General features: G+C 56.8%; 61 protein-coding genes and 1 pseudogene (1 of these 62 cut by a window edge). 29 read left to right on the forward strand and 33 right to left on the reverse strand.

What is annotated here, in order from left to right:
• Positions 1–324: 324 nt before the first annotated feature.
• Entirely contained in the window at positions 325–1716 is a 1392-nt protein-coding gene (locus tag FN806_RS16370) for an aminotransferase family protein (protein WP_142639090.1), read from the reverse strand.
• A 243-nt stretch (positions 1717–1959) separates the two neighbouring features.
• Here FN806_RS16370 and FN806_RS16375 point away from each other — a divergent pair, with 243 nt between their 5' ends.
• Positions 1960–3588 (forward strand): acyl-CoA synthetase, encoded by a 1629-nt coding sequence (locus tag FN806_RS16375; protein WP_142639092.1) that lies wholly within the window; start codon positions 1960–1962, stop codon positions 3586–3588.
• Here the strand turns inward: FN806_RS16375 and FN806_RS16380 are convergent.
• From FN806_RS16380 to hmgA, 7 genes are all read right to left on the reverse strand, one after another.
• A complete protein-coding gene (locus FN806_RS16380) occupies positions 3585–3920 on the reverse strand; it encodes a DOPA 4,5-dioxygenase family protein (protein WP_142639094.1) in 336 nt (111 codons plus the stop codon). The two genes, FN806_RS16375 and FN806_RS16380, sit on opposite strands and share 4 nt — an antisense overlap.
• An 88-nt stretch (positions 3921–4008) precedes the next feature.
• Positions 4009–4647, reverse strand: a complete 639-nt coding sequence (gene maiA / locus FN806_RS16385) for a maleylacetoacetate isomerase (protein ID WP_142639096.1) — start codon at positions 4645–4647, stop codon at positions 4009–4011.
• Between the two features lie 19 nt (positions 4648–4666).
• The gene (locus FN806_RS16390) at positions 4667–4864 is read right to left on the reverse strand and encodes a DUF2783 domain-containing protein (protein WP_142639098.1); all 198 of its coding nucleotides are present in this window, start codon (positions 4862–4864) and stop codon (positions 4667–4669) included.
• A gap of 5 nt (positions 4865–4869) precedes the next feature.
• Positions 4870–6480: an FAD-dependent oxidoreductase gene (locus FN806_RS16395; protein WP_142639100.1), complete on the reverse strand. Its 1611-nt coding sequence runs from the start codon at positions 6478–6480 to the stop codon at positions 4870–4872.
• Positions 6481–6607: 127 nt separating this feature from the next.
• On the reverse strand, positions 6608–7558 hold the full coding sequence (locus FN806_RS16400; RefSeq protein ID WP_142639102.1) for an MBL fold metallo-hydrolase: 951 nt from the start codon (positions 7556–7558) through the stop codon (positions 6608–6610).
• 10 nt (positions 7559–7568) lie between these two features.
• Positions 7569–8825 carry a fumarylacetoacetase gene (fahA, locus tag FN806_RS16405; protein ID WP_142639104.1) on the reverse strand — a complete coding sequence of 419 codons (1257 nt, stop codon included), beginning with the start codon at positions 8823–8825 and terminating at the stop codon, positions 7569–7571.
• Positions 8826–8890: 65 nt separating this feature from the next.
• Positions 8891–10246, reverse strand: a complete 1356-nt coding sequence (hmgA, locus tag FN806_RS16410; RefSeq protein ID WP_142639106.1) for a homogentisate 1,2-dioxygenase — start codon at positions 10244–10246, stop codon at positions 8891–8893.
• A gap of 58 nt (positions 10247–10304) precedes the next feature.
• Here hmgA and FN806_RS16415 point away from each other — a divergent pair, with 58 nt between their 5' ends.
• The 4 genes from FN806_RS16415 to FN806_RS16430 all read left to right on the forward strand — a co-directional run bounded on the left by FN806_RS16415 (position 10305) and on the right by FN806_RS16430 (position 14139).
• Entirely contained in the window at positions 10305–10757 is a 453-nt protein-coding gene (locus FN806_RS16415; RefSeq protein WP_142639108.1) for a MarR family winged helix-turn-helix transcriptional regulator, read from the forward strand.
• 61 nt (positions 10758–10818) lie between these two features.
• Complete coding sequence (locus FN806_RS16420) at positions 10819–12057, forward strand: adenylate/guanylate cyclase domain-containing protein (RefSeq protein WP_142639110.1); 1239 nt, start codon at positions 10819–10821, stop codon at positions 12055–12057.
• A 262-nt stretch (positions 12058–12319) separates the two neighbouring features.
• Positions 12320–13711 carry an MATE family efflux transporter gene (locus FN806_RS16425; RefSeq protein WP_142639112.1) on the forward strand — a complete coding sequence of 464 codons (1392 nt, stop codon included), beginning with the start codon at positions 12320–12322 and terminating at the stop codon, positions 13709–13711.
• Positions 13708–14139: a glyoxalase superfamily protein gene (locus FN806_RS16430; RefSeq protein ID WP_142639114.1), complete on the forward strand. Its 432-nt coding sequence runs from the start codon at positions 13708–13710 to the stop codon at positions 14137–14139. Before FN806_RS16425 ends, FN806_RS16430 begins: the two co-directional genes overlap by 4 nt.
• Positions 14140–15230: 1091 nt before the next feature.
• Here the strand turns inward: FN806_RS16430 and FN806_RS16435 are convergent.
• From FN806_RS16435 to FN806_RS20685, 4 genes and pseudogenes are all read right to left on the reverse strand, one after another.
• The gene (locus FN806_RS16435) at positions 15231–17507 is read right to left on the reverse strand and encodes a serine/threonine-protein kinase (RefSeq protein ID WP_185956730.1); all 2277 of its coding nucleotides are present in this window, start codon (positions 17505–17507) and stop codon (positions 15231–15233) included.
• A gap of 298 nt (positions 17508–17805) precedes the next feature.
• Positions 17806–18846, reverse strand: a complete 1041-nt coding sequence (locus tag FN806_RS16440) for a hypothetical protein (RefSeq protein ID WP_142639118.1) — start codon at positions 18844–18846, stop codon at positions 17806–17808.
• Positions 18847–18922: 76 nt separating this feature from the next.
• On the reverse strand, positions 18923–20437 hold the full coding sequence (locus tag FN806_RS16445) for a phosphate ABC transporter substrate-binding/OmpA family protein (RefSeq protein WP_246097295.1): 1515 nt from the start codon (positions 20435–20437) through the stop codon (positions 18923–18925).
• 480 nt (positions 20438–20917) lie between these two features.
• Positions 20918–21031 (reverse strand): annotated as a pseudogene (locus FN806_RS20685) (IS6 family transposase); the annotation flags it as partial.
• Between the two features lie 216 nt (positions 21032–21247).
• Here FN806_RS20685 and FN806_RS16455 point away from each other — a divergent pair.
• The 4 genes from FN806_RS16455 (at position 21248) to FN806_RS16470 (ending at position 23281) form a co-directional block, all read left to right on the forward strand.
• A complete protein-coding gene (locus FN806_RS16455) occupies positions 21248–21697 on the forward strand; it encodes a hypothetical protein (protein WP_142639122.1) in 450 nt (149 codons plus the stop codon).
• A gap of 3 nt (positions 21698–21700) precedes the next feature.
• A complete protein-coding gene (locus FN806_RS16460; RefSeq protein WP_142639124.1) occupies positions 21701–21919 on the forward strand; it encodes a helix-turn-helix transcriptional regulator in 219 nt (72 codons plus the stop codon).
• Positions 21920–21956: 37 nt separating this feature from the next.
• Complete coding sequence (locus FN806_RS16465; protein WP_142639126.1) at positions 21957–22580, forward strand: class I SAM-dependent methyltransferase; 624 nt, start codon at positions 21957–21959, stop codon at positions 22578–22580.
• A 71-nt stretch (positions 22581–22651) separates the two neighbouring features.
• Complete coding sequence (locus tag FN806_RS16470; RefSeq protein ID WP_142639128.1) at positions 22652–23281, forward strand: putative glycolipid-binding domain-containing protein; 630 nt, start codon at positions 22652–22654, stop codon at positions 23279–23281.
• Between the two features lie 99 nt (positions 23282–23380).
• On the opposite strand, the gene FN806_RS16475 is transcribed toward FN806_RS16470, so the two are convergent.
• A complete protein-coding gene (locus FN806_RS16475; protein ID WP_142639130.1) occupies positions 23381–24190 on the reverse strand; it encodes a division plane positioning ATPase MipZ in 810 nt (269 codons plus the stop codon).
• A gap of 211 nt (positions 24191–24401) precedes the next feature.
• Between FN806_RS16475 and FN806_RS16480 the strand changes: the two genes are divergently transcribed.
• Positions 24402–25289 carry an AEC family transporter gene (locus tag FN806_RS16480; protein WP_142639132.1) on the forward strand — a complete coding sequence of 296 codons (888 nt, stop codon included), beginning with the start codon at positions 24402–24404 and terminating at the stop codon, positions 25287–25289.
• Between the two features lie 79 nt (positions 25290–25368).
• The gene (locus FN806_RS16485; RefSeq protein WP_142639134.1) at positions 25369–26955 is read left to right on the forward strand and encodes an MFS transporter; all 1587 of its coding nucleotides are present in this window, start codon (positions 25369–25371) and stop codon (positions 26953–26955) included.
• Positions 26956–27061: 106 nt separating this feature from the next.
• Here FN806_RS16485 and rpmE read toward each other — a convergent pair whose 3' ends face one another.
• On the reverse strand, positions 27062–27283 hold the full coding sequence (gene rpmE, locus FN806_RS16490) for a 50S ribosomal protein L31 (RefSeq protein ID WP_142639136.1): 222 nt from the start codon (positions 27281–27283) through the stop codon (positions 27062–27064).
• Between the two features lie 11 nt (positions 27284–27294).
• On the reverse strand, positions 27295–27678 hold the full coding sequence (rplS, locus tag FN806_RS16495) for a 50S ribosomal protein L19 (RefSeq protein ID WP_142639138.1): 384 nt from the start codon (positions 27676–27678) through the stop codon (positions 27295–27297).
• Positions 27679–28059: 381 nt separating this feature from the next.
• Between rplS and FN806_RS16500 the strand changes: the two genes are divergently transcribed.
• Positions 28060–28863 (forward strand): glycoside hydrolase family 25 protein, encoded by an 804-nt coding sequence (locus tag FN806_RS16500; RefSeq protein WP_142639140.1) that lies wholly within the window; start codon positions 28060–28062, stop codon positions 28861–28863.
• A gap of 131 nt (positions 28864–28994) precedes the next feature.
• Here FN806_RS16500 and trmD read toward each other — a convergent pair whose 3' ends face one another.
• The 11 genes from trmD to FN806_RS16550 all read right to left on the reverse strand — a co-directional run bounded on the left by trmD (position 28995) and on the right by FN806_RS16550 (position 35918).
• The gene (gene trmD / locus FN806_RS16505) at positions 28995–29804 is read right to left on the reverse strand and encodes a tRNA (guanosine(37)-N1)-methyltransferase TrmD (protein ID WP_142639142.1); all 810 of its coding nucleotides are present in this window, start codon (positions 29802–29804) and stop codon (positions 28995–28997) included.
• Positions 29801–30616, reverse strand: coding sequence for a hypothetical protein (locus FN806_RS16510; protein WP_142639144.1), 816 nt, complete (start codon positions 30614–30616; stop codon positions 29801–29803). The genes trmD and FN806_RS16510 overlap by 4 nt, the downstream gene beginning before the upstream one ends.
• Positions 30616–31119, reverse strand: coding sequence for a ribosome maturation factor RimM (rimM, locus tag FN806_RS16515; RefSeq protein WP_142639298.1), 504 nt, complete (start codon positions 31117–31119; stop codon positions 30616–30618). Before rimM ends, FN806_RS16510 begins: the two co-directional genes overlap by 1 nt.
• Positions 31112–31261, reverse strand: coding sequence for a hypothetical protein (locus tag FN806_RS20545; RefSeq protein WP_185956731.1), 150 nt, complete (start codon positions 31259–31261; stop codon positions 31112–31114). The genes rimM and FN806_RS20545 overlap by 8 nt, the downstream gene beginning before the upstream one ends.
• A gap of 4 nt (positions 31262–31265) precedes the next feature.
• Positions 31266–31901 carry a 5,6-dimethylbenzimidazole synthase gene (bluB, locus tag FN806_RS16520; protein WP_142639146.1) on the reverse strand — a complete coding sequence of 212 codons (636 nt, stop codon included), beginning with the start codon at positions 31899–31901 and terminating at the stop codon, positions 31266–31268.
• Between the two features lie 12 nt (positions 31902–31913).
• Positions 31914–32303: a 30S ribosomal protein S16 gene (gene rpsP, locus FN806_RS16525; protein ID WP_142639148.1), complete on the reverse strand. Its 390-nt coding sequence runs from the start codon at positions 32301–32303 to the stop codon at positions 31914–31916.
• A gap of 42 nt (positions 32304–32345) precedes the next feature.
• A complete protein-coding gene (locus FN806_RS16530) occupies positions 32346–32642 on the reverse strand; it encodes a chorismate mutase (protein WP_142639150.1) in 297 nt (98 codons plus the stop codon).
• Complete coding sequence (locus tag FN806_RS16535; protein ID WP_142639152.1) at positions 32639–33190, reverse strand: GNAT family N-acetyltransferase; 552 nt, start codon at positions 33188–33190, stop codon at positions 32639–32641. The genes FN806_RS16530 and FN806_RS16535 overlap by 4 nt, the downstream gene beginning before the upstream one ends.
• Positions 33187–33741: a GNAT family N-acetyltransferase gene (locus tag FN806_RS16540; RefSeq protein ID WP_142639154.1), complete on the reverse strand. Its 555-nt coding sequence runs from the start codon at positions 33739–33741 to the stop codon at positions 33187–33189. Before FN806_RS16540 ends, FN806_RS16535 begins: the two co-directional genes overlap by 4 nt.
• On the reverse strand, positions 33742–35238 hold the full coding sequence (ffh, locus tag FN806_RS16545; RefSeq protein WP_142639156.1) for a signal recognition particle protein: 1497 nt from the start codon (positions 35236–35238) through the stop codon (positions 33742–33744).
• A 161-nt stretch (positions 35239–35399) separates the two neighbouring features.
• Entirely contained in the window at positions 35400–35918 is a 519-nt protein-coding gene (locus tag FN806_RS16550; protein WP_142639158.1) for a hypothetical protein, read from the reverse strand.
• An 88-nt stretch (positions 35919–36006) separates the two neighbouring features.
• Here FN806_RS16550 and FN806_RS16555 point away from each other — a divergent pair, with 88 nt between their 5' ends.
• Complete coding sequence (locus FN806_RS16555; protein ID WP_142639160.1) at positions 36007–36537, forward strand: prolyl-tRNA synthetase associated domain-containing protein; 531 nt, start codon at positions 36007–36009, stop codon at positions 36535–36537.
• Here the strand turns inward: FN806_RS16555 and FN806_RS16560 are convergent, their stop codons facing one another.
• Positions 36538–37278 (reverse strand): aspartate/glutamate racemase family protein, encoded by a 741-nt coding sequence (locus tag FN806_RS16560; RefSeq protein WP_142639162.1) that lies wholly within the window; start codon positions 37276–37278, stop codon positions 36538–36540. It lies immediately after the preceding gene.
• Positions 37279–37344: 66 nt separating this feature from the next.
• Positions 37345–37926 (reverse strand): FMN-dependent NADH-azoreductase, encoded by a 582-nt coding sequence (locus FN806_RS16565; RefSeq protein WP_142639164.1) that lies wholly within the window; start codon positions 37924–37926, stop codon positions 37345–37347.
• 117 nt (positions 37927–38043) lie between these two features.
• Between FN806_RS16565 and FN806_RS16570 the strand changes: the two genes are divergently transcribed.
• The 4 genes from FN806_RS16570 (at position 38044) to FN806_RS16585 (ending at position 40679) form a co-directional block, all read left to right on the forward strand.
• Positions 38044–38922, forward strand: coding sequence for a LysR family transcriptional regulator (locus FN806_RS16570; protein ID WP_142639300.1), 879 nt, complete (start codon positions 38044–38046; stop codon positions 38920–38922).
• Positions 38919–39833 (forward strand): DMT family transporter, encoded by a 915-nt coding sequence (locus tag FN806_RS16575; RefSeq protein ID WP_142639166.1) that lies wholly within the window; start codon positions 38919–38921, stop codon positions 39831–39833. Before FN806_RS16570 ends, FN806_RS16575 begins: the two co-directional genes overlap by 4 nt.
• Positions 39834–39902: 69 nt before the next feature.
• Positions 39903–40166 carry a hypothetical protein gene (locus tag FN806_RS16580; protein WP_142639168.1) on the forward strand — a complete coding sequence of 88 codons (264 nt, stop codon included), beginning with the start codon at positions 39903–39905 and terminating at the stop codon, positions 40164–40166.
• A 9-nt stretch (positions 40167–40175) separates the two neighbouring features.
• Positions 40176–40679 carry a universal stress protein gene (locus FN806_RS16585; RefSeq protein ID WP_246097296.1) on the forward strand — a complete coding sequence of 168 codons (504 nt, stop codon included), beginning with the start codon at positions 40176–40178 and terminating at the stop codon, positions 40677–40679.
• A gap of 5 nt (positions 40680–40684) precedes the next feature.
• Here the strand turns inward: FN806_RS16585 and FN806_RS16590 are convergent, their stop codons facing one another.
• A complete protein-coding gene (locus FN806_RS16590; RefSeq protein WP_142639170.1) occupies positions 40685–41017 on the reverse strand; it encodes an ArsR/SmtB family transcription factor in 333 nt (110 codons plus the stop codon).
• An 83-nt stretch (positions 41018–41100) separates the two neighbouring features.
• Between FN806_RS16590 and FN806_RS16595 the strand changes: the two genes are divergently transcribed.
• The 7 genes from FN806_RS16595 to FN806_RS16625 all read left to right on the forward strand — a co-directional run bounded on the left by FN806_RS16595 (position 41101) and on the right by FN806_RS16625 (position 45806).
• Positions 41101–42012 carry a DMT family transporter gene (locus tag FN806_RS16595; protein WP_142639172.1) on the forward strand — a complete coding sequence of 304 codons (912 nt, stop codon included), beginning with the start codon at positions 41101–41103 and terminating at the stop codon, positions 42010–42012.
• A gap of 184 nt (positions 42013–42196) precedes the next feature.
• On the forward strand, positions 42197–42529 hold the full coding sequence (locus tag FN806_RS16600; protein WP_142639174.1) for an AtpZ/AtpI family protein: 333 nt from the start codon (positions 42197–42199) through the stop codon (positions 42527–42529).
• A 2-nt stretch (positions 42530–42531) separates the two neighbouring features.
• Entirely contained in the window at positions 42532–43290 is a 759-nt protein-coding gene (locus tag FN806_RS16605; RefSeq protein WP_142639176.1) for a F0F1 ATP synthase subunit A, read from the forward strand.
• A gap of 48 nt (positions 43291–43338) precedes the next feature.
• Positions 43339–43563 carry a F0F1 ATP synthase subunit C gene (locus FN806_RS16610; RefSeq protein WP_005981269.1) on the forward strand — a complete coding sequence of 75 codons (225 nt, stop codon included), beginning with the start codon at positions 43339–43341 and terminating at the stop codon, positions 43561–43563.
• Positions 43564–43649: 86 nt separating this feature from the next.
• Positions 43650–44201, forward strand: a complete 552-nt coding sequence (locus FN806_RS16615) for a F0F1 ATP synthase subunit B' (RefSeq protein WP_142639178.1) — start codon at positions 43650–43652, stop codon at positions 44199–44201.
• A gap of 5 nt (positions 44202–44206) precedes the next feature.
• Positions 44207–44767, forward strand: coding sequence for a F0F1 ATP synthase subunit B (locus tag FN806_RS16620; RefSeq protein WP_142639179.1), 561 nt, complete (start codon positions 44207–44209; stop codon positions 44765–44767).
• A gap of 178 nt (positions 44768–44945) precedes the next feature.
• Entirely contained in the window at positions 44946–45806 is an 861-nt protein-coding gene (locus tag FN806_RS16625) for a glycosyltransferase family 2 protein (RefSeq protein ID WP_142639181.1), read from the forward strand.
• Here FN806_RS16625 and FN806_RS16630 read toward each other — a convergent pair.
• Both FN806_RS16630 and FN806_RS16635 read right to left on the reverse strand, forming a co-directional pair.
• Positions 45803–46297: a metal-dependent hydrolase gene (locus FN806_RS16630; RefSeq protein ID WP_142639183.1), complete on the reverse strand. Its 495-nt coding sequence runs from the start codon at positions 46295–46297 to the stop codon at positions 45803–45805. The two genes, FN806_RS16625 and FN806_RS16630, sit on opposite strands and share 4 nt — an antisense overlap.
• Complete coding sequence (locus FN806_RS16635; protein ID WP_142639185.1) at positions 46297–47067, reverse strand: FCD domain-containing protein; 771 nt, start codon at positions 47065–47067, stop codon at positions 46297–46299. The genes FN806_RS16630 and FN806_RS16635 overlap by 1 nt, the downstream gene beginning before the upstream one ends.
• A 150-nt stretch (positions 47068–47217) precedes the next feature.
• Here FN806_RS16635 and FN806_RS16640 point away from each other — a divergent pair, with 150 nt between their 5' ends.
• From FN806_RS16640 to FN806_RS16660, 5 genes are all read left to right on the forward strand, one after another.
• Positions 47218–48408, forward strand: a complete 1191-nt coding sequence (locus FN806_RS16640; protein ID WP_142639187.1) for an aminotransferase-like domain-containing protein — start codon at positions 47218–47220, stop codon at positions 48406–48408.
• Between the two features lie 44 nt (positions 48409–48452).
• Positions 48453–48860: a hypothetical protein gene (locus FN806_RS16645; protein ID WP_142639189.1), complete on the forward strand. Its 408-nt coding sequence runs from the start codon at positions 48453–48455 to the stop codon at positions 48858–48860.
• Between the two features lie 140 nt (positions 48861–49000).
• Positions 49001–52456 (forward strand): chromosome segregation SMC family protein, encoded by a 3456-nt coding sequence (locus FN806_RS16650; RefSeq protein WP_142639191.1) that lies wholly within the window; start codon positions 49001–49003, stop codon positions 52454–52456.
• Between the two features lie 54 nt (positions 52457–52510).
• Positions 52511–52861, forward strand: coding sequence for a hypothetical protein (locus FN806_RS16655; RefSeq protein ID WP_142639193.1), 351 nt, complete (start codon positions 52511–52513; stop codon positions 52859–52861).
• Between the two features lie 162 nt (positions 52862–53023).
• The gene (locus tag FN806_RS16660) at positions 53024–53821 is read left to right on the forward strand and encodes a class II glutamine amidotransferase (RefSeq protein ID WP_142639195.1); all 798 of its coding nucleotides are present in this window, start codon (positions 53024–53026) and stop codon (positions 53819–53821) included.
• 20 nt (positions 53822–53841) lie between these two features.
• Here the strand turns inward: FN806_RS16660 and FN806_RS16665 are convergent, their stop codons facing one another.
• Both FN806_RS16665 and cbiB read right to left on the reverse strand, forming a co-directional pair.
• The gene (locus tag FN806_RS16665; RefSeq protein ID WP_142639197.1) at positions 53842–55005 is read right to left on the reverse strand and encodes a lytic murein transglycosylase; all 1164 of its coding nucleotides are present in this window, start codon (positions 55003–55005) and stop codon (positions 53842–53844) included.
• Positions 55006–55016: 11 nt separating this feature from the next.
• On the reverse strand, positions 55017–55249 hold the 3' end of the coding sequence (gene cbiB / locus FN806_RS16670) for an adenosylcobinamide-phosphate synthase CbiB (protein ID WP_142639199.1). The gene runs 688 nt beyond the window's last position; 233 of the gene's 921 nt are visible here — the last part of the coding sequence; its start codon lies beyond the right edge, outside the window; the stop codon is at positions 55017–55019.

Raw genomic sequence — 55249 nt, forward strand, 5'->3', positions numbered from 1 at the left:
CGCATCCGTAAGCCAGAAGAGATCAGACATGTCCACCGCTCGTTTTTGAACCGTGAATCACGCCGCAAAACGGAAATCAATGGGTCCTGACCCTAGACAATATGCCATGGAAACAAGAGGCAGATCAGGGGCTAATTCGGGGGTCAGTTGCAACGCTAACACTCAACGGATACATCAACGGATTCTACAATCCGGGCCGCAGACATTCAGCACTGAGCGGGAACATCCGGTCGCATATTGAGGGTTCGGGCATCCGTATTGAGAAAAAACCGACGCAAGCAGCGCCGGTTTTCATAGTCTCATCCTAAGAGACTGCTAACGGTGTCAGCCGAATACACGCCCCAGTGCGCCATCGACAGCATCGGTGATTTGGTCGATGTCATCCGCGGTGGCAATCAGCGCTGGTGAGAAGCACAGAGTGTTGTTCCGACCGGGGACCGAGCGGTTGGTGACGCCGATGATCACGCCTTGCGCCATGCAGTCGGCCACAACGGCCTGGGCAAGCTTCTCATCAACTGGCTCACGGGACGCGCGGTCTGCGACCAGCTCAGCACCCAGGAACAGGCCCTTGCCGCGGACGTCGCCGACGACCTTGTGCTTTTCCATCAGCGCCTGAAGGTTGCCCGTCATCCGGTCACCCATAGCGACACAGTTGGCCAGCAGGTTCTCATCCTCGATGATCCGCATATTCTCGATCGCGGCCGCTGGACCGGCGGTGCAGCCCCCAAAGGTCGAGATGTCGCGGAAATAGCCCATCGGGTCCGAGGCGTCTTCTTTGAACATGTCAAAGACTTCCTCAGTAGTTACCATGCAGGCGATGGCGGCATAGCCCGAGGCGACACCCTTGGCCATGGTCACGAAATCCGGCTTCACACCATATTGCTGATACCCGAACCAGGTGCCGGTGCGGCCCACGCCGCAGACGACCTCGTCGATATGCAGCAGGATATCGTATTTCTTGCAGATTTCCTGTACGCGCTGCCAATACCCTTCGGGCGCTTCGATCACGCCGCCACCGGCGGTCACGGGCTCAAGGCACAAGGCGCCAACCGTATCGGGGCCTTCGCGCAGGATCACCTCTTCGATCTGATCCGCGGCCCATTCGCCGAAATTCTCTTCGGGCGCGCCGTCCAGCTCGTGCTTGCGGTATTCCATGCAATGCGGCACGCGGATGAAACCGGGGGCGAAAGGCCCGTACTGCGCGTTGCGCTCGTCCTGACCACCTGCCGACATCGCTGCCAGGGTCGAGCCGTGATAGTCGCGGTCACGGTACAAAATCTTGGTCTTCTTGCCGCCGTATTTCTTGTGGGCGATTTGGCGAACCATCTTGAACGCCTTCTCATTCGCCTCGCTGCCCGAGTTGGTGTAATACACGCGGCTCATGCCAGGCATTTTCTCGATCAGCTTTTCGGCGAACAAAGCACCTGGGATCGAGCCTGCCGAGTTGGCGAAATAGCACAGCTTCATCAGCTGGTCGTAAACCGCCTTACAGATCGATTCGCGGCCATAGCCGACATTCACAGTCCATACGCCGCCCGATACAGCGTCCAGATGCTCTTTGCCTTTTTGATCCCAGACACGCATGCCCTTACCTTCGACAATGATGCGCGGGTCGTTGGTTTCAAAGGGTTTATGCTGGATCAAGTGGTGCCAAATATGGGCGCGGTCGGCTTCGACGACGCGGGAAAGATCGTTTTCGTTGAACGTGCCGTCCATGACATGTCCTTTCAAAATTAGCGTGTGCACATCTTGCAGAGGCGGTGTTGCCTCGGCTTGTATATTCGATGGCTCAGATCAGCGTGAATGGCCAGTACAAGATAGGGCCAGATCGGGTAGGTTGGTATCGCCAGTCGGGCACAGCACAGTTATTTGGCCGCCTCAGCCCGTATTTCTACGGGTTTGTCATGGGACTATGTTTGTGTTCAATTCGCGCAACTTGCGATTTGGGAGGATCCGCAGATGACAGGGGCCAACATATATGAACGCCACTTGGATCAATGCCAGGCGAATTATACGCCGCTGTCACCGCTAAGCTTTATCGAACGGACGGCGCAGGTCTACCCTGATTACCCATCAGTTGTTTATGGCGTCCGCCGGTATTCCTGGGCCGAAACCTATACCCGTTGTCGTCGACTGGCGAGCGCTCTGGATAGGCGTGGAATAGGGCGAGGAGATACAGTTTCGATCATCGCAGCAAACATCCCCGAACTGTACGAGGCCCATTTTGGCATTCCCATGGCCGGCGCCGTGCTGAACGCGATTAACACCCGGCTGGACGCGCCGATCATTGCCTTCATCCTGAACCATGCTGAATCCAAGGTGCTGCTGGTCGATCCGGAATTTTCTGCGATTGTGCAAGACGCATTGGAACAGGTTGATCACGATATTCTCGTCATCGATATCGAAGATCCCAGCTTTGACAGTGGCGAGAAACTGGGCAGTCTGACTTACGATGCGCTCTTGGCCGAGGGCGATCCCGAGTTCGCATGGTCCCTGCCAGCGGATGAATGGGATGCGATCACGCTGAATTATACCTCGGGCACCACAGGCAATCCAAAAGGGGTTGTGTATCATCACCGCGGTGCGGCCCTGAATGCCCAATCTGATCTGCTGGACTGGGGCATGCCTCGGCATTCTGTCTATCTGTGGACCTTGCCGATGTTCCACTGCAACGGCTGGTGTTTCCCTTGGGCCATGGCGGCAAATGCAGGGGTCTCGGTGTGCCTGCGGGCGGTGCGGGATGAGCCGATCTATGCCGCCTTCCGGGATGAGAAGGTCACGCATTTCTGCGGTGCGCCGATTGTTCTGAACATGTTGGCCAACGCGCCTGATAACCTTAAGGATTTCGATCACGAGATCAAAGTGATGACCGCAGGCGCACCACCTCCGGCGGCTGTGGTTAAGAAGATGGAGGATATGGGGATCGAAGTTACCCATGTCTATGGCCTGACCGAGACTTATGGTCCGTCCGTGGTCTGCGCCTGGAAGGATGAATGGAACAGCAAAGAAGGCGAAGAACGCGCCGCTTTGAAGGTTCGTCAGGGTGTGCGGTATTCGGCCCTGTCCGGCCTTATGGTGGCCGACCCGGATACGTTGGAACCCGTGCCTGCGGATGGCGAGACGCTGGGTGAGATTTTCATGCAGGGCAATGTTGTCATGAAAGGGTATCTCAAAAACTCCGATGCCACGGACAAGGCGTTCCGGGGCGGCTGGTTCGCCTCGGGCGATCTTGGGGTGATGCATGCGGATGGATATGTCGCACTCAAGGACCGGTCCAAAGATATCATCATCTCGGGAGGTGAGAATATCTCATCGGTTGAGGTTGAGGATATCTTGTACAAGCACCCCGCCGTGATGGAGGCCGCCGTGGTCGCCCGCCCCGATGACAAATGGGGCGAAACACCCTGCGCCTTTGTTGAACTCAAACCAGATGGGCAAGCGACAGAAGCAGAGATCATCGCGTTCTGCCGGGACAACATGGCCCATTTCAAGGTGCCTAAGACGGTGGTCTTCGGTCCTTTGCCAAAGACTTCGACCGGCAAGATTCAGAAGTTCAAGCTGAGAGATCAGGCGAAGGCGTTGGGTTAAAGCTGGTCGAAGATCGACAGATCCAGATCCAGCATCTCACCCATCCAAATGGCGCGGTCGCGGTGGTCTGCCAGATGCTCGCCGGTTTCGGGATGGGTGAATATCGTCAACCCTTGCCGATTCAGCGTCAGCCAGGGAATGACCTGATCAAATGCGTCGGCTGCAAAGCCCAACTGGCAGCTCCACCTTGGATGTGGGCCTACATTGCGGGCGTGCATCCGCCCCATTGCAACTGGGAACAGGCGCACTGCTTCTTCACAGAGCTGCCGGGCTGTATCCTGCGTTTCTGCATCGAAATAGACATGGGCGTGATAGCCGATGATTTCGGGCATTGGGGCCTCCTGCATTTTGTTTTGAAGAACGTAAGGCAGGGGTCAGGCAATTCCCATTCGCATCGGCACACAGACCCTGTGCAGAGGATCAGGTGGGGGCGTGTTGATCGGGATGCGCTGCGGCAAAGGCTGGGTGTTTGGCGCAGGCGGCCGCTACGCCCAGGATACGGGTCAGGTCGGTCAGATCGACCTGATAGCGGCGGGCATTGTACATCTGTGGGACCAGGCACAGATCAGCCAGCCCTGGCTGCGGCCCAGTGCAATATGGGGTCTGTTGGAAACCGCCCAACTGGGCTTCGAACGCCAGTAGACCCGGTCGTATGAAATGGTTCATCCAGTTGCCAGGCATGCCTTCTGCATTCCCACTGAGCGCGGTTGCATGGCGTGCGACAGACAAATTGCAGACTGGGTGAAGATCAATGGCGATGGTTTGTGCCAGCGCCAGTGCTTGTGCGCGAATACCGGGTTCCGCAGGAAGCAACCCCAGACCCCGTGTCGTGTCCAGATAGTCGATGATTGCCAAAGATTGCGTCAGCCGCAGCCCGTCAATCTCAAGCACAGGAACCAGCCCCTGCGGGTTGCGCCTCAGATGAGCGTCAGATTTGTGATCTCCGGCGACAAGATCGACAGACACCGCACGATAGGTGATGCCAGCCAAGTTTAATGCGATCCGCACCCGGTAGCTGGCCGACGAGCGCCAATAATCATACAGAACTACGCCACTCATCGCTGGCCTCCTGTTTACGTCAATTCTCGTTCAGCTTGGCGGCTTTTAGGGCTTCAGACAACACCTCGGCATTTCCGATATGGTTGGCTAGCACCAGTACCAGCCGCGCATTCAACGCGTCGCTGTCGGTTTTATCCAGCCCGTCATGGGCGGCGATCAGTTCAAAATAGAAATCATCTGCATTGTCCAGATTAGGGGTGAGGATCAGTTGGGTCATCTCGCTTACTCCTTACCGGTGGCCCTGCGGATCGCCTGCCGGAATGCGTTTTCTTCGTACGTATCACGGCGGGCGGCCACGTGTTGATCGGGACGGATCAGATAAACCGCGCTGGTGGCATCCCCCAGATAGCGGCGCTTGAGCGCCAGGGTCGGATCGTCCTTAACGGACAACGCCAAGCGGGTTGCCTGAACCCCGTCTTCCTCAAGAGTGTCTGGTGCGTCGGCGTCAATCGTCAAAAGGGTAAACTTGCCCGCGAGTTTCGGCAGCAGGAACGCGGCGCCGAGGGGGGCATCCGGGCACGCAGCGCCGGGACGGGTAATATCTGGCCCGTTCAGCGCATCTGCGGAATTCAACGACGAGCCCGCATAGGTACAAGGTGTGCTCAGACGGCCGGAATTCACCAGAGGGCGCGCGAATTCGTAGTGCTCGCCCAGGTCAAGAACGGCGTCGCGCAACAGGCGGGACATCTGGGATTTCGGCGTGATGAAGTCGGTCGAGCGACTGGAACAGGCAATATTCTCATCAGCGGCCTGCACCCGTTCATGGCTGTAGCTATCCAGCAAATAATCGGGCGCTTTTCCGTCGATAACCAGCTTCAGCTTCCAACACAGGTTGTCCGAATCCTGCACACCCGAATTGGCCCCACGCGCACCAAACGGGCTAACCTGATGGGCGCTGTCGCCGGCAAACAGGACCCGGCCATACCGGAATCGCTCCATCCGGCGACACTGGAAGGTATAGATCGAGACCCATTCTAAATCGAATTCGACATCTTCGCCCAGCATCTCCTTGAGGCGCGGGATCACATTCTCGGGCCGTTTTTCCCGTTCCTTGTCGATATCCCAACCCAGTTGCAGGTCAATGCGCCAGACATTGTCGGGCTGTTTGTGCAGCAGGGCGGATTGCCCCCTGTTGAACGGTGGATCAAACCAGAACCAGCGTTCGGAAGGAAAGTCAGCCTCCATCACGACATCAGCTATCAGGAAGTTATCTTCGAACACGCGCCCGTCGAAATCCAGCCCGAGCATCCTGCGGGCCGGAGAGTGCGCGCCGTCACAGGCGATCAACCAGTCGGCTTCGATGTTGTAGGGGCCTTCGGGGGTCTCTACCTCAAGCGTGACATGGTCCTCATGGGTGCCGATCGCCTCGACCCTATTGCGGCCGCGAATATCGATTGGCGCGCCTTCAGCTTGGAGTGCGCGCAAGCGGTCCACAAGGATCTGTTCTAGGTGATATTGCTGCAGATTGATAAATGCCGGATTGGCATAGCCTTGTTCTGGCTGCAAATTGAACTCATAGATCTGTCTTGTGTCGAAAAAGACCTTGCCGGTATCCCAAAGAACACCTTTCCGGACCAAGGGCTCTGCGCATCCAAGCCTGTCGGCTATGTCCAGCGTGCGCTGTGAAAAACAGATGGCCCGGCTGCCAAAGCTGACCTTGTCATTTTCGTCCAGAACGACAACCTCAACGCCCTGTTGTGCCAGATCAATAGCTGTGGCCAAGCCGATTGGCCCGGCGCCGATGACGATCACCTTGTGGCGTATTGGGGCTACGGCGTCCTGATCGGGATTTCGCGCGTAGGTGTAAAGCGGTATTTCGAAGATCTTGTTCATGGGGCTCTCCCATTGCGCTGCGCTGAGGGTCCTTTCCACCAGCCGTTCAGGCTCAGTGGTCCCGATCCCAGGGTCTCACCAATCCGTCCTGCGAAAAACGATCTGGATCAAATGCGACCGTATGTCCTTAACTCTGCAAGGCTTCCCACATCTCCAGATCTCGTTGGGCGGTCCAGATGCGTGGGGTGTCGATCCCGCGCGCCTCGTCATAGGCACGGGCGACGTTGAAGGGCAGGCAGTGTTCATAGATCGCGTAATCGGCGAATTTCGGGTCGCATTCGGCGCGCACCGCGTCCCATGCTTCTTTCAGGCTTCCTCCGCGCGCCGCGACCTTGGCTGCTGGACGATAGGTGCTGTCGACAAAATCGCGGGTGTTTTCGATGGCTGCATTGACCATGTCCTTGCCGACCAGGGCATCGCCACGGCCTGGCGCAATGGCGTCGACATCAAACCACTTGATCTCATCCAGTGTATCGCCCCAGTCGCCGAAATGCCCATCGCCGCAGTAGCAGGCCGAGTGATACTCGACGATGTCACCGGTAAACATCACATTCTGATCGGGTACATGGATCACGATATCGCCTGCTGTATGTGCGCGGCCCAGATGCATCAGGTCAATCCGACGTTTGCCCAGATACACCGTCATGGTGTCGTTGAACGTGGTCGTGGGCCAGGTCAGACCGGGAATGCTTTCGTGCCCTTCGAACAGGCGCGGGAAACGCTGGAACTCACTGTCCCAATCTTCCTGTCCCCGTTCCACCACCATCGCGCGGGCCATGTCTGACATCAGGATCTGCTGCGCCCCAAAGGCGCTGGCACCGAGAACACGGACGGCGTGATAATGGGTCAGCGCCACATGCGTGATCGGCTTGTCGGTGACCGAGCGCACGCATTCGATTACCTTGTTGGCCAAACGGGGCGTCGCCTGTGCCTCGACAATCATGACACTGTCATCACCGATGATGACGCCCGAATTTGGATCCCCTTCGGCGGTAAAGGCATAAAGCCCGTCTCCTACCTCGGTGAACGAGATTTTCTTTTCCGACATGTCCCCTTGGGACGCAAATGCCTTGGCCATTTCTGGTTCCTTATCGCGAATATGGGTTTTCAAGCGCGGGCAGCACGGTTCCGGCACATTCGCCAAATCCGATCGTGTACCCTTTCCCCTTGGCCGCCCCTGTCAGGGTCAGCGTGTCGCCATCCTCGATAAAGCTGCGGCTTTCGCCGGTCTCCAGCGTTAGCGGCTCTTTCCCGCCCCAGCTGAGCTCCAGCATCGAACCGCGCTCGGGCTTTGTCGGGCCAGAGATGGTGCCGGACCCCAGCAGATCACCGGTGTTCATCGGGCAGCCCGACGTCGTGTGATGGGCCAACTGCTGTGCGGCGGAATAGTACATCTGACTATAGTTTGTTCGCGCGATTGTGGTTGCGACCTTGCCGTCCGGAGCCATTGTGATCGACAGATCAATGTCATACAGCATCGGGCCGGTCTCTTTAAGGTGATCCAGCAACTCAAAATCCCGCTCGGGCGTGTCACAGCGGAAAGGCTCCAGCGCCGCCTTGGTCACGATCCATGGGCTGATCGACGTTGCGGTGGCCTTGGCCTGAAACGGCCCAAGCGGCTGATACTCCCACGCCTGAATATCGCGGGCGGACCAGTCATTCAGAAGGACATAGCCAAAGATATTGTCGTCTGCCTCTTGTACGGAAATTGGTCCGTCAGAGGGCGTGCCCACGATGGCGCCCATCTCAAGCTCGATGTCGAAACGACGGCTGGGAAGGAAGGCCGGAAGGTCCTGATCGGGGGATTTCAACTGGCCCCAGGGGCGGCGGATATCTGTTCCCGACACCACGACCGAAGACGCCCGGCCATTATACCCGATGGGAATATGCAGCCAGTTAGGGGGCAATGCATTCTCTGGTCCACGGAACATGGTGCCGACATTTTGGGCATGGTGCCGGCCGGCGTAGAAATCGGTATATTCGCTGACGGCAAAAGGCATGTGCAGCTCGGCATCTGCCTGCGCCACAAGCAAAGGCGCGACGTCCTCTTGTGCCGCGCTGCCTTCGGCCAGCAGATCCATCAGACGGTTGCGCAGGGCGGCCCAAACGGCGGGGCCTTGCTCCATCAGCGGGTTCCAGAAAGGCAGGTCGAACAGCGGTTCGTCGTCCAGAACGACCAGTCCCTCAGCCTCGGCAGCTGTGACATCAAGGATCATGTCGCCGATTGCAACACCACAATGCGGGTCTTCGCCGCCTGTCGAAAACACGCCATAAGGCAGGTTGTTCAAAGGAAAAGGGTGATCGGCAGAATTGGCCGAGCTCACCCAGGATTTCTTCAATGGCATTTTGTCTCCAAACCTCTGTCAGGGGCCAAGATTTTTCGTCGAAAAATCTGCGACCTCAATCGGAATTATTTCTTGCCCGGTGTACCGTCGAACTTTTTCTCAAGCGACGTCCAGCAGTCAATGTAATCATCCTGCAGCGGGGCCTCGGTCGCTGCAAATGATGTCAGATGCTGCGGGAACCGGGTTTCGATCATGAAGGACATCGTATTATCCAACTTATCCGGTCCAAGGTTCGAATTCGACGCGTTGTCAAAGGCATCCTGGTCAGGTCCGTGCGGCAACATCATGTTGTGCAGACTCATGCCGCCGGGAACAAAGCCCTGTGGTTTGGCGTCATACTGGCCATAGATGTTCCCCATCAGCTCAGACATGATGTTCTTGTGATACCAAGGGGGGCGGAACGTATCTTCGGCCACCATCCAGCGTTCGCGGAACAGGACAAAGTCGATATTGGCCGTGCCCGGTTGTCCAGACGGCGCGGTGAGTACGGTGAAGATCGACGGGTCAGGGTGGTCAAACAGGATCGCCCCCACCGGGCAATATGTGCGCAGGTCGTATTTGTACGGGGCATAATTGCCGTGCCAGGCGACTACATCCAGCGGGCTTTGCCCAATCTTTGTGGTGTGGAACTGCCCGCACCATTTGACAGTGACGGTCGATGGTACCTCACGGTCTTCATAGGCCGCGATAGGTGCCTTGAAATCGCGTGGGTTGGCCATGCAGTTGGCGCCGATCGGCCCGCGTCCGGGCAGTTCGAATTTTTGCCCGTAATTCTCGCAGACAAAGCCGCGGGCAGGGCCCTCAAGAACCTCAACCCGATAGACCAACCCGCGCGGCAGAATGGCGATTTCCTTGGGCTCAAGGTCGATGATCCCCAACTCGGTCGCAAAGCGCAGGCGGCCTTCTTGCGGCACCACCAGCAATTCGGAATCGGCCGAGAAGAAATAGTCATCCACCATCGATTCGGTGACCAGATAGATGTGGCTGGCCATCCCGACCTGCGTATTCACATCCCCTGCTGTGGTCATCGTGCGCATGCCTGTCAGCCATGTCAGCCCATCTTGGGTATGAGCGACGGGGTCCCAGCGATACTGGCCCAGGCTGGTAACATCTGGGTCAACACAAGGTGCCGATTTCCAATAGGGCAGGTTGATCTTATCGTAGCGATGCGAATGCTTCACCGAAGGGCGGATACGATAGCACCAGGTGCGCTCGGGTGGGTTGGCGGTAAAGGCAGTGCCGCTCAGTTGTTCGCCGTATAGCCCATAGTTGCAGCGTTGCGGGCTGTTCATGCCCTGCGGCAGCGCACCGGGTAGGGCCTCGGTTTCGAAATCATTGCCAAAGCCGGGCATATAGCCCGGATTGGTGCCAGCGGGCGTACTGGCCTGGATCATTTTATGCGGGTCTGTCGGATGGTTCATCCTTGGCTCCTGCTGTTTTCTGCTTGTGAGATAATAGTTGATTTTGTAACTAACAAGCATGACAAAGACAGAAAGTACCGAAAGAGACGGGTTTGATCTGCTGGATTTCCTGCCCTATCTGCTGAACCGGGCAGCCGAGGAAAGCGCACTGGAATTTCAGCGTGTATACAAAGACCGTTATGGGATGCTGCGCACGGAATGGAGAGTGTTGTTTCATCTGGGCAATTACGGAGAATTGAGCGCGAAAGAAATCGGTCAACGCGCCCGGATTCACAAAACAAAGATAAGTCGCGCGGTCAGCAGGCTTGAGCAGCGCCGATTTCTTGTCAGAACCGTCAGCCAGACGGATCGCCGCGTTGAACATCTTGCATTGACCACGGCCGGACGGTCGGTTTATCGCGAATTGCGCGGTATTGCGCAGCAATATGATGCTCAGCTTGCCGCAATGTTCACAGAAAACGAGGCTACCTTGTTGCGCAAAATGTTGCGAAAGCTGGCTGATATGAATTGACCTCTGGTAATTCGAACCCTTCGCTCCCAGATGGAAGCCAGAGCGGACACAGGAATGTGAAATGACAGCCCCGAACCAAAACGCGGCAAAATCAAATGATCTTATCAACTGGCTGGTGACGCGGGGCCTTGAAGGTGCCGAAAAAGAAGAATTGCTGGACGGCTATTGTACCCGTCTGATTGAACTTGGTGTGCCCCTGATGCGATTTCACGCGGCGCAATCGGCGCTGCACCCGGTATATGGCGGCACCGGATACAGCTGGTATCAAGACACAGGCGGTGACTATCAGAAATTCGAGTATTCAGAAGAGACCAGAGAAGACTGGATGAGCAGTCCTCTATATGCGATTTTACATCACGATCTTGACGGCGTCCATGAACGCATGGTCGATCAGAACGAGCCCAGCCGCTATCCATTGATCAATGAATTACGCGAAGCTGGTGCGACCGAGTATTACGCTAAAGGTGTGAATTTCGATCCGCGGTCGCAGACCTCAAAAAAAGCCGTAGATGGAGTCCTGTTGTCGTGGGCCTCGAACGCGCCGGATGGGTTTCGGGAACAGGATCTTGACCTTATCAATACGGCTCTGCCCCATTTGGGCCTGGCACTAAAGTCAGCCTCGAACGCGCGGATATCCAAAGATCTGATGCGCGTCTACTTAGGTCGGGATGCTGGACGGCGTGTTTTGTCGGGTGAAATTCGTCGCGGATCCCTACAGCAGATCGACGCCGTGATATGGAATTTCGACCTTGAAGGCTTTACCAGCCTCTCCGAGAATCTGCCCGGAATCGAGATCATCGATATGTTGAACGACTATCTGGCGGTTGCCGTTGGCGTCGTGCACGATAATGGCGGCAATATTCTGAAGTTCATGGGCGATGGACTGATGGCTATGTTCAATGTCGGCGAGATTGAAGAGGACGTGCAGGCGGCCCTGCAGGCGGTTCCCATGTTGCAGGACCGGATCGCCGAACTGAATGCGCAGCGCGAATCCGCTGGACTGCCGGTGGCCAACTTCACACTGGCCTTGCATGCGGGCGAAATTCTGTATGGCAATATCGGTTCTGAGACACGTTTGGATTTCACAGTGATCGGCCCAGCGGTGAATCAGGCCGCGCGTATCGCTGGGATGCATCGGTCCTTGGGGCAACGGATACTGATCTCGGATGACGTAGCCCGCGCGGCGCAGCCCTACGATCAGGATCTGATCTCGGTCGGGCGCTATATGCTGCGCGGTGTGGCCGAGCCGAAAGAGCTGTTTACGGTTTATAATGTTGCCGGAACGCAATCAGGCGTTTGAGCGTCCGGTTTGAGCCCATATTAGCGATTTTCTGCAACGCGGCGAAAACCAGCTTCCGCAAAATCGGATGCAGTCTAACCGCTTGACGACAGAAAAATTTCAGATTAGCCAACGTACAGGCTGTGGACGCCTGCCTCCCGCTGACTTTTGTCTTGGTTAAGTTCTGCGACTTAATTCTCTATCTACCTCTTTCCGCATATCGCGCGGATGGTAATGCGGGTCCCATCTCAAATTGCGCGATCAGGCAAGAGAGATATGGGACATGACTGATACCCCCACCAATACATTCACCGATGGGCCGCTTGGCACCATCTACTTTAGGACCGCACTCCCGATCATTTTCGTGATGGGGATGAATGGGCTTCTGTCTGTTGCAGATGCGCTGTTTCTGGGCATTTATGTAGGCCCTGATGCGCTGGCTGCGGTCACGTTGATGTTCCCGATCTACATGCTGATTGTGGCGCTTTCCACGCTTGTGGCGAACGGCATGTCGAGCCTTCTGGCGCGATCCCTTGGCGCGGGTGACATGAACGGCGCGCGTGCCACGTTTGCAGGCGCACATGGGCTGGCAATTGGATTGGGCGCAGTTCTGATAGTGTTGTTCCTTCTATTGGGCCAGCCAGTTGCATTGCTGGCCGCTGGTGGGTCAGAGACTTTGGCGCAGATGGGGTTGGTCTACCTGCGGATTACGGTGTTTTTCTCGCCACTGTTGTTCGTGTTGTCAGTCAATTCTGATGCGTTGCGCAACGAAGGGCGCGTGGGCTTCATGGCGGCGATGAGTCTGTTGGTTTCGATTGCAAACATCGGGTTCAACTACGTACTAATAGCCGTTCTGGACATGGGCGTCGCCGGGTCAGCCTATGGAACTGCGGCGGCACAAGCGCTCGCGTTTGCGATCATTTTTGCGTTCCGATTGTTTGGGGAAACATCGCTGCGTCCTGCGACCTTGCTGTCCCATTCCGCATGCGGAAAATGGCGGCGGATCCTCGCACTGGGTGCACCACAAAGCCTCAATTTCATTGGACTAGCTCTCGGGTCGGCCGCGATTATCTCAGCCCTGCAATGGATTGGTCGTCCGGGTTATGCCGACACAATTACTGCTTACGGGATCATCACGCGAGTCATCACCTTTGCTTTCCTGCCTCTTCTGGGCTTGTCGTTTGCAATGCAGACGATCACGGGCAACAACTATGGTGCTGAACTTTGGCAAAGGTCAGATGCAAGCCTGCGCATGGCACTTTGGGTCGCGTTTGTTTATTGCGCAATCGTGCAGGTCGTTGTGATTAGCATGCCTAGCCGGATCGCCAGCGCGTTTGTAGACGACACGTCGGTCATTGCAGAGGTTGCGCGCATCTTGCCGGTAATGACATGTGTCTTTTTCCTGTTGGGCCCGTTGATGATGATTGCGACCTATTTTCAGGCGATTGGATCTGCAGGAAAGGCAGCCCTTCTAGGGCTGACAAAACCTTATGCCTTTGCGATCCCGTTGACGTTCCTGTTGCCCCTCTGGTTTGGCGAAGTTGGCATTTGGTATGCGGGCCCGCTGGCCGAAGTGATGATGATGGGTCTCACTGTTGTAGTGTTGTGGCTCTCCGCCCAAGACCCAGAGTTAAAATGGGGTATTTTCCACACCAAAAAAGGAGTGGCGTCATGAACACGCAATTTCCGTCAGCTACGCAAGCCAAGGATCAAGCTAAGCGTTTGCGCACAAAATTGACCGAAGAAGGGGCATCGATTGGCCATGCCAAGTCCCTCGAGTTGGTCGCCCACCAACACGGGTTCCGCGATTGGAACACGATGTTTGCAGCCATCGGAAACGGACCACCCAATGGATGGGCCATCTGGGACAAGGTCAGCGGAACGTATCTATCGCAACCGTTCACGGGGCATGTGGTCTCTATTTCGATCATGAAACCAGGATGGTTCCGGTTAGAGCTGCACATGGATGAAGCCGTAGACGTTGTCACATCCGAAGGCTTCTCAAATTTCCGCTCGCGCATTCGTGGTGTAATTGGTCCCAAAGGACATTCTGTTGAACGGACAAGCGACGGGCAGGCGCACCTTCAAATCAATTTATGCTGACTGGGAAATCCGGTTCTTAAATTTGTCAGCGGCTGTTGGCGCGATTGAAGCCGATGGCGGTCTTGTCCCGTAACCTGTGAATATGTCGTATTAGAAATTCTGCGCAATCGGCGAATGGCAGATTTTGCCGCTGTCTTGCGGCGGCGGAACCTGACCTCTTACGGAGATTTTCGTGCGCGAGCGCGCGCAGCAAAAATACCGAAGGTACAGATTGGGCTCAAAGCCGTCATCTGACAGTTTTTGTATGGTTCAAACGATCAGAAGTGGTGGTCGATGTCTGCTGTGCGGACAAACATGCCCCTGGTATTTTCCGCTCGAATGACCGCTTTGTACGCTTTGTGATCGCGGTGAAAAACATCTCTGGCGGGAAGTAGGCCTTCGGTGGTGGTGTAAAACTGAACGGTTGCTGGATAAGATCAAACCTTCAATCTGACAGAAACAGTAGACTTCTTTCTGTGGAGAAAGCCTCTGATTGAGTTATGTAAATTGCAAGATTATCGAAGTCCTTTTGATCTGTTTGAAACGAACCCACGTTGTTGGCTTCGAGTACTGATTGATGGACCAAACCAAGGTTAAGAGGCCAAGAAGGTTTTTCCGTGAGGACCAAAGGCGGCAATTGCCCAGCACCTGCATTCCGAATTTCTCTGGTAGGAAACTGAAAACACTGCATTTTCAGTTCCTGAGTCTCTAGTATCCGGACCTGATACCGAGAGGCTTCCAAACAATAAAGCCAAGCCATCTTTTCGCATGGAAATACCGTTCATCCAACGTTCATATTCTATATATGCGCTTTTCATCTCTGCGAGCCATATTGTCCTACTGAAATTAAATACCGTTGGTTCACAGAAACAACCGACGAGTAACCATACCGCTGCTTAGAACACCGGCTTGTTCAGAGAACTTTGGCTCACTTTCACCATATAGGGTGAAATGAAACATACCGGTTTCGTTATCTTTGTCTGTTACGTACGCCCAGACAGTAGTGTCGCAAACTTTTCGAAAGACTAGAACCAGTGTTATGCTTTTTCACAACCCACCTATTCAATGTGGCGTGGTCAACTCGCATACTGCGTTCAGCCATGATCTCTCTATTACTTGCCCACGTAGTGCAAGTCCGCCAGCCACAAAGAAGTGCCTCTTCTGACCGTGAACTTGAAGTCAGTCTGGCCGTCATTCAAACCTGCTCGCAGAAGATCGGCAATCGTATCTTGCCCATCGATATTTTCATCTGTCGGAAAATATGCTGTCAGCTGGTCGTTCGGTTTCAGAGTTGTGCCTGGGCCTACATCTTCTGGGACATGAACCACGCTCGTAACCCATTTTCCATTCTCTGCATATTGAGTTTGAAAAACGACGCCATTCGACAAGGTCGTGTCTTGTACGACACCCAGTGTAACGTCCCGCACTTCTACACCGTCTCTTGGGTTTGAAAGCCCGATGGTCACATCCATGGTTCCCTCTTGGGAAGGAGTAGCCCCAGATTGAAGTAGAACGGCAGCGATGGAGTTCAGATCATTGATTTCAATCCCATTGACAGAGTCAATACGCAGCCCCGCGTGAACCCAAACCGGGGCCTCGCTAGCGACGTATTCCACAGTATCGGGACTATCCGCCGACGCTACAAAAGGCAGAAGAACCTTCCATTCAGATTTCACTGAAGTCGGCCCTAAATCCTGAACGATTTGAGTGGTAGTATCAGCTTCGACATTCGCCTGATCTGTGTCGCCAGTGCTCACTTTAGCAGCAACTTCATCGTTAGCCTGCGCGCGCGATTCTGCCTCTGCCATCGCCATTGCGACTGCTTCGATCTCAGCCTGTGCTCGGGCTTGCGCTTCTGCTGCGGCTTTGGCTGCCGCTTCGACTTCGGCCTGCGCGCGGGCTTCTGCCTCTGCCGCGGCTTTGGCGGCCGCTTCAACCTCGGCTTGCGCGCGTGCTTCTGCCTCGACAGCGGCTTTAGCACGTGCTTCGGCTTCGGCTTGGGCCGCCGCCTGAGCAGCCGCTTCGGCCTCAGCCTGTGCACGAGCTTCCGATTCGGTTGCCGCTTTGGCGCGGGCTTCGGCTTCGGCCTGAGCCGCTGCCTGAGCTGCGGCTTCGGCCTCAGCACGCGCTATGGTCTCTGCCTGCGCGCGGGCTTCGGCTTGGGCCAGTCGTGCCTCGGCTTCTGCGACCCGTGCGGTGGCATCTGCGATTGCTTCTGCTGTCGCCGCTGCTTCGATCTCAGCTTGGGCGCGGGCTTCAGCTTCGGCAGCCAAAACGTCCTCTTGCGTTGCTTGTGGCTCGGAGGATGGTGAAAATGCTCCGATGGCCAGCACGCCGACTACGGCACCTACAACTCCAAATGCCAGCAGCCCGCCGGTTATTGCGACACGGTTGATTCCGCCGGATGAAGAGACCGCAACTCTAACATCCTGTTCAACGGCGGTCGGTTCGGTCAAGTGATCTATCGCCTCGAGCCACTCATCAGCGGTTTGAAAGCGATCCTTTGGCATCGCCGACATAGCCTTGTCGAGCGCTTCGAGAAAGACGTCATCATACTTATCAAAGCGCCCCTGCAAAGGTTTGCAAGGATCGGGCTTTTGCTCGGCAATCGCAGAGACCCGAGTCTGGCTGTCTGGCGCGCGCTCTCCGGTGATCACATGATAGAATGTTGCCGCCAAGGAATAGAGGTCGCTAAACGGTCCTTGCACGCCGTCAGTGACATAAAATTCCTGTGGGGAATAGCCATCCTTGACTGCGCGTAAGGCAGAAAAAACTCGGTTTGTTTTCCTATTTTGCTCGCGCGCAGCACCAAAATCAATCAATACAGGTATCTTGTTTGGTCCGACCAGAATGTTGTCAGGCGATATGTCCCGATGCAACATCCCTTGCTTGTGCATAAATGCGACCGCATCCAGAATCTGCCGCAGGATCGACATGACATCGGCTTCGTCCAGCTGGGTTTCAGCGTCGTCGATTGCGTCCAAAAGATCCGGGCCTTCAACGAAGTCCAGTGCCATATAGGCGGTGTCATTGTCCTCAAAGACTTGGTGCACGCCAACGATATTGGGGTGATCCATAGTTGCCAGGCGCTGTGCTTCGTTGATGAAGTGCCGCACAATCTGGCGAAGATCTTCTTTGTGTTTTTGCACACGAGCCTTCACCAGCAGATTCTGTCGGCGCGCGAACATGGCTGGAAAACACTCTTTGATGACCACCTTGCGGTTGAGACTGTCATTGGCCAGATAGGTAATGCCGAAGCCGCCGCTGTTCAGGTAGTGGTCAATTTTGTACTGACCATGCAACAACCGGGCGCCGGCAGGGAGATCATCTGCGGAAGAGGCTCCGATCATCTGACCCGTATCTTCATCACCAGTCGTTACTAGTTTCATTACGTTGCCCATGCCTCGTCCCGTCCGTTATCGTCCCTTGCACATCAGGAATTATCCAATTTCCAATCACAAAACGTTTCTCAGTTATACACACTCTTTACGCGAGTCCGTTTGTTTCGTGATTTCCAGTATGCACACTGTTCGATCCAAGTTGGTCAGCGTAGGAAGTCAGTACATACAAACGTTTTACTTTTGCTTTACCGGAACTGGAACCATTGAACGGTTAAGCTATTTTGCAAAGGTTTACGACGCCTTCAAACATGTGATAATCTCAATCAAACCTTGTTTTAGCTATATGTTAGATCTTGGCTTTCAGATTAGCGGCAATGCAAGACGATCGAATGCCACGAGAGTAGTGGCGGCGCATGTTGTTTACCAACTGCGCGAAGATTTCGACCGAACGATTAGAATTCATGAATGTAGCCTGGTCAATTGACCCCTCAACTGGGGTGCGGATGGACATCAGCGTCTTGTAGCCACCTATGATTTCCAGAGCCTGAACCACGCAATCGTAGTCTACTGTTTCACCTTCGCATGAGTCGCAGTAGCGTTTTACGATGTTCAAGTATTTATCGGTTTCACTGATGCGGGAAATGCTTTCGTTCAATCGAACCAAATCGACACTTTCAGGTAAGTCCGAGCCCCGGCCCAGCATCACTGTCGTGAACTGGTTGGCTTCGTCGGAAAAATGCTGATTGAGGTTCAACAGCCGTGCCAGTCGTTTGAGACCCAACAACCCCGAAACACGTTTGGGATTGGATTCTTCCACAAAGGCCCGCATCGTGATCGCCTTGTTTTCCCGCGCCATATAAGCTTCGATCCACTTGAGAAAACCGGCTTCGGACAGGCCGTAGTTTTCTGAAGGCATGGAATTGATCAGATCAAAGCGGCCGTTATTCAGTGTATTCCACAATACATACTCGGCGCCTTCAATCTCACCATGAGTTTGCAGTGCTATCGCATTGCTGATTGGCTGACGACCAACCCGATATCCAAAGATGGCCTCGCCGTGTTTTTGTAGGGCAGGATTGCTCAGAGCAAGCAACCAGTTTACGGTTCCCTTATCGGGATCCGGTGCACGAAGAAGCTGGTCTCGTGCCTGATGATTGATCAAGTAATCGGAAAATCCTCCAGGTACAGTATCGCGATCGATCTGACCAAGGATCATTTGCGCCGACGTGTTCCCCTGACTGGCCGCTTCCGACAAACCTTGCAGGCCTACGGCCTCGCTACCATTGAGCCAGCTGTCTACTGCGGATTTGTATGGGTCTTCCTGCGCGACAGCCGCCCCTGACAATTGCAGTAGGAAAACATTGGCCAATACTGCGAGCATTCTCATACGACGTTACTCCATTGAATTATCGTCTTGGTCACTGACCGTTGTATTCCCGTTCCGAAGCTGAGTTGGCGCTTCGCTACTGGGATGTGGTGACAACGTCTCGCAACCAGACTTCCACTCGGCGGTTGATACGGCGACCATTCTCAGTGTCGTTGCAACTTAGCGGCGAGATCTCACCATAACCCAGAGTTCGGATGGTTAACCCGTCCAGGCTGTTGGTAGGCGCTGCTTGTAGCAACGCATTGCTAACTTGTTTGGCACGCTGCTGACTGAGTGACCGGTTGGATCCGCCAGCACCGACAGAGTCTGTGTATCCGATCAAAAGAAGTTCTTTGTTTGTGGTTTCTTCCTTGGCAAGCAACGAAGCAAGGCGCCTTATGTCGTCCTGTGCCCGCGTATCCAGGCGAGAGGATCCGAATGCAAACCGAAAGGTTATAGAACTACGGTCGGCACCCGACAGCTCAGCCGACATTTCCTGCAACTGTTTCAGAGTAACCTCTGCATCGGTTGGCATAACTGCGCCAAGATAGCGTAGTCCCTGCTCATTGGGGCCTTGCAGGGATTCCCCAAGTGACACAAAGCCCGAAGCATCAATTGTCTCTTGCGCCTTTTCGCTTTCGAGGAATTGCATGAAGCGGTTCAACTGTGCTGGCGCAGTTTTGCCGGTATATGCATACAAGCGTCGGCTAAGCGGGTATTCTTCTGTCTTGATGGTGAAAGGTGTCGCTGGAACCTGAATTCCACAAACACCGCGAATTGCAAGAACCTTGGCCTCATCAGCACTTGCGAGGCTGGTAATTCCGATGCCAAGCGGATCAGAAGCAACTGCTGCAACCAATTCCGTGTCTGTTTCGAAAAAGCTTGTATCGCTCGCGTATGTTGCGCCCACGGGGTTCATGATCAGGTCATTGAAAACCAACGCAGTTCCGCTTTCAGGCACTCGCATGTAAAGCTGGATCGGGGCATCGGGCCCACCAATCTGGCTCCAGTTGGAAATGGCTCCGGAAAATATTCGCGCTAGATCCTGTTCGGCGACTGCCCGCAGTTGGTTACTTTGCGATGTAATAACAACTAGACCGTCCAGCGCAAAAATTTTCTCGTTTTCACTCGAGGTGATATCCCCGAGTCCAGCCTGCGATGCGCTTGCCAGCTCGTCGGGTTGAGCCGGGCGTGTGGTCACTGCCAGTGCTGAGTTTCCATCGACCAGTTGTTTGATCCCGTCTGCGGAGTCACCACCCATCAAGGAGACTTCGGCCAAAAACTCGCCTAGTTCGTTGCGGAGCAGTAGCTTATCAACACCTTCTTCCTCAGAGCGCAAAGCAGTGCCGCCAATCTCCTCACCGAATTGCGTCGTAAGATCGGCGAATAAGACATCGACCAGGCGAGAAGAACCTGAAATGCCATATTCGACTGGACCTTCGTTCCGACTGGGGCAGGCTTCGCCAATGCATTCAACTTTGAAAGCGTCAACCGTGATTGTACCAACCACCGTTCGGAGTTCGTAATTGGCGCCATCAAAATCTATTAGCTCTCCGGTCAGAGTCATTCCGCCGTCTAAACTGTTCAACTGAACAGTTTCAGCGTTTGCCATGGTCGCGACGGACAACATCAACGCACCAGAGGTAGTTTTCAGGACCCGATTTAACATTTTCCTAACCTCAAACTTCTGATTATTGATTCTCGTTTTACTCAAGGTTGTTTCGCAAAAACTGATACAACCTTCATAATTTCTTAATGACGTAGCGGTAAGCGGGAAGTTTAGTCAAGGCTGCAGCGGGGATACATAAAATTGCCTTGCTTCCCCCCACTTATGGACACGTTTGAGGCAGATTCTGACCACAGTTGGCGCTCTTTCTTAGCTTGTATCCGAAGCTGACGCGATTCAACGTCGAATTGAGTCGTGATTTTAGGGGCTCAGGTTTTCCCTGAGATTTCCCAGAACGAACCTCATACCTTTCTTGCCACGCATTCGCAGCCTTTGACCCAGGTGATTCTTAACTATTTCGGGCACTCGAACGGTTCTGTTGCAAAGTTCTGAACCTGCCGAGCGGTTTCAGCAATCGCTCGTGAGTTAGGCCGCGAGCTCGGCGAACTGCCGAAACGGACAGAATCCGGGTGTGAATTGCCCCTTGCGGATTATGTGAGGGACTTCGATGCCGTCCAAAGTTGCCGCTGCTGAAGCGAAACAATTGGCGGTGAAGAAGTTGGCACACAACCTTTGGACCCAGTCGCAAACGCGCAGCGCTCCAGTTGAAGGCGTAGATGCCCTTCATCGAGCACAAGCTGCAACTACGCTTCGATAGTGAAGTACATTATTTTTGACACTAGGTATAATATTTCATACAAGATGTAAGTAATAATCGACTCACTAGAAGTGATTTGTCCAGAAAGGATTTCAGAAATGACCTACCAAGATCGCAATACGGTCGTCTCGATCTTCGTGAACCTCGCCGTTAGTGCATTTGTTGTTTCACGGCTTCTGGATATGAATGCCTCTGGATTGTTTGATGGCCCAGACGCTGTAAACAACTGGGCCCGCATGGTGATCTGGCTGATCCCCTTGGGCGTCGTGGCCACCATCATCGGCACCATACTGTTCAACATTGGGTTTGCGATTGTTACACACGAACCCAAACCCAGCTTCGTCGTTGATGAACGTGACAAGATGTTCGAGCGCCGAGGCAGCTACGCCATCATTATCTTCGCCGGTGCGGGTTTTATCTCAGCTGTCGTCGCCATGGCTCTCAACGCATCAGCGCTCACTGGCTTCAACATCATTTATTTCGGAATGGCCTTCGGATCCCTGTCAGCAGATATTGTCAAATTTGCTAGCTATCGGCGGGGGTACTGATCCATGGGCAAACTCAGGATCACCAACAATATTAGACGTCTACGCTTTGACGCAGATGAAATGACGCAAAAAGAACTCGCCGAAAAGGTTGGAGTCACCCGACAAACCATCGTTGCCATTGAAAACGCCAAATATTCACCAACGCTCGAACTGGCGATCTTGATTTCTCGTGTATTCGACAAGCCCCTCGAAAAAGTCTTCGACATCCAAGACGCCAGCTAAATCATCGCGTCTGCTGCACCCTACCAAAGGATTAGATATGTTCATCAAACCCACCCGGTTCTGGAATCTGATGGCGAGATCCTATGCCCGCCGTCCGGTCCAAAACCAAGCCGCCTATGAATACAAACTGGACATAACTGCAAGACACCTGTCCCCCCAAGACCGCATCCTGGAATTTGGCTGTGGCACAGGTACGACGGCGCTCATTCACGCCCCAAAAGTCGCCCATATCGACGCCATCGACTATTCATCCGAAATGATCTCAATCGCCCGGGAAAAAGCCGACGCGCAGGGTAGCAAGAACATCAACTTTGAAGTTAGCGCGTTCGAGTGCTGGCCTATTCCGGCGAAGGGTCAACAGTATGATGCCGTACTGGCTATGTCGATCCTGCACTTGGTACTGGATCTTGACGCGACACTGGACCGTGTTCGTAGTTCCTTGAAGGAAGGTGGCCTGTTCTTCAGCTCGACGGTCTGCCTGGAAGGTCTCGAGAAGTTCGTCATACCAGCTCTCGGGACCATCGGCCTATTGCCCAAGATCCGCGCCCTGACGCAAGAAATCCTTGTAGAGCGTATGCAAGCTCATGGGTTCGAAATTGAACAAAAGTGGCGTCCCGAAACGGGTTCGACTGCTTTCATCATCGCAAGGAACAGCGGTTAGTCGTTCGACATCTGACAACACTGACCCAGCCGTTCATGCACGCCGCCGAGAACGGCTGGAGAGAGCCCTGATTGACCTATGCTGATACACGCATGAATGTCCGCTATGGGGCAAGCAAAGCAATAGCGATGGTTGAGGCGATGATGCGAAGTACAATGTGGCGACGGATTGATGTCGTGGGCACAGAAGCCTGTTCGGTTAACCGTAACGGAACGTCTCGCGTAATCTCGGGCATGGCTGTCTACGTAGTTGAAAATTCTCCTGTCAGAATAGCTTATTCCGTGACCTGTAATGACGAATGGGTGTGTAGCGCCGCCACCGTACAGCGTTGGATTGGGGCAGATAGGGTTGATCTTGTTTTAGTGAAGCAAGACGATGGTACATGGACCTCGAATGACAAAGTTGTGGATGCTGTTGATGAATTGCTCGACATCGATCTTGGGTTTACACCGGCCACGAACACGAACACGAATGCGATCAAGCGACTCCAGCTAGGGATTGGAGATCAGGCAGAGTTCACTGCTGTTTGGTTGGATGATGAAACCTGGACATTCAAACCGCTGAAGCAACGATATGAGCGGCTGAACGAGAATACCTATAGGTACACTTCGATCAATAGTGGATACGAAGCAAATTTGACTGTCGATGGATTTGGTTTCGTTCGAGTTTACCCTGAGTATTGGAAAGCAGTGATAGCTTAGGCCCAACAAGGGCTCTAAAGCTAAAACGATTGCCAGAAACGGACTTTCGTTTTTCCAGGTGAGCGGCAGTATAGTCCGTCTACCCGTCGTAAAAAGCTTCTAAAAATCGATCTCAACACCCGGCAGGTTCAGCTCTTTCATCATGTCGCGCAATTCCTGACGTGCTGCGATGTTCGAAATGTTCAGCTGTTTGATCCCGATATCCTTGAGGTCCAATAGGGTCAGCCCGCGCGGGAACAGCTCTCGGAAAATAACGCGTTCGGAAAAGCCCGAAGCAACCCGGAAGCCGATCCGCTGCGACAGCATCTCGATCGCGCGCTGCATCTTTTCCTTGTTGACCATGCGTTGGGTACCGACGCGGTTGCGCACAACGACCCAGTCGATGGGCTTCAGGCCGGCTTGCGCGCGCAGCTGGCGTGCGTTCCAGACCATCTCGGAATAGACCGACGGGCCCAGAATTTTCTCACCCTTTGAATCGATGCGTGCCAGCAGGTCAAAATCGATAAAACTGTCGTTCAGGGGAGTGATCAGCGTATCAGCCAGCGAATGCGCCACCTGGCTGAGACGGGTATGAGAGCCGGGGCAGTCGATCAGGATGAAATCGCTATCGCTTTCCAGCTCGGACACGGCCGCTGAGAGGCGGTGGTCATAGATGTTTTCTCCCGGTTTCAGCGTGCTTGCATCAATCTCGGGCAGGTCATGGTGGCGGGGGCTGGGAAGGGTCAGGTCCGCGCTTTTCAGAAAGCTATTCCGGTTCTCGAAATACCGTCCCAAGCTGCGTTGCCGCAGGTCCAGATCCAGGGTGCTGACCTTGTGACCCAGGCGGGCGAGTGCGGTGGCCACATGCATGGACACAGTCGATTTGCCCGCGCCGCCCTTCTCGTTCCCCACTACGATAATATGTGCCATGCCTGTATTCCCAAGTCTCACCGTGTTTGCGTACACGTTGTTGCAGGCCACTATATGTTGTGGAAAGCGGGAAGGGAAGAACCCGAAGCAATGTATGGCGGCATAAAAAGGCGGTGTTGCGGAAATCTCAGCCTGCCCACAGACCGCTGACTTGCGAAAGCCAGGACTATGTTTCAATCTCCAGGCTTAAGGACTGTGAGAAAGACATGGCTTGGAGCATCTGTTTCTGAACGTACTGAATGTGGTGCTGCCGGTGCTGATCTGTGCCGGGGCTGGGTATGTACTGGCGTTGACCAAAACGCCCTTTGACAACAAGGTAATTGGCGCGATCGTTTCGCGGGTTGGATATCCCACACTGATCATCTCTCATCTGTCGGCCACAAAGATCGCTGTTGGAACGTTTCTGGACGTGATGGCCGCTGCGGTTTTGGCGATTGCCGGGTTTGGTGTTCTGGGATTTGCGGCGCTGAAGGTTATGCGCCTACCGGCGCGGGCCTTTCTGACGCCTCTGATGCATGGGAATGTGGGCAATATCGGATTGCCAATCACCTTGCTTGCGTTAGGCGATGCGGGGATGGCCTATACGATGGCTTTTGTAGTGGTCGTTCTTGTCAGCATCTTCACTGTAGGGATGTGGATACCAGCCAAAGAGTTTTCGCCCAGAAAGCTCGCCACCTCGCCGATCATATATGCGGTGGTCCTATCGCTGGTGCTGATGGCCAGCGGCTATAGCCTGCCTCAGCCTGTTGCGAAGTCATTCGATATCCTGGGTGGGCTTTCCATCCCGCTGATGCTGCTGACATTGGGCCACACATTGGCCAGCCTTCGGGTCAACCGCCTTGGGCGTGCGGTGACGCTGACCGCTTTGCACCTGGTGATGGCAGTTGCAATCGCCAGCGGGTTGGTCTGGGCCTTCGGCTTTACAGGCGCTGAGCGCGGCGCGGTGATCCTGTGCTGTTTGATGCCGTCATCGGTGGCGACCTATCTGTTCATAGACCAGCATGTGCCGGAATACGGCCCCGATGTTGCCGGGTTCATACTGGTTTCGACCCTGACAACGATCATCGCTTTGCCGCTGGCGCTGTCCTACTGGATCTAAGGCTAGGCGGTTTGCACATTCCTGCTAAGCTGTCGGTGTGGCGCTCCATAGTCGCCGCCCGTATTTTAGGACGTATTTGATGTTACAAACGAATTCATCTGATGTCGGCGCACGCGTTGTATTGGTCATGACGGCGATTTGCATGGTTGTTGTTGGCTTCAATTCCACGGCGGTTGCGACCATCCTGCCTGATCTTAAGAATGAGTTCGATCTGTCGCCTTCGGACCTGCAATGGGTCATGGCCATCTATACCGTGGTCAGTGCCACGTTGGTGACGATTATCAGTCGGCTGGGTGATATCACGGGCAAGCTGGGCGTGTTTCTGGTTGGCATGATCGTTTTTGCCATAGGCTCTGCCTCGGCCTTGTTCGCGCAGGACGGGGCGATGATGCTGTTTGGCCGTGGGGCGCAGGGGGCAGGGGCCGCAGCGCTGTTTGGCACGTCGTTGCCCTTGTTGACGGCAGCGACCCCGGAGGAAAAACGCGCCAGCGTTACCGGAGCATGGGGCGCCATCGTCGGACTGTCGATCGGGATCGGCCCTATCCTTGGCGGCGCATTCGCCCATTACATCAGTTGGAGAGCCGTATTCGCCACCGATCTGATCCTGCTGACCACCGCGTTTATCATTGGCTTGACCGTGAGAAAACGGAACTATGTACCGAACACGCGACTGGCCGGTGCCCGGTTCGATTATCTCGGCGCTGTGGCTCTTGTGCTGTTTCTGGGGCCGCTGTCATTTGCCCTGAGCAATGGGGAAAGTGGAGGATGGCAGGCACCGTTGACGCTGGTGCCGTTGGGTGTGGCCATGCTGGCCATGGTCGGCCTTGTGCTGGCTTCGCGCCGCAGTGAAGATCCGTTGGTCGAGCTGCGCTATTTCCTTCATCCGCGCTATTTCATGGCGGCAGCGGGGATGTTCCTTACCGGCTTTATGCTGTTTGGTTTTTTCGTCTACTTCAACACATTCGTCCAATCGCCTGATACATTCGGATACACGTCTGTCGGGGCTGGGCTTGCGATTATGCCGTTGAGCCTAAGCATGTTCGCGATCTCGGTCATCGCGCCCCGATTTCTTGCGCCCTACAGCTTTCAATGGCCTGTTGTGATCGGGCTGGGCGCAATGGCCGCTGGGTTTTTGTTGCTGACCACGATTACAGTTCCCACTCAATATGCGCAGATCTGGTGGAAGTTGATGATCGTCGGCATTGGTCTTGGTATCTGTTTCTCGCTGCTACCGCGTCTTGGGTTGCGGCTTTTGCCTGATGAGCATGTGGGGCAAGGATCAGGTGTAATCAATGCCTGCCTCTATTTCGGGGCTACGTTGGGGGCTGTGGTCTGCGGGCTTGCCGAAGCCATCACCTCTCGTCGGGGTCTTACCGAAGTGATCGACGCGTTACCGGCCGGCTCGGCCCCCCGCGATGATCTGGCTCATGCGCTGACCCACGGAACGCCCAGTCAAATCCAGCAACTGATCGCCGGCATGGATCCGACGTCGGGAAGTGCTCTGTCAAAGGCTTTGCGCGACCTGCAGGACAACGCTTTTGACAGCGCCATGATGGTGACGGCGATTGCGGCGCTGATCGGCGTGACGCTGGGGTTGATGTTGCTGCGCGGCCCTGTGCCCCCGGTGCACAGCGCGGCGGATCTGACACGCGCGACGAAACCCTGAGGGATTGATCCTGACCCGTTTCTTGTCAGGGCGGTGTCAGAGGTTTCGGGTAAAACGAAAAAGGCCGCCCAGAAGGGCGGCCTTTCGCATTCGAAACGGGTCAGGCTTAGAAGCCCAGACCTTCGTATTTCTTTTTGAACTTCGACACACGGCCACCGGCGTCCATCAGACGCGCGCCGCCACCGGTCCATGCGGGGTGCACGGAGGGGTCGATTTCCAGAGCCAGCTGATCGCCTTCGGAGCCCCAGGTGGATTTCATCTGAACTATGGTGCCATCGGTCATTTTGACGTCGATGACGTGATAATCGGGATGGATGTCTTTTTTCATCTTTCCGTTCCTTACGCTTCGGCGCCAGCTTTGGGCTTGTAGTTGGTGACCTCTGCGATACGTGCGGATTTACCGCGACGAGTGCGCAGATAATACAGTTTGGCGCGACGAACGCGGCCACGGCGGACAACGGTGATGCTGTCGATATTGGTTGAATACAGCGGGAACACACGCTCCACGCCTTCACCAAAGGAAATCTTACGCACGGTGAACGCACCGGCGATGGTGTTGCCACCTTTACGGGCGATGCAGACGCCTTCGTAGTTCTGAACACGGGTGCGCGACCCTTCGGTCACTTTAAAGCCGACACGAATGGTGTCACCGGCTTTGAAATCAGGGATGTCTTTCCCCAGGGCGGCAATCTGTTCCGCCTCAAGCTGTGCGATCAGGTCCATCGCAGGTTCTCCTATCTGCTCGTGGTTGGTCCACGAAGTTTGGGCACGGCCTGAGAGCTCTTGGTCTTCACCGGGTCCTGCGTACAGCCCGCCAGAGGTCAGATCGAATGTTCACTTGGTCTCTGGCCTGCCCGCCGCGCCGTGGCTGAAGAAAGCCGGGCGTCACGACATGATGCAAACCAAAACACCGGAGTCGCGAAGTTGCGGCACCGGATTGCGGTCATTTACGGGCATCGGGGGCAGGGATCAAGCCTAAATCGCCATGCAAGGCGGGGAAAACGGTGGGTTTCCGCCGCACGCAAACAGAACCATTGCCTTGCGGGGCTGATCAGGCAAACTGGACGTAATTATAAGAGCAGTCATTTGATACAGGATTAGATCATGCGCACCGCATTGATGCTCGCCGTCATGGCCTTTGCGACCCTGTCCTGCGGTCGCAGCAGCCCGCCGCCGCAACTGGTCGAGGCCCAGTCGTTTCCAGATGCTACGCCGCCCTCTGTGATCTTCCCAGCCTTTGCAGATGCAGACCCCCACGAATGGGAAGGGAGACATCCGGGGCATTACCCGGTGCACGGGCTGGACGTATCGCGCTGGCAAGGAGCGATAGACTGGCGCACCGCCAAGCAGTCCGGCGTTAGTTTCGTCTTTATCAAAGCGACCGAAGGGGGCGATGTCGCCGACCCCATGTTTGCCAGCCATCGGCAAGGTGCGCAGGCTGCGGGCGTGCCGTGGGGGGCATATCATTACTACTATTTCTGCCGGTCGGCGCGGGAACAGGCCCGCTGGTTCATCCAGAACGTACCCAAGGGATCGGATCTGCCACATGTGCTGGACATGGAGTGGACCCCGCATTCTAAGACCTGCACCTTGCGCCCCGATGGTGCGACGGTCCGGGCCGAGGCTCAACAGTTCCTGGATATCCTCGAACGCCACTATGGGCGCCGTCCGATCGTCTATACGACGGTGGATTTCTATGGTGATACGAATATCGGGCGGCTGCCCAAGACTGAGTTCTGGTTGCGTTCGGTCGCCGGTCATCCGCGAAATGTGTATCCCAAAGCGGTGTGGCGGCTCTGGCAATACACCGGCACCGGGCTGGTGCCCGGTGTTCAGGGGAGGGTTGATATCAATGTCTTCAACGGGCCACCGGAAATCTGGGCGCGCTGGAAATCTGGTAGCCCTTAGACTTTGGGCACCCCATAGGTTTCGACGGTGTCGCCCACGACGAAGTGACCAAGCGTGCATTCGCGCTTCCCCCCCGAAAAATTCTGCAGCCGGGACCGCTCAGTTGCGGGGCTCATATCACACGGGGGATGTCATTCAGACGTCTCTTCCGGTTCACCCAGATAGGCCTCCCACAGATCGGGTCGCCGTTCGCGGGTGATCTGTTCGGACATATCGTGACGCCATTCGGCGATGCGACCATGATGGCCTGACATCAAAATCTCGGGGATTGGGCGGCCTTTCCATTCGGCCGGGCGGGTGTACTGGGGGTGCTCCAGCAGGCCCGACGAAAAACTCTCTTCTTCGGCCGAGGCCTGATTGCCCAGAACGCCGGGGATCAGACGCACCGTGGCGTCGATCAGCGCTTGCGCGGCAATCTCGCCTCCGGTCATCACGAAATCCCCCAGCGAGACCTCTTGGACGCCGTAATGCTCCAGCACCCGTTCATCAACACCTTCAAACCGCCCACAAAGCAGGGTCATGCCATCACAGCGCGCGAGGTTCTGCATCATGCGCTGGTCCATGCGGCGACCGCGCGGGCTAAGGTAGATCAGAGGCCAGTTTCCTTGCGCCTCGGTCATCGTGTGCTCGATTGCTTCGCCCAATACATCAGAGCGCAACACCATCCCCGCTCCGCCGCCGGCCGGGGTGTCGTCCACATTGCGATGCTTGCCGACACCGAACTGACGCAGGTCAACGGTTTCAAGCTGCCACAACCCTTCTTGCAGGGCTTTTCCAGTCAGGCTTTCGCCAAGAACTCCGGGAAAGGCCGACGGAAACAAGGTGATGATCTTGGCCTTCCACACCCCATGCAAATCGGGCGTGGGCGTAAGCAGTTCGCGCGGTTTCAGCGTAGGACGGATCGCCTTGCGACCATGAGATTTCGGGGACGTATCAGTCATGATATACCAATCAGGCCTGTCTGCGCGCGTTCAATCACGGCAGTCTTTTGCGCCACCAGAGCCGCCTCGTCCAGGCGCGAACGGTTCAGGTCCAGCAACTCGGACAGGACGTCTTCGGGGAGCCGGGTATTGACCTGAGTCGGAGGCACCAGAAGGTTGGCCTTGTCACGCGATAGGTCCATAAATTCGGCAAAGGGGTCGCCAGGTCCAAGCCGTCGCAGTTGCAAATCTTCCAGCCATTCAGTCGTAACAGAGACGGAAGGCAGCTTTTCCCTGATGCGGCTGACGGTGTCTTGCAGCGGCGGCAGGTGGTCCAGGTTGTCGCGAAAGGTTTCAAAGTCAAAAACCTGTCGCATCCGTTCCAGATCATGTGCCCACAGACTGCGCAACCAGCCTCCGCGCTGGCGCAGAGACAGGTATATCGTGATCTCAACCTCTTGCCCTGAAAATCGCTGGCGAATTGAATCCACCAGACAGGCAGCCAGATCGGGGGCCGCAGCATAGCCTTGGTCGATATTGCGGCTGGGCCTGAGGCCGGCGAAGTTTTCTTCGCTCAGGATCAGTCCCCGCTTGTCGCCGAAATCCAGGCTGTCCAGAAATTCGCGCAGCTGACTGCCAAACTCTGAGAGGGTTCCCACCGTTCCATAGACGGAATGGTTGGTGGCCGCGCGGGACAGGCCGGAATTGCGGGTGCGATACGGTAGGACCAGCGCAAAATGCGGCCAAATCAGCTCGCGATTTTCATAGAGGAAGGATTGCGCCGCTGTTGTGCCAGTTTTGTGCAGGCCCAGATGCAGCAGGACCCGACGCATCAGATCAGCCCTTCGGGCGGGTCGGCGACGATGCGGCCCTGTTCCAGATCAACTGTTGGAACCGACTCGAGTGTGAACGGTAGCAAAACAGTGGCATTCAGGCCCGGCCCGTGCAATTCCAACAGGTCCGCTGCACCGTGGTTCTGGACAGATTTAACCTGACCCAGCAACGCGCCCCCTGTGTCATAGACCGCAAGCCCGATCAGATCTGTGTGGTAGAACTCGTCATCAGGTAGCGAAGGCAACTGATCGCGCCGCGCAAACAGGCGCAGCCCCTTCAGGTCATCTGCCTGTTCCTTGGTTTCAACTCCGCCCAATCTGGCGGCAAAGCCATTCTTGATCGGACGAGTCAGGACCAGCGGATAGCGTTCCGCGCCCTGCTCATCCGTCAGCGGCGAATAGGCTTCGATATCCTCAGGGATCGCGCAATAGCTTTTCAGGCGCACTTCGCCGCGCACCCCGTATGAGCCCGCAACACTTCCTACGCAGATCAGGTCATTCATTTGGTCCATCCACCGTCACACATAGCCCGTCTTGCCATAACCCGCGTGCCTCACACGCTTCGCGCTGGTTCGAGCGTTCGAAAAACACGCCCACAATAAAGGCGATCATCAACAGGATAGGAAGCCGTAATAGTCCGAACATACGTCTATCGTACCTCCACAAGCAGGTTGTTGTCGCGGAATTCCCAGCCAGATTGCTGCAACTCGGGGGTTTCCGAGTGCTCTTCGGGCCATCCGACACAGAAGTAACCGATCAACCGCCAGCTATCCGACACGTTCAGATCACGCGCCATTTGTTCGGGGTCCAGAATAGACACCCATCCCAACCCCATCCCTTCGGCCCGCAACGCAAGCCAGAACAACGTGACAGCCGAGACCACGGAATAGCGCCGCATCTCGGGCATCGAACCTGCACCCAAACCGCGTCCCTTGTCGGTGGAATCGTCGCAGAACACGGCCAGCTGCACCGGTGCTTCCTGCATTCCCGTCAGCTTCAACTGACTATACAGCCGCGCATTATCGCCCGAGTATCCCTGTAGGGCCTGGGCATTCGCAGCCTGAAAATTCTTTAGCGCCGCTTCGCGCGCGGCCGTGCTTTCGACACGGACCACTCGCCAGGGCTCGCTTAGCCCCACAGAAGGTGCCAGTCGAAACGCGTCGAGGCAGCGCGTCAGCACTGCCTCGTCCACAGCTTCGTCGCGAAACCGGCGCACATCGCGCCGGAGTCGCAGCAACAGATCGAACTGCGTGCGAAAATCGTCGGTAAAGGTCTGATCCCGCACGCGCCGCCCTGCTTACTCTTCTGCTGCTGCTTCTTCAGCAGGCGCAGCAGCAGCTTCGGCAGCTTCAGCGGCCTTTGCAGCTTTTTCTTCCGCGCGCTCCTGAGCTTTCTTGCCCGGGGTACCCTTGTTGGGGTTGCTACGCTCAGCTTTTTCCTTGGCGCCGGCTGCTTCCAGCATGCGGGCGATCCGGTCGGTGGGCTGGGCGCCCTGGTCCAGCCAGTACTGGATGCGCTCCATGTCCATTTTAACGCGCTCTTCGTTGTCTTTCGGCAGCAGCGGGTTGTAGGTGCCCAGCTTTTCGATGAAACGGCCGTCGCGCGGCATGCGGCTGTCGGCAGCCACGATGCGGTAGAAGGGACGCTTTTTCGAGCCGCCGCGGGCGAGACGAATTTTCATTGCCATGGTGGTATCTCCTTTAGATGGCGTGTGCCGGGAACGGCCCGGTCAATTCTGGTGTTTCTTATGGTGTCGGATGACTTCCTGAATGATGAAATTCAGAAAAGCCTTGGCGAAATCGGGGTCAAGATCGGCCTCTTTCGCCAGGTCTTCTAACCGTGCGATCTGCGCAGCTTCGCGCGTGGGATCGGACGGGGGAAGGTCGTGTGCCGCTTTCAGTTTGCCAACGGCTTGTGTGTGCTTGAACCGCTCGCCCAGTGTGTAAACCAGAATCGCGTCCAAGCGATCGATGCTTTCGCGGTGGTCCTTGAGCAACGCGGCAGCCTGAGTCACGGGATTGGTCATTGGCCGGTCCTTTCGGTGGTCAAAGCAGGTTCGGATAAATCGAGCGTGGGATGGCGCCAGACCTGGCAGGGCTTGCCCATCACTTCGCCTTCGCGCTCGAAGCTGGCCCCCATACGCTCGGCCAAGGCACGAGAGCGCGTGTTTTCATGCGCGATATAGCTGATGACGCCATTCAAACCCTGTTGGCGCGCAGCATAGTCGCGAGCTGCAAGGGCTGCCTCGAAAGCCAGACCTTTGCCTTCCGCCCCGTCCATCAGGGTCCAGCCGAGTTCGGGTTCGTCCCAGCCAGGTACATCAATGATGCCAACCGCGCCAACAAAGCGACCGCTGGAATTCTCGGTCAGATGCCAAAGGCCGTAGCCTTTCAGCGCCCAGTGACCCAGACGCGTTGCCAGAGAGCTCCAGCTGCCCACCTGATCCCGCGGACCGCCAACCATATGGCTGCGCTCGGATGCATAGAAGGCAGTCAACTCAGGCAAGTCATCCGCATGCGGGGCCCGCAGAACAAGGCGTTCAGTTTCGATGATCGGGATGGAGAACGTCGTCATGCGTATGCCTCCACTCCACCGTTCTCAAGGTCTGATGGAGCCGGATGCCGCCAAACCTGCATCTCGCCATAGGCCGGGTGTTTATAGATGCTGTCAAACCGCGCACCCAATCGATCGGCCACGGCTCTGCTCGCCAGATTGTCGGGGTCGATCAGAGAAATAGCAGTATCCCAGCCCAGTACGTCATAGGCATATGTCCGTGCTGCGAGCGCCGCCTCGGTCGCGTATCCTTTGCCTGTTGCGCTGCTCATCAGTGTCCAGCCGATTTCCGGCTCAGGCCAGCTATGCGGAAACCACAGCCCTACATGGCCGATGTATTTGCCGGCGCCTTTTTCCTCTACCGCCCAATACCCATAGCCGCGAAGGGTCCAGTGACCCAGCAGTAGGGCAAGTGTCCGCCATGTCTCATCCGCACGTTTGGGACCGCCGACGAATTTCGATGCGTCGCTGGCAAAGAATGCTTCCAGCGCGCTGAAATCGTCCTCGCACGGGGCGCGCAGGATCAGGCGTTCGGTTTCAAGCCGGGGGATATGAGGTGCAGCGGCGGTCATTTACTTCTTTTTGCCAAATCCGCTGAGGCCCGGAGGCAGGGCCATGCCTCCGCCCATTCCGGGCATCTTGCCACCCATCGCTTTGGCCGCCTGCTCCAGCGCCTTGGGGTCCATGCCTGCCGCCATGTCTTCTGGCGAGGGGCCGCCTTTGCCAAACATGCCCTTCATGGCCTGTTTCAGCATCTTGCCTTTGCCCATCTTGCCCATCTTCTTCATCATGTCCGACATCTGCCGGTGCATCTTGAGCAGCTTGTTGAGGTCGCTGACCTCCATACCCGAACCCGCCGCGATACGTTTCTTGCGGCTGGCTTGCAGCAGTTGCGGGTTGGCGCGTTCACGCTTGGTCATGGATTGGATCAAGGCGATCTGGCGCTTGAGCACCTTATCATCCATGCCCGATTCTTCGACCTGTTTGGCCATCTTGCCCATGCCGGGCATCATGCCCATCATGCCTTGCATGCCGCCCATCTGGATCATCTGTTCCAGCTGCATCTTCAGGTCGTTCATGTTGAACTGACCTTTGACCATGCGCTTCATCATGCGCTCGGTCTGTTCGATCTCCATTGTTTCCTGGGCCTTTTCGACCAAGGCAACGATGTCGCCCATTCCCAGAATACGTCCTGCAATCCGGTCCGGCTCGAACGTCTCAAGCGCGTCCATCTTTTCGCCCAAGCCCACAAAGCGGATCGGTTTGCCGGTGACCGCGCGCATCGACAGCGCCGCACCGCCGCGCCCATCGCCATCCATACGGGTCAGAACCACGCCCGAGATACCGACCTTGGCTTCGAATTCCTCGGCGACCTCAACGGCGACCTGACCGGTCAGACCGTCGACGACCAGCAGGGTTTCGCGCGGGTCGACCGCGTTGCGAACCTGCTCGACCTCGTTCATCAGCACTTCGTCGATGTGCAGACGGCCCGCAGTGTCGAGCATATAGACGTCATAACCACCCAGCGTCGCTTGCTGCTTGGCGCGTTTGGCGATGTCGACGGGCTTCTGTCCGGGAACAATCGGCAGCGTATCGACGCCGATCTGTGTGCCCAGAACGGCCAGCTGATCCATCGCCGCCGGGCGATAAACATCCAGCGAGGCCATCAGGACCTTCTTGCCCTCTTTCTCTTTCAGGCGTTTGGCCAGCTTACCGGTGGTTGTCGTCTTACCCGAACCCTGCAAACCGACCATCAGGATCGGGGCAGGCGGGTTGTCGATCTTGAGCGCACCGGGGTCTTGCTCACCGCGCAGCACGTCAACCAGCGTGTCATGCACGATCTTGACGACCTGCTGGCCGGGGGTGATCGACTTGGTCACCGCTTGTCCGGTGGCTTGGTCCTGCACCTTCTTTACGAACTCACGCGCGACCGGCAGCGAGACGTCAGCCTCAAGCAAGGCAACCCGTACTTCGCGCAGGGCGGTCTTGACGTCCTCTTCAGACAGCGCACCCTGTTTGGTCAGCCGGTCAAAGACGCCAGAGAGGCGTTCGGATAGATTTTCAAACATGCCTGCGGCCTCCTTAGCCGGTTATCTGGTGGCGCTTCTCAGATAAGAAACACCGGTTAAATACACAATTGCCCCCACGGGCGAAACTCGCTGGTGGGGGGCGATCCCTGAACGACTCAAGGGACCGGAAGATCAGACGCTTCCGGATGTTGGGCAGGGATTTAAGCTGAACGGCTAGCGGTGTCAACCTTGCGCGCAGGAAGCCAGTTATTGACCGCATCAACCAGCCGATGCGCGCCACGACCGTTCGAGAACGCTTCGACGATGGGATGACGTCCCGCGCTCATCCCCTTGTCCAATATTAGCACAGGGCGATAGAGGGTGGATGACCCCTTGTCGCTTCTAGATATCGTGCTTTCAATCTCCGCATGGGATAGGTTTGAAAGCACATGCTCGACAGTCTCATAGCCAAAAACGGACTGCCTGCGGATCATAATGCGGTCTTCCTTTCGGTCCAGGATGACCTGAACACGACGGACAAATGCGCAGAATGCTCCAAAACCCATTCCACCGCCGAACAGTGCAAAGAAGATGCCGAACAAGATGCCCTCACCGCCTTCGCTGGCCAAGAACAGGCCTGCGCCGACAAATGCCAGAATGAAGAAGACCAGCATGATGCCGATAAACCAAGGGGTACCGGAAAGGATCAACTGGTTAGAGGAATTGCGCGTCACTTTCATGGCGGCACGCTAGCACCCGTTTTGCGGTTTGTCTCGGCTTGAAATCGTACCCGTGTTGGGCGATGAGCGAGGCAGACAGGAGGTTCCCATGGACGCATCATCCGCTTTTCAAGACACATTGCCGCTCAGTTCCGATGGGCTGTTGGCGCAGCTGGATGCGTGGGGCCTGACCTATAGGCTGCATACCCACATCCCGCTGCGCACGGTTGAGGATGCGAAAGGCGTCGAAGACCAGTTTCTTGTGCCGGGTGAGCGTACCCTGCGCCTCAAGAACCTCTATCTGCGCGATAAGAAAAAGCGGAACTATCTGGTGACGCTGGAACAGAGCCGCGACATCGACCTCAAGGCGCTGGGCGCCGAGCTGGGTGTCGGCAGCCTGTCCTTTGGCTCGGCGGATCGGCTGTTGCAAAACCTCGGCATCCGCCCTGGGGCTGTCAGCCCGCTGGCGATGATCAACGGGGTGCAGAATGATGTACGCTTTTACATGGATGCTGCCGCACAACAGGCCGATGTGATCAACATGCATCCCTTGGTCAACGACCGCACAGTTGCCATCTCGCGCGCTGATTTGATGGCCTTCTTCGATCGGATTACATGCGCGGTGAACTGGCTGCCCTGATCAGGGCACTAACGCCTCCTCCAGGGCCGCGGCCACATGTGCAGCGGACGGGTTGATGAACAGATGCCCGTCAGCCTCGAACACAGGGTCGTCCAGATGATCGGGAAAGGCCAGCGGCAGTTCCGTACAGGCCAGAAGGATTGCGGTTCCGTGTTCGGCATGCCGGTTACAAAAGGCCAGCAGGCGCGCACGGGCGCTTTCTGACGCGCCGCCGTAGAAATCACCGTCGATCATCGCTTGCATCTTTGCAATTTCGCTTTCGGGCAGGCGGGCGTTTGCGCTGATGCCAATCTCGCCCAGCTTGTTGGCATAGTGCGTCGCCTGCATCGTTACCGTGGTGCCCAGAACCAGCGCGCGCGTGGCGTCTGTCGAGGCCGTAACCTCGGCGGTTGCATCGAAGATGCTGAGAATGGGCATCGTAACGCCCTGTCGGATTGCATGCAGCCGCGCGTGGGGTGTGTTCGAGGCGATAATCCCAAAGTCACAGCCAGCGGCTTCAAGAGTTAACAAAGCTTCCCGAAATACAGCATCAAATCCGGTCCAACTGCCCTCATCGCCAGCGACGCCGCGTAGGGCACGGGTTTTAGCCTGGGTCACGGACTCGATGGTCATGGGTGGGATGGGCAGAGTGGATCCATGTCCGCGCTGGGCGAAAAACCGCCCCGAGCCTTCGGCAATCGCGCGGTAATAATCAACGGTCGAGGCCCAGCCCACGCCGCCCAGAATGCCGATCTTTTTCATTGCGTGCGTCCAGTCTGCCCATTTGGTATCCAGGACAGACTGGACGCTTTCTGAGGTGAAGGTCAATCAGGCTGCCAGTTGCGAAACCGCATTTCGTGCATTGCTGAGAGAACCTTCGGCATCCAGCGCCAACTGGTCGGCGGCGACGATTTCGACGTCATGGATACCGATAAAGCCAAGTACATGCTTGGCATAGGAGGTGGCAAAATCGACATCAGACCCGACAGCTGTGCCACCCGACGCCACGGCTAAAACCGCGCGCTTTCCATCCAACAAGCCTTTTGGACCGCTTTCGGAATACGAAAAGGTCACTCCGACGCGGGCAATCAGGTCGATCCAGGCTTTGAACGCCGCGGGCACCGAGAAATTGTAGATCGGCAGGCCTATGACAAGCGTATCGGCCTGCTGCAGTTCGGTTACCAGCTCGTCAGACAGGGATAACTGGTCCTGTTGCATGGCACTGCGCTGATCGGCAGGGGTGAAATTTGCGCTGACCCAGGCTTCGGTCAGCAGCGGCAGGGGAGTGGCAAGGTCACGGCGAATTATGCGGTCAGCGCCCAGGTGATTGACGATGCGTGCCGACAGGTCACGAGTGGTCGAGCCTTCGCGGCGGGCCGATGCGTCGATATGCAGGATAGTTTTGGTCATGGTTCAATTTCCTTTGGTGTACAGGATGTGTCTTGGCCCGATATGAGCGTTGCGCGAGCGAACAAAACTCTGGTAAGTCAACAGGGTCTGTTAGAATTTGCACAATGGAAAACCGCAGTGGACAACTGGGACGAGGTAAGAACCGCCTATCAGGTGGCGCGTATGGGAACGGTCAGTGGCGCGGCGGAGGTCCTGGGTGTGCATCATGCCACCGTCATTCGCCACATTGATGCAATTGAGGCCCGGCTGGCGGTCAAGCTGTTCCAGCGCCATGCGCGCGGCTATACCCCGACAGAAGCCGGAGAGGACCTGTTGCGTGTGGCACAGGCGACTGAGGATCAGTTCAATCAACTGATCGGCCGGATGAAGGGTCGGGGTGATGACGTGTCGGGCGAGTTGGTCGTGACGTCGCTGTCCTCTCTGGCGTCTTTGGTGGTGCCGGTTCTTGCCGAGTTTCAGCGACGGCACCCTGAACTGATCGTCCGGTATCTGACCGGTGATCGGCTGTTTCGTCTGGAATATGGCGAGGCGCACGTGGCGATCCGTGCCGGGTCAGCGCCTGATCAGCCCGACAACGTGGTTCAGTCCTTTATGAAGCAAGAGGTCGGGTTATACGCCAGCACCGATTATGTCGCGCTGCACGGCAAGCCTGGCAGCCTGGATGACTTTGCGGATCATTCTTTCATCAGTACCGATGACGAAAACAGCCGAGCGCCGTTTTCCCGCTGGTTGCGCCAGACCGTGCCAGCCGAGCGCATCACCTTCCGTTGTACCAACAACTTCTGTATCCGCGAGGCGGTCCTGTCCGGCGCGGGTATCGGTTTCATGCCACGTTGGTCAGCTGCAGGAGATCCGAATCTGGTCGAAGTGATCGACCCGATGCCGGAGTGGTTTGGTGATCTGTGGCTTGTTACCCATGTGGATCTGCATCGCACGACCAAGGTGCAGGCCTTTCTGACCTATCTGAAAGAGCAATCCAAGAGCTGGGCAAAATGAGTCAACAGGCGCGTGGCCATCTGGCCATGCTGATTTTTTCGGCCCTGGTTGCAGGGAGTTTCTCGCTGGGGTCACTGATCGCCAATCAGATCGCGCCCGAAGCCATTACCGCGGCCCGGTTCGGCATCGCATCCGTGGTGATTGGGGGTGCCGCCCTTATGACCACCGGTCTGCCGCGCAGCGCGGCACAAGCCCCGTGGCGCTATTTGGTTCTGGGCGGAGTATTCGCGGCCTATTTCGTGTTGATGTTCTACGGGTTGAAAACTGCACCGCCTGTCAACGCGGCAGCGGTCTTTACGCTGACTCCGGTTATGGCCGCATTCGCCGGTTGGATCTTGTTGCGCCAGATCACCACACCAAGGATGGCGCTTGCACTGACCCTTGGGGCAGTCGGCGCGCTGTGGGTGATCTTTCGCGCCGATTGGCAAGCCGTGCGCGCGTTCGATATCGGGCAGGGGGAAATCATCTATTTCTGGGGCTGTGTCGCGCATGCTTTGTATACCCCCCTTGTACGCAAGCTGAACCGTGGAGAGCCTGCAGTGGTGTTTACCTTTGGTACGCTTCTGGCGGGATGCCTGATGCTGACGATCTACGGCTGGTCCGAGATCCGTGCTACCGACTGGACGAACCTGCCAGCAATCGTCTGGGTGGGTTTGATTTATGTTTCGGTCTTTGCAACCGCGGCAAGTTTCGTGCTGGTTCAGTATTCAACGCTGCGCCTGCCATCGGCAAAGGTGATGGCTTATACTTATCTGGTTCCCAGTTGGGTCATTCTGTGGGAAATCTCTCTGGGGCAGCAGGCGGTTGGCCCTGTCGTCTATTTTGGTGCCGGTCTGACGATCCTGGCCCTGGTTTTGCTGCTGAAATCCGAGGAGGGCAAACCCGCGCGTCCTTTGCCGCAAGCTGATTGAACTTGTGAAACGACCAAATTGTGTCAGGCTTGGTCCTAGACCAGAATATGAAACGTCCAAGGGGACGACATGAAACCAGTTCTTTCCATAATGATATTGGTGGCTTGCGGCGCCTGTGCCGGGTCATCTGAAACGGATTTACAAGCCAGTTGCGAGGCGCTGGTCGCAGCCGAAACTGGAACGCGGCCCGGGGATGTTCGGGCATTGTCCACCGATACCGAACCGGGCGGGTCGGTCACGACGGTTTCCGTTACCGGGGCCCAGGCCCCGTGGTTGTGTCGGGCGGACCCTTCGGGGGTCGTGACCGGTGTTGAATACAGTCAGGAAGGCTAGCCCGTTTCAATGTTTGACCAAGCGGGCGACGGTGTTGAGGCAGATCAAGGCCTGGCACCCTCTGATTTCTCTATGCTTCAGGCCAAGGAGGAACGTCCCATGTACAGTCATATCATGATCCCGGTTGATCTTCATCTGCCACCCGAGGTGCGCAAGGCCGCCAAAGTTGCAGCAGCTATAGCCGAATGGCAGGGGGCCAAGATTACTTTGGTCAGTGTCACCGGCACCCAACCGGGTGACCCTGTTCAGTCAGATGCTGCGATTGACAAGAACCTACGTGATTTTGCCAAACAGTTGGCTGAAAGCAGCGGGACTGAAGTGGCGTATCGCAATATCCATTCGGTTGATGTCGCCGCCGAAGTTGACGGTGACTTGACACGGACTGCCGAAGAAATCGAAGCTGACCTTATCGTCGTCGGCACCCATGCGCCGCGTATTACCGACTATATATTCTCGAGCCATGCGGGGTATTTGGCGAAACATGCCAGTGTCTCTGTTTTTGTAGTCAGGTAGGCGGATCATTCCTCGGCTGCGGGCAGTTCAACCTCAAGAAATCGTTCGAACGCGTCCAGATTGACCGGCTCGAACTGCCCGAACCCTTGCATCCAGACGGATGCGGATCGCAGCGCGTCAGGCTCCAGCTTGCACCACTTCACCCGTCCGCGCTTTTCTTGGCTGATCAGACCGGCTCTGGTCAGGATCACCAGGTGTTTTGAAATCGCGGCAAGCGACATCTCGAACGGTTCGGCGACATCCGTCACAGCCATGTCATCCTCCAGCAGCATCGCAAGGATGGCGCGGCGTGTGGGGTCGGCAAGGGCCGCAAAAACGGTATCGAGATCGTTGGACATACTCCTTTCCTAAAGCGCAAGAACCGGTTTGACAATTTTCGGTATGAGGTCACTGTGCCCCGGCATGTGTTTCGGGGGTTGGGATGTCACTAAAATACTGGCTGGTGATTTGTATTCTTGGCATCGGCTGGGGCATGTCCTTCATGTTTAATGCCATTTTGCTGCGGGAACTTGGGCCGCTTTCGGTGTCGATGGGACGGGTTGCATTTGGGGCGCTGGGGTGCTGGGTCTATGTGATCGGGGCGCGATTGCCAGTCAATCTGACACTGGCACGTGCGTTTGGGTTGTTGGGATTTGGTGCGCTCAGCTATGCCGCGCCCTTTGCCTTCTATGCGCTTGGGCAACAGCATATCGCTTCGGGTGTGGCAGGGATCGTCAATGCAACGACACCGGCCTTTGCCGTCATTGTTTCGCATTTCTGGCCCGGAAGCGAACGTGCCACCCTGTTAAAGTCTCTGGGCGTGGTTTGCGGCTTCACCGGTATCGTTGCGCTGTCCCTGCCTGTACTGGGCGGTGGCGCGTCGTCCGAATTTTGGGCGATCCTTCTGACACTTTGCGCACCGATCTGCTATGCGTTCTCAGTCAACATCGCGCGGGCCTTCCGGGATATGCAGCCTGTGGTTCTGACCGCCCTTGCATTGACGGGTGCTACGCTGGCCATCACGCCCTTGGCGCTTTGGCAAGAAGGACTACCCCATATAACCCGGGCCGAGACTTGGGCCTCGCTGGCGATGATTGGGTTTGTGCTGACATCCGCCGCCTTTATCGCGTTCTACTGGCTGCTGCCCAAAGTTGGCCCGACCAATATCTCGACAGTGACATTGATTGCGCCTGTTTCAGCGCTGGTGCTTGGAACATGGGTGCTGGGGGAAACCCTGCGGCCCGAGCATCTACTGGGAATGGCAGCGATCTTCGCCGGTCTGCTGCTGATCGACGGGCGCGTGATCAGACGTATCTGGCAGGGGGTGTCGGGCAAAGATCAACCAAAAGGTTGAATATGCGGATTCCGTACCTTTGTACCCGCTTCCTGTGGTTCGGGCTGATCACGCCTATGCTGACTCAGAATAAATACCTTTAAAAACAACAGAGTAAAGTGCGGCAATTCGAGCTGCCAACGCCGTTGACTCTGCGCTCTCCGCCCCTTAGCACCGTGCCCAAGACTGTACGAGGGAAACGCCCGTGACTGATGATGACCAAAAGCAGCGTATGGCGCAGCTTGAGGCTAAGATCACGGCGGCGAAAAAGGCCAAGTCAAAGCCTGAGGCCCGTGCGGACGCCGATTATTCGGGAGGCGAGCTTGCCTGGCGGATGGTCATCGAAATGGTATCCGGTCTGGGGATCGGATTTGGCATCGGATACGGGCTGGACAGCCTGTTCGGGACAATCCCGATCTTTCTGGTGCTGTTCACATTGCTGGGTCTGGTCGCCGGGGTAAAGGTTATGCTCCGCAGCGCACAACAGGCGCAAGAGAAACAGATGGCCGACAAGGCCGACGAAGACGAGAGGGACTGAACGTGGCAACCGAGACCACCGCAGCAGAAGGCAGCAGCCTGGTTTTCCATCCGATGGATCAGTTCATCGTCAAACCGCTTTTTGGCGACGGTGCGATTGCTTGGTACACGCCCACTAACGTCACTCTGTGGCTGTTTTTCGCAATTCTCGCCGTGATCGGCCTGCTGGTGCTCAGCACGTCCAAGCGCGCCATTGTCCCGACGCGCATGCAGTCGGTGGCCGAACTGGCCTATGGCTTTATCTACAAGATGCTTGAAGACATCTGCGGCAAGGATGGCGTCAAATACTTCCCCTATGTCATGACCCTGTTCATGTTCATCGTGACCGCGAACTTCCTGGGTCTGATCCCGACCTCGTTCACAACTACATCGCATTTCGCCGTGACCATCCCACTGGCGCTGGCCGTGTTCCTGACTGTGACCATTCTGGGTTTTGTCAAGAACGGCGCCGGATTCCTGGGCCTGTTCTGGGTCTCCAGCGCGCCGCTGGCGCTGCGCCCGATCCTGGCGATTATCGAGCTGATCTCGTATTTCGTTCGCCCGGTCAGCCACTCTATTCGTCTTGCCGGTAACGTCATGGCAGGCCACGCGGTTATCAAGGTTTTCGCAGGCTTTGCCGCGATTGCAGTGATCTCGCCTGTGTCCGTTCTGGCGATCACCGCAATGTACGGTCTTGAGGTCCTAGTGGCCTTTATCCAGGCCTACGTATTCACCATTCTGACCTGTGTATATCTGAAGGATGCACTGCATCCGTCGCACTAAGGTCCGATACCCAAACATCGAAACTTCCAATTCGTAAGGAGAAACATCATGGAAGGCGATCTCGCACACATCGGCGCAGGCCTGGCAGCAATCGGTTCCGGCGCAGCCGCAATCGGGGTGGGCAACGTAGCAGGCAACTTCCTGGCTGGCGCTCTGCGCAACCCTTCGGCGGCTGCTTCGCAGACCGCAACCCTGTTCATCGGTATCGCATTTGCAGAAGCCCTGGGGATCTTTGCATTCCTAGTTTCGCTGCTGCTGATGTTCGCCGTCTAATCTGCGGAACCTGATCCTTACGCGCAGGTGGGCCCAAGCCATAGCGGCCCGCCTGTTGTAAAGACAACGTTCCGACGGAGGACATCATGGCGACAGAACCCGTATACGAAGAGGTGGCTGGCACCTGCGTTGACTCTCATGGGTCGGCGATTGGTATGCCTCAGCTTTGCTTCGATTGGTTCCCCAACCAGATTTTCTGGCTGGTCATCACGCTGGTCGTCATCTTTCTGGTCCTGTCCCGCGTGGCTCTGCCCCGCATCGCGGCAATCCTGGCGGAACGTCAGGGGACCATTACAAATGACCTGGCTGCGGCCGAAGATCTAAAGGCCAAAGCGGTCGAGGCTGAAGAGGCCTATAACAAGGCGCTGGCCGATGCCCGTTCTGAGGCACAGCGTATCGCTGCCGAAGCACGCGCCGAAATCCAGTCTGGTCTGGATGACGCGGTTGCCAAGGCAGATGCTGAAATCGCTGCAAAAGCGGCTGAATCGGAAAAGGCTATTGCCGACATCCGTGCAGGTGCGCTGGAAAGCATTCAAATCGTTGCCAAGGATACGGCAGTAGAACTAGTTACCGCTCTGGGTGGCGAGGCTGATGCCAAAACCATCAACGGTGCGGTTGACGCGCAGACAAAAGGATAAGTGACATGCGGAACACTCTTGCCCTTATCCTGACATTTGCTGCCGCCAGCCCCGCGCTGGCCGCAAGTGGCCCGTTTTTCTCGCTTGGCAACACCGACTTTGTGGTTCTGCTGGGCTTCATCGTTTTCATCGCAGTCCTGTTCTACTTCAAGGTCCCGGGCATGATCGGTGGAGCGCTGGATAAGCGTGCCGAAGGCATCAAGTCCGAACTGGACGAAGCTCGCGCCCTGCATGAAGAAGCGCGTAGCCTGCTTGCCTCGTACGAGCGCAAGCAACGCGAGGTTCAGGGTCAGGCGGATGCCATCGTGGCCGCCGCAAAGGAAGATGCGGTTCTGGCAGCTGAGCAAGCCAAGGTCGATCTGGAGAAATCCATCGCGCGCCGTCTGGCGACCGCGCAGGACCAGATTGCATCGGCTGAAGCGTCGGCTGTCAAGGAAGTCCGCGATCAGGCCATCACCGTTGCTATTTCTGCAGCCAATGCTGTGCTGGCCAAGCAGATGACCGCCACGCAGGCCAACAAGTTGATCGACGCATCCATTGCGGATGTGAACGAAAGGCTTCACTAAGACAATTCCGGCCCGGCAGCACATCTGCCGGGTCCGGACATTGGGCTGCGAATCTCGCGCCCCGCTTCCCGATTTGACCGGGGACCGATTGTCTGCGTTACATATTCGGAAACACTCCAACCAAATTTAGCGCCCGTGCGACGGCATATGCCGAAACCGGACTGGATAAGAGCCCTTTATGACCGAATTGCCGACGATCAGTGTCGTTATTCCCAACCTGAACTGCGTCGATTTCATCGAACGGACAATCCTCTCTGTGCTCGAGCAGGAATATCCCAAGCTGGACCTGATCCTGTCGGACGGCGGTAGCACCGATGGTTCGATGGAGGTGGTCGAAAAGTACCGCGATTCGTTTTCACATATCATCTCGGGCCCGGATACCGGGCAGGCCAACGCTGTAAACAAAGGCTTTGCAGTGGCCACGGGCGACGTAATGGGTTGGATCAATTCGGACGATGTTCTTATTCCCGGCGGCCTTGCCACGGTAGGATCGCTGTTTGCGTTGAACAAAAACATGAATTGGATGACCGGGCGGGTCACGTGCATTGACGAAGAAGACAATGTCCTGACTGTACGGCGCCCAAAGCCTGTTTCACGGGTAAGACTGCTTGCCGGGGATTATCAGTGGGTTCAGCAGGAATCGACCTATTGGCGGCGTGACCTTTGGGATCAGGTCGGGGGCCAACTAAACGAGAACCTCAAGCTTGCCGTCGACGGAGAGTTATGGCTGCGGTTTTCGCGACATACCGATTTGGTGCCCGTGCATGCTCAGGTCGGGGCTTTCCGGTTCCGCAAGGGCCAGCGGTCCGAAGCGGCTGAGGCTTACCATGCGGAAATGCTTCAGGCGATTGAGGTCGAGCGTCAGGCGCAGAGCCGGTCGGATGACCTGATCGGGGCGATATTGGACACGCCGTTGGAATTGCGCTCTCGGACCGAAGCTGAAGGGTTGTTTCCGTCGCTGTCCAGTCAGGACCCGAAGGCAATGAAACGGCCAAATTTGTGGGTTCACAGTCTTAAGCGGCGGTTGAGCGGAATTTAAACCTCAAGGCCCTGCTGTTTCTCCCGCCTGCTGGTCCACCACACATAGGCCGCCAGGAGAGTGATTGCGATTTCGATCTTGAAGGTCCAATGGCTTAGAAAAGATAAAATCCAATGAGAATGCGTGGCCTGAACAATCACCAGCGGGTGGGTGAATTCGGAAATTGGCCAAGCCCATGCCACTTCGCCAACAATCGAATCCAAGGTCATATGCACCAGACCCCCGGCGCCGAAGGCTGCAGTAATGAGACCTGCGCGCGGGAATCTTAGCCGCAGCAGCAGGCCGAGCGTCAGGATGCCGAGCCAGAGCAGAGGGCGGTGTGTGAGGTATTCGTGATGGTGGTGGCTGCGATTGTCTACGAAATAGAACCACAGCAAATCGATATCCGGGGCGATGGAACCAATCATCGCAGCGGCAAACGCAGCTTTATCCAATCCGGGCGTCGCAGTGCGAAAGACCAGATACGCACCAGGTAGGTGCCCAATGAACATCAGTGCTGTCCTGTCTCATGGTCCAGGCGCTGCTGCGCAATGGCTTCGTTCCGCAGGGCTTTCTGGTGGTCTTCCATGCAGATGCGAACAAAGCCCAGATGCTCCTGGACTGCAACGCGCGCCGCCTCAGGGTCGCGAGCCTGCAGCGCTGAATTGATTTCCCGGTGCTGATCCAGAATGGCGTCTCGCGTCGTACGCTGCCGGAACATCATCTGCCGATTGTAGAAGACACCCTGTCGTAGCAGGTCAAACATCGACCGCATCATATGCAGCATGACCACGTTGTGACTGGCTTCAATGATGGCCATGTGGAACTGCGCATCCAGATGGGCCTCTTCCTCGGCCGCATTGCGGGCATGGGCGGCTTCCATCTTGTCAAAGATCGCCTGTACGACCTTCAGGTCGCTTTCCGACCCCAGTCTTGCCGCGCGTTCTGCTGCAAGCCCTTCCATGTCCCGGCGGAAGGACAGATAGTCGAAAACCGCCTCGTCATGGCTGCTGAACAACCGGATCAGAGCCGGTGAAAAAGCCGAACCTAAGACTTCGGCAACATAGATTCCTGACCCCGCCTTGGCTGTCAGCAAACCCTGATGCTGAAGATCAGAGATCGCTTCGCGCAGTGAGGGGCGTGAAACGCCCAGACGGTCGGCCAGTTCCCGTTCTGCAGGCAAACGTTCGCCGGGTCGCAGGATCCCGCGCAGAATCAGCAACTCGATTTGTTTGACCACCGCAATGGACAGCTTTTCAGTTTGGATCTTTTGGAAGGGCATGGCGGCGCGTTTTCGAAATTGGTCAATTCATATGACCACGTATCCGGGCCTGGTTCAAGCAGGGGGGTGGAGTTGAATTTAGGTCAGCAATATTGACATTATAAAATTTGCACCTAGGGTGGGTCGCAACAGGGCAGGAGGAGGCCAAGGATGACCCAGAATCTGTTTGCAACGCGCGCGTCCCGGATGAAAGCATCGGAAATTCGCGAGTTGTTGAAACTTCTTGATCAGCCGGGAATCATCTCGTTCGCCGGCGGCATCCCAGACCCAAACCTGTTTCCCACCGAGGCCTTTGCCCAAGCTTGTCAGGCCGCTTTGAATGCTGGGCCGCAGGCGCTGCAATATTCAGTCAGCGAGGGCTATGGTCCATTGCGCGAATGGCTTGTGCAGCATATGCGCGAGATCGGCGTCGATTGTAGTGTCGATAACATCCTGATCACCTCGGGATCGCAACAGGCCTTGGATTATCTGGGCAAGCTCTATTTGTCGCCAGGGGATACTGCGTTGATCGGCTGGCCGACCTATCTGGGGGCGATCAACGCCTTTGATGCCTACGAGCCCCGGTTCGACCGTCTTATGCTTAATGGCAATAGAGGTGCCGCCGAATATTCCGAAGCTGCTGGCGAGGGCGCAGTCAAATTCGCTTATCTGTCGCCTGATTTCGCAAATCCAACCGGTGAGACCGTTGACCTACGTGGTCGAGAATACCTGCTGGATCTTGCCGATGATCTGAATATCGCAGTGATTGAGGACGGCGCCTATCAGGCTCTGCGCTATGAAGGAGATGCCATCCCTCCGGTTTTGTCGTTAGAACAGGCGCGAAAAGGGTCGATCGAGGCCTGCCGTACGATCTATTGCGGTAGCTTCTCGAAAACGCTGTCTCCCGGTTTGCGCGTTGGCTGGGTGGTGGCCGCCAAGCCCATTATCTCGCAACTGGTGTTGGTCAAGCAAGCGGCGGATTTGCATTCGCCCACATTGAACCAGATGGCGGTTGAGCAGGTTGCGCGCACGCATTTTGCCACGCATATCCCATTGTTGCGCAAGGCCTATGGTGCCAGGCGCGACGCGATGCTGGAGGCGTTACAACAGAACATGCCCGATGGCGTTCAGTGGACGCATCCCCAGGGTGGCATGTTCATCTGGGTGACTCTGCCTACTGGTATGAACGGGGCAGACCTGCTGGCCCGTGCGCTCGACACAGTGAAACTGGCCTTTGTGCCGGGCCGGGCCTTTTTCGCGGACGGTTCGGGCGCCAATACGATCCGGTTGAGTTTCTCGAACTCGGATGAGGATACGATCCGCGAAGGTATTCGCCGCTTGGGGATAGTACTTAGGGCCTGAGCGAAGGAAAGGTTCTGTTAACCAGTTTTGGCAATGATGCGGATATGATCCGGATTTTGTCTTTTCTGATGCTGGCAGCATGCTCGGCTGGGACCCCTCACTTTCGCGATGTTCAGGCGAAGCGTATCGCTGTGAATGGCAGCGTATTTGATGTTCGCGTGCGCGGAGATCTGGCCGAAGCCGTTCGGGTCAATTCGCAATACGCTCCGCGTCTTGGCCCGATCCGCGAACGAGCGGCCATGGCGATGGCTCAGGTCTCGGGGTGCCCGATACTGGATGTCCTGGGCGACGCGGCCGTGACCGTTGGGGTTTTGGGTTGTGACCGCGCAATGGGCAAGCAGTTGCTGCTGACGGCGGTTTCGGTCCCGAATTACGAATGCATTGATACCGGGCTGTTTCATGACCTTGGTGACGGCGACGGCTATCAGGTCTTTGAGTGTACAGCCTACTGAATCGTGCTTTTTCTTGCGGATTTAGGCAAGATGTTGTGGATAAGTGGGCCATATATCCCATATCCTGCGCGACTCCGTTGACTCACCCCCAATCCGTTGCGCAGACTTCGAAGGTATAGGAATCACGGGACCCATTGCCTTTGCGCTTTAGCAAACTCAAACTCACCGGCTTCAAAAGCTTTGTTGATCCGACCGATTTGATTATCGCGGATGGGTTGACCGGTGTTGTGGGGCCTAATGGTTGTGGCAAATCCAATCTGCTGGAAGCTCTGCGTTGGGTGATGGGGGAAAACCGACCCAAATCCATGCGCGGTGGCGCGATGGAAGATGTGATTTTCGCCGGGGCCGCCACGCGGCCGGCCCGCAATTTTGCCGAAGTTGTGTTGACCATGGACAACTCCGAGCGGCTCGCGCCCTCGGGTTTCAATGACAGCGACCAGCTTGAGATTGTCCGCCGCATCACCCGAGATGTCGGCAGCGCCTATAAGACCAATGGCAAGGATGTGCGGGCGCGTGATGTGCAGATGTTGTTCGCCGACGCGTCAACGGGTGCACATTCTCCGGCGCTGGTCGGACAGAACCGCATTGCCGAACTGATTAACGCCAAACCCCGCTCTCGCCGCCGCATTCTGGAAGAGGCGGCCGGAATTTCGGGCCTCTATCAGCGCCGACACGAGGCCGAGTTGAAGCTGAAGGGTACCGAGGCCAACCTGACCCGTGTGGATGACGTGCTGGAACAACTGGGCGGACAGCTGGCGCAGCTGGCCCGTCAGGCGCGTCAGGCCGCCCGCTATCGCGAAATCGGAGAGCAGCTGCGCCAAGCCGAAGGCATGTTGCTCTATCGTCGCTGGAAAGAGGCCGACATGGCCCGCCAGCAGGCCGAGGAAAAGCTGCGCGAACGCCTGACCGAGGCGTCGCGCGCCGAAGCTGAAGCACGCTCTGCCGTCGCCAATCGGGCCGAAATCGAAGAAACCCTGCCGCCCCTGCGCGAGGAAGAGGCCATTGCCGCCGCCGTCCTGCAGCGCCAACAGGTGCAGCGGGATCAGCTGTCGGATCAGGAAACCCGCGCCCGTCAGACGATTGAAACATTGACTAATCGCATTCAGCAGCTTGGTAACGATATCGAGCGCGAGGCCGGGCTGAACCGCGATGCGGGGCAGATGATCGAACGGCTGGAATGGGAAGCTCGTGAATTGGCCAAAGCTGCCGATGGCCACGACGAAAAAGTCGCCGAGGCCGCCGAGGTCGCGCGCGAAGCGGCCGCTGTCCTGCAAGACCGCGAAGACCACTTGTCACAAGAGACTGAGGATATGGCGCGTCTGGTTGCGCGCCACCAGTCCGGCCAGCGATTGGTCGACGACAGCCGCAAAACGCTGGCCAGGTCGGAAGGTGAAGAGGAAAAGGCCCGCGCAGCGGTGGATGAGGCGAAAACAGCCCTGACCCGCGCCGCCGAGGCATTTGAGGCAGCGCAAGAGGGTGAAGAAGAGGCTCGCGAGGCCTCTGAAGCCGCCGAAGAGGCACTGGCCGCCGCTGACGAGTTACGCAATGAAACCCAGGGCCGCGAGGCCGAGGCCCGTGCGAAAAGATCCGAAGCTGAAGGTGAGCTGGGTGCGATCCGCGCCGAGACCACAGCTCTGGCCAAGCTGGTTGAACGGGATACCGCAGAAGGCGGGCAGGTGCTCGACATGCTGCGTGTGGCTCCGGGTTATGAAAAGGCATTGGGCGCTGCGCTTGCGGATGATCTGAGGGCACCCTTGGTCGAGGGCGACGGGCCATCAGGCTGGGTACCGGTTGCTGGCTATGATGCCGATCAATCGCTGCCCAATGGGGCCGAGCCGCTGGCCTTGCATGTATCCGGTCCTGATCGCCTCAGCCGCCGGATCGCGCAGATCGGTTTGGTTGACGCGGATCAGGGCGCACGCTTGCAAGCCTCGCTTAAACCCGGTCAACGGCTGGTTTCGCGTTCGGGCGACCTGTGGCGGTGGGACGGATTCCGTGCCTGGGCCGAGGATGCGCCAAGTGCGGCCGCCCTGCGGCTTGAACAGCTCAACAAACTTGAGGCACTGAAACAGGAACTGGCCAGGACCGAGGCGCAGGCCGACGGGGCCCGCGCCGCGCACGAGACGCTGTCGCAACAACTGGCCGACGTGACCGAGGCTGACCGCCGCGCCCGCGAGGCACGCCGCGCCGCCGATCAGCGCATGGCTGAAACCGCGCGTCTGCTCAGCAGGGCCGAGGCCGATCGCAATCTGGCGCAGGGCAGGCTGGAAACGCTGGCGCTTGCCGTTGATCGCCACAAAGAGGATGCGATGTCCGCCCGCGCCCAACTGCGCGAGGCCGAGGGCGCCTTAACCGGTCTGGGCAATCTCGACAATGCCCGCGCGCAGGTCGAAGACATCAAACAGACGGTCGAGGCGGCGCGGATCACGATGCTGACTCACCGCTCGTCCCATGACGAGCTGCGCCGCGAGGGCGAGGCCCGTACCCGCCGTACACAAGAGGTCACCAAGGACCTCAGCGGTTGGCGGCACCGCCTGGACAGCGCCGAAAAGCGGATCTCGGAACTGGCCGAGCGCAAGGAAAGTTCCGAGGAAGAGCTATCCGAAGCGATGGCTGCTCCGGGCGAAATCGCCGAGGCGCGTGAAGAGTTGAACGAATTAATCGAAACTGCCGAAGCCCGCCGGGCCGAGGCCGCCGACAAGCTGGCTGCCGCCGAGTCCCGCCAGCGAGAGATTGTGCTGGCTGAGCGCGAAGCGGAACGTTTGGCTTCGGAAGCGCGCGAAAGCCGTGCCGCCGCTGAGGCGCGCTGTGATGCCGCCAAAGAGGCCGTATCGGCAGCGGCCGAGCGTATCGCTGAGGATCAACAGCTAACCCCGAACCAGTTGCTGAACCAGCTGGATGTGAATCCCGACCAGATGCCAGCTGCTGATGCTCTTGAGGCCGAGGTCAACCGCCACAAACGCCAGCGCGATGCGATGGGCGCGGTAAACCTGCGTGCCGAAGAGGACAGCAAAGATGTTCAGGAAGAATTCGACACGCTGAACGGCGAAAAGGCCGATCTCGAAGAGGCGATCAAAGCGCTGCGCAGCGGCATCTCCAGCCTCAACCGCGAAGGACGCGAACGGCTACTGACCGCGTTTGAACAGGTGAATTCGAACTTCGCCATGTTGTTCAAGCATCTCTTTGGTGGTGGCGAGGCCAATCTGGTCATGGTCGAAAGCGACGACCCTCTGGATGCCGGCCTTGAAATCATGTGCCAGCCGCCGGGCAAGAAATTGTCGACGCTCAGCCTGCTTTCGGGCGGTGAACAGACCCTGACCGCGACGGCCCTGATCTTTGGCGTCTTTCTGGCGAACCCGGCTCCGATCTGTGTTCTGGACGAGGTCGATGCGCCGCTGGATGATGCCAACGTGACCCGGTTCTGCGACCTTCTGGACGAGATGTGCCGCCAGACCGACACACGGTTCCTGATCATCACCCACCACGCGGTGACCATGGCGCGGATGGATCGTCTGTTCGGCGTCACCATGCAAGAACAGGGTGTCAGCCAGCTGGTCTCGGTTGATCTGAAGAAAGCCGAACAGATGGTCGCCTGACCTCTCACTGCAACGTTATGAGCGGTTTCGTAAGAATTGGGTTAGGCTGCTGCCATGACCCGTTTCCTGATCATCGCCCTACTGACTGCTACCCCTTTAGGGGCCGCGGAATGGACGACCAAGCCCGATGACCTCCCTCTGACCCAACAAGAGTTGACGGCGCTGGCGGGTCGGACGCTGACCTTTTATGATGACGGGCAGTCGCGATACTCGGCTGGCGGGGCCTATTCCTATACCTATGCCAACGGAGAATCCGCGTTCGGAACCTATTCCATCGCGGAGGATGGCAGTATCTGCGTGCAATACAGAAACGGGTTCGGTCGATGTGATCTTTATGTCCTGAGTGCTGGACGCCTGATCCTGATCACGGAAAAGGGAGAGCGTTTCCCGGTACGGCCCGAGTGACATTCAAGAAACCGCGGCATCTGTTGAAAATGATCTGAAAATTTGGATCTTTGGTGGTCATTTAATCGTAATATTTCAAAATTAGATGGGGATCAGGGGCGAATTCTCACCCCGCGTTGTTGTAAGTTCCCGTATCAACAACGGATCAAAAGAGGCGGGTCGATGTGCAGATTTCTGGCTTGGGCGGGTGCGAAACGGTTTCTGGACGAACTTGTCATGGACCAGGAACAGTCGCTGGTGCATCAAAGCAGAAACGCCCTGATTGGCAAAACGCCGATCAACGCGGATGGTTTTGGGTTGGCCTGGTATTCCGGGCGCGAAACGCCGTGTTTTTACAAAGACACCAACCCGGCTTGGTCGGATGCCAACTTGAAACAGTTGACCCATCACACGAAATCGCACCTGTTCCTGGCGCATGTACGTGCCTCAACTGGGACTGCCACGTCGCGGAACAACTGCCATCCTTTTGGCTGTGGTAAGTGGAGCTTTATGCATAACGGGCAGGCAGGTGGCCATGACCGTATCCGCCAACAGCTTGACGGGATGATACCGGGCCACCTGTACGATCATCGCCTTGGCGCAACTGAAAGCGAGGCGATTTTTCTGATTGCCCATGGCGAAGGGTTGGACGCCGAACCCATCGCCGCGATGGAGCGTGCGGTGCACCGTGTCGAAGTGCTTGCCCGCGCCAAAGGAAGCCTACCCCATATGCGCTTTGCCGCCTGCTGGTCCGATGGAGATCGCCTGTTTGCTGCGCGCTATGCCTCGGACCGTTTCGCACCCAGCCTGCATTACAGGCCCTGCGATGATGGGATCATTATCGCGTCTGAGCCGCTGGATGCGAAGAATGGCGATTGGGCCGAGATCCCGGCAAATACCGCCATCGAGACACGCGGCGATAGGCTGCAGATGCATGTGTTTGAGCCGAACGGGCGATCTTTGGACGCCGAAGTCGCCTAGATCGCCGTATCGAAGAGCGACTAGAGCCGGTTCAACAACTCAGCCGTTGGCCAGGCATCCGCAGGCAGGCCTAGTCGTGCTTGCTCTGACTGGACAGCCGCGCGGGTCCCTGCGCCCAGAATCCCGTCGATCTTGCCCACATTATGGCCGCGCGCGTGCAGCTTGCTTTGCAGCTGCTTCATCTGTGCACCAGATAAGCCTTGGGCCGCGTTGCCCGCGTCATAGACCTGTGCCCCTTCAAGCCGGGTGCCGAAATAGGCTGCGGTCAGCACATAGACAAAGCTCTGGTTCCATTCGAAATACACATCAAAATTTGGATAGGCCAGAAAGGCAGGCCCGTTATGCCCTTGCGGTAGGATCAGCGAGGCGGGCAGGTTGGTGAGGGACCCGTTGCGTGCCTGAACGCCCATCGCCTGCCAGTCAGAAACCGAACGCGGTTTGCCCGGGCCCGATAGCGACCAATCTATCCGTGCGGGTACAGTGACCTCTTGCAGCCAAGGCTGCCCCGGTTGCCAGCCCAGATGCGACAGCATCTTGGCGCCCGACATAAGCGCATCGGGCGCAGAGGTCTTTAGCGAAACCTTGCCGTCACCATCGCCATCGACCCCGTTTTCCAGAATGTCTCGGGGCAGCATCTGTACCATTCCAATCTCGCCAGCCCAAGCACCTGACGTGCGGGCCGGGTCGAAATTTCCCCGGCTGTACAGCTCAATCGCGGCGAACACCTGAGGCCGGAACAATTCTGGACGACGGCAATCATGCGCCAGCGTCACCAGCGCGTTGCGGGTGTTGAAATCCCCCTGAAACGCCCCGTAATCCGTTTCGAACGCCCAAAATGCCAACAGCACCCCGCGCGAGACACCATATTGTTGCTCGATCCGGTCAAACACCGCGTCGTATTTGCGCGACATGGCCTGACCCCGGTCGATCCGGTTTTGTGAAATCAGGTGTCGCGAAAAATCAATGAACGGTTTCTGGAACACGCCCTGTGCCCGGTCGGCTTTCAATACCGCGTTGTCTTGTTGCACACCTTTGAAGAAGGCATTGACGGTGGATTTGTCAAAGCCTTGCTGAACGGCCTCGGCCTTCAACCCCTTCACGAAGGAATTGAAACCCCCGCCACATTGGGCAAACGCAGGTGAAGCAAACAAGGCGGCGGCAACAAGGCCGGAAAGAAAACGCATGGACAGGTCCGTCAGATTATGAAGCTGACCCCAACCCACACTGACACGAGGCCAAGCGCAAGCCCCCATATCCTCCAAAGCATGTCACATGCGCGGAAAACCTCTGGCGCACCAATTTCGCGCGGGGCATTGCCGTTGACCCAGGCCAGATCACGGAGCTTTCCGTCATAACTGCGCGGCCCGGCAAGGGCCACGCTCAGCGCGCGTGCCATTGCCGCCTCGGGCCAGCCAGCGTTGGGAGAGA

The sequence above is a fragment of the Ruegeria faecimaris genome (genome assembly GCF_900182615.1).
Classification (GTDB): Bacteria; Pseudomonadota; Alphaproteobacteria; order Rhodobacterales; family Rhodobacteraceae; genus Ruegeria; species Ruegeria faecimaris.

Bases quoted from the DNA above. Each gene is read 5' to 3' on its own strand.
- FN806_RS16630 (WP_142639183.1), bottom strand. From the start codon at position 46,297: ATGTTCATTGGGCACCTACCTGGTGCGTATCTGGTCTTTCGCACTGCG.
- FN806_RS16475 (WP_142639130.1), bottom strand. From the start codon at position 24,190: ATGGCACATATTATCGTAGTGGGGAACGAGAAGGGCGGCGCGGGCAAA.
- FN806_RS16465 (WP_142639126.1), top strand. From the start codon at position 21,957: ATGTTCATCAAACCCACCCGGTTCTGGAATCTGATGGCGAGATCCTAT.
- FN806_RS16555 (WP_142639160.1), top strand. From the start codon at position 36,007: ATGGACGCATCATCCGCTTTTCAAGACACATTGCCGCTCAGTTCCGAT.
- FN806_RS16640 (WP_142639187.1), top strand. From the start codon at position 47,218: ATGACCCAGAATCTGTTTGCAACGCGCGCGTCCCGGATGAAAGCATCG.
- FN806_RS16655 (WP_142639193.1), top strand. From the start codon at position 52,511: ATGACCCGTTTCCTGATCATCGCCCTACTGACTGCTACCCCTTTAGGG.
- FN806_RS16535 (WP_142639152.1), bottom strand. From the start codon at position 33,190: ATGACGACGTTCTCCATCCCGATCATCGAAACTGAACGCCTTGTTCTG.
- FN806_RS16445 (WP_246097295.1), bottom strand. From the start codon at position 20,437: ATGGCAAACGCTGAAACTGTTCAGTTGAACAGTTTAGACGGCGGAATG.
- FN806_RS16420 (WP_142639110.1), top strand. From the start codon at position 10,819: ATGACAGCCCCGAACCAAAACGCGGCAAAATCAAATGATCTTATCAAC.
- rimM (WP_142639298.1), bottom strand. From the start codon at position 31,119: ATGAATGACCTGATCTGCGTAGGAAGTGTTGCGGGCTCATACGGGGTG.
- FN806_RS16660 (WP_142639195.1), top strand. From the start codon at position 53,024: ATGTGCAGATTTCTGGCTTGGGCGGGTGCGAAACGGTTTCTGGACGAA.
- maiA (WP_142639096.1), bottom strand. From the start codon at position 4,647: ATGAGTGGCGTAGTTCTGTATGATTATTGGCGCTCGTCGGCCAGCTAC.
- trmD (WP_142639142.1), bottom strand. From the start codon at position 29,804: ATGACTGATACGTCCCCGAAATCTCATGGTCGCAAGGCGATCCGTCCT.
- FN806_RS16580 (WP_142639168.1), top strand. From the start codon at position 39,903: ATGAAACCAGTTCTTTCCATAATGATATTGGTGGCTTGCGGCGCCTGT.
- FN806_RS16530 (WP_142639150.1), bottom strand. From the start codon at position 32,642: ATGACCAATCCCGTGACTCAGGCTGCCGCGTTGCTCAAGGACCACCGC.
- FN806_RS16540 (WP_142639154.1), bottom strand. From the start codon at position 33,741: ATGACCGCCGCTGCACCTCATATCCCCCGGCTTGAAACCGAACGCCTG.
- FN806_RS16435 (WP_185956730.1), bottom strand. From the start codon at position 17,507: ATGAAACTAGTAACGACTGGTGATGAAGATACGGGTCAGATGATCGGA.
- FN806_RS16485 (WP_142639134.1), top strand. From the start codon at position 25,369: ATGTTACAAACGAATTCATCTGATGTCGGCGCACGCGTTGTATTGGTC.
- FN806_RS16455 (WP_142639122.1), top strand. From the start codon at position 21,248: ATGACCTACCAAGATCGCAATACGGTCGTCTCGATCTTCGTGAACCTC.
- FN806_RS20545 (WP_185956731.1), bottom strand. From the start codon at position 31,261: ATGTTCGGACTATTACGGCTTCCTATCCTGTTGATGATCGCCTTTATT.
- rplS (WP_142639138.1), bottom strand. From the start codon at position 27,678: ATGGACCTGATCGCACAGCTTGAGGCGGAACAGATTGCCGCCCTGGGG.
- rpsP (WP_142639148.1), bottom strand. From the start codon at position 32,303: ATGGCAATGAAAATTCGTCTCGCCCGCGGCGGCTCGAAAAAGCGTCCC.
- fahA (WP_142639104.1), bottom strand. From the start codon at position 8,825: ATGCCATTGAAGAAATCCTGGGTGAGCTCGGCCAATTCTGCCGATCAC.
- FN806_RS16590 (WP_142639170.1), bottom strand. From the start codon at position 41,017: ATGTCCAACGATCTCGATACCGTTTTTGCGGCCCTTGCCGACCCCACA.
- FN806_RS16575 (WP_142639166.1), top strand. From the start codon at position 38,919: ATGAGTCAACAGGCGCGTGGCCATCTGGCCATGCTGATTTTTTCGGCC.
- FN806_RS16425 (WP_142639112.1), top strand. From the start codon at position 12,320: ATGACTGATACCCCCACCAATACATTCACCGATGGGCCGCTTGGCACC.
- FN806_RS16460 (WP_142639124.1), top strand. From the start codon at position 21,701: ATGGGCAAACTCAGGATCACCAACAATATTAGACGTCTACGCTTTGAC.
- FN806_RS16395 (WP_142639100.1), bottom strand. From the start codon at position 6,480: ATGAACAAGATCTTCGAAATACCGCTTTACACCTACGCGCGAAATCCC.
- FN806_RS16645 (WP_142639189.1), top strand. From the start codon at position 48,453: ATGATCCGGATTTTGTCTTTTCTGATGCTGGCAGCATGCTCGGCTGGG.
- FN806_RS16560 (WP_142639162.1), bottom strand. From the start codon at position 37,278: ATGAAAAAGATCGGCATTCTGGGCGGCGTGGGCTGGGCCTCGACCGTT.
- FN806_RS16665 (WP_142639197.1), bottom strand. From the start codon at position 55,005: ATGCGTTTTCTTTCCGGCCTTGTTGCCGCCGCCTTGTTTGCTTCACCT.
- FN806_RS16415 (WP_142639108.1), top strand. From the start codon at position 10,305: ATGACAAAGACAGAAAGTACCGAAAGAGACGGGTTTGATCTGCTGGAT.
- FN806_RS16620 (WP_142639179.1), top strand. From the start codon at position 44,207: ATGCGGAACACTCTTGCCCTTATCCTGACATTTGCTGCCGCCAGCCCC.
- FN806_RS16550 (WP_142639158.1), bottom strand. From the start codon at position 35,918: ATGAAAGTGACGCGCAATTCCTCTAACCAGTTGATCCTTTCCGGTACC.
- FN806_RS16400 (WP_142639102.1), bottom strand. From the start codon at position 7,558: ATGGCCAAGGCATTTGCGTCCCAAGGGGACATGTCGGAAAAGAAAATC.
- FN806_RS16370 (WP_142639090.1), bottom strand. From the start codon at position 1,716: ATGGACGGCACGTTCAACGAAAACGATCTTTCCCGCGTCGTCGAAGCC.
- FN806_RS16380 (WP_142639094.1), bottom strand. From the start codon at position 3,920: ATGCCCGAAATCATCGGCTATCACGCCCATGTCTATTTCGATGCAGAA.
- rpmE (WP_142639136.1), bottom strand. From the start codon at position 27,283: ATGAAAAAAGACATCCATCCCGATTATCACGTCATCGACGTCAAAATG.
- FN806_RS16375 (WP_142639092.1), top strand. From the start codon at position 1,960: ATGACAGGGGCCAACATATATGAACGCCACTTGGATCAATGCCAGGCG.
- hmgA (WP_142639106.1), bottom strand. From the start codon at position 10,246: ATGAACCATCCGACAGACCCGCATAAAATGATCCAGGCCAGTACGCCC.
- FN806_RS16615 (WP_142639178.1), top strand. From the start codon at position 43,650: ATGGCGACAGAACCCGTATACGAAGAGGTGGCTGGCACCTGCGTTGAC.
- FN806_RS16510 (WP_142639144.1), bottom strand. From the start codon at position 30,616: ATGCGTCGGGTCCTGCTGCATCTGGGCCTGCACAAAACTGGCACAACA.
- FN806_RS16440 (WP_142639118.1), bottom strand. From the start codon at position 18,846: ATGAGAATGCTCGCAGTATTGGCCAATGTTTTCCTACTGCAATTGTCA.
- FN806_RS16610 (WP_005981269.1), top strand. From the start codon at position 43,339: ATGGAAGGCGATCTCGCACACATCGGCGCAGGCCTGGCAGCAATCGGT.
- FN806_RS16430 (WP_142639114.1), top strand. From the start codon at position 13,708: ATGAACACGCAATTTCCGTCAGCTACGCAAGCCAAGGATCAAGCTAAG.
- FN806_RS16635 (WP_142639185.1), bottom strand. From the start codon at position 47,067: ATGCCCTTCCAAAAGATCCAAACTGAAAAGCTGTCCATTGCGGTGGTC.
- FN806_RS16390 (WP_142639098.1), bottom strand. From the start codon at position 4,864: ATGACCCAACTGATCCTCACCCCTAATCTGGACAATGCAGATGATTTC.
- FN806_RS16625 (WP_142639181.1), top strand. From the start codon at position 44,946: ATGACCGAATTGCCGACGATCAGTGTCGTTATTCCCAACCTGAACTGC.
- FN806_RS16565 (WP_142639164.1), bottom strand. From the start codon at position 37,926: ATGACCAAAACTATCCTGCATATCGACGCATCGGCCCGCCGCGAAGGC.
- FN806_RS16595 (WP_142639172.1), top strand. From the start codon at position 41,101: ATGTCACTAAAATACTGGCTGGTGATTTGTATTCTTGGCATCGGCTGG.
- ffh (WP_142639156.1), bottom strand. From the start codon at position 35,238: ATGTTTGAAAATCTATCCGAACGCCTCTCTGGCGTCTTTGACCGGCTG.
- FN806_RS16500 (WP_142639140.1), top strand. From the start codon at position 28,060: ATGCGCACCGCATTGATGCTCGCCGTCATGGCCTTTGCGACCCTGTCC.
- FN806_RS16585 (WP_246097296.1), top strand. From the start codon at position 40,176: ATGTTTGACCAAGCGGGCGACGGTGTTGAGGCAGATCAAGGCCTGGCA.